Here is a 56666-nt window from a genome sequence, read left to right on the forward strand (position 1 = left end):
GCCCCCCCACACGGGCCCCCACGGCCGCTGGTGGTGGTGGCCGCTGTCGGTGGACGAAGGCCCGTTGGCCCTGCTCGGCGTGCGCGCCCGTGCGGGCGACGAGGCGCTGGCCCCGCAACGTCGCCGTCTGCTCAAGGCGCTCAGCCAGCCGCTGGCCCAGGCGTTGGCCCGGGCGCGGCTGGCGGATCAACTGGAAGCCGCGCGCCTGCACGGCGAAACCGAGCAGTTGCGCAGCGCCTTGCTCGCCTCGGTGTCCCACGACTTGCGCACGCCGCTGACCGCGATGCGCGGCAGCATCGACAGCCTGCTGGCGCTGGGTGATGCGATTCCCGCTGCGGATCGTCGCGAACTGCTGGAAGGCACCCGCGACGAAGCCGAACGGCTGGACCGCTACATCCAGAACCTGCTGGACATGACCCGCCTCGGCCACGGCGGTCTCAAGCTGGCGCGGGACTGGGTCGCCCCGGCGGACATCGTCGGCAGCGCCTTGAACCGCCTGCGCGTGGTGCTGGCGCCGCTGCAACTGCACACCGAGGTGCCGGCGCACTTGCCGCTGCTCTATGTGCATGCGGCGTTGATCGAGCAGGCGCTGGTCAATGTGCTGGAAAACGCCGCGCGGTTTTCTCCGCTCAATGGCCGGCTGGAGATGCGCGTGAGTGTCGAGGACGAGCACCTGTGCCTGGCCGTCGCCGACGAAGGGCCGGGCATTGCGCCGCAGGACCGCGAGCGCATTTTCGACATGTTCTACACCGCCGCTCGCGGGGATCGCGGCGGGCAGGGCACCGGGCTCGGGCTCGCGATCTGCCAGGGCATGATCGGCGCCCATGGCGGGCATATCCGCGTCGATGACGGCCTCGATGGTCACGGCACCTGCATCACACTATGCTTGCCGCTTCCGGCCCAACCCGAACTGGACAGCGAGACCCCATGAGCCAGACCGCGACCCTGCTGGTCATCGACGATGAACCGCAGATCCGCAAATTCCTCCGTATCAGCCTCAGCTCCCAGGGCTACAAAGTGCTCGAAGCGGGGACTGGCGCCGAGGGCCTGAGCCAGGCGGCGCTGTCCCGGCCGGACCTGGTGGTGCTCGACCTCGGCTTGCCGGACATGGACGGCCAGGACGTATTGCGCGAACTGCGCGAATGGAGCGCGGTGCCGGTGCTGGTGTTGTCGGTGCGGGCCAGCGAGGGCGAGAAAGTCCGGGCGCTGGACAGCGGCGCCAATGACTACGTGACCAAGCCGTTCGGCATCCAGGAGTTTCTTGCCAGGGTCCGCGCGCTGCTGCGCCAGGTGCCCCAGGCGGCTGCGCCGCAGGCGGCGTGCAGTTTCGGCGCGTTGACCGTGGACCTGGCGTACCGGCGCGTGACCCTCGACGGCGAAGAAGTGGCGCTGACCCGCAAGGAATACGCCTTGCTGGCGCAACTGGCACGGCATCCCGGACGGGTCATCACCCAGCAGCAGTTGCTCAAGGACATCTGGGGACCGACCCATGTCGACGACACGCATTACCTGCGCATCGTCGTGGCCCATGTGCGGCAGAAACTCGGGGATGACCCGACCGCGCCGCGGTTTATCGTGACCGAGCCGGGGGTGGGGTATCGGTTGGTTGGGCAGGAGCCGGTCTGAGGCTTGGTGGCCTCAGCGCCGCTCCGCCTCATAGTTATCCAGCGTATCCCGCGCAATCTCCCGCCCCAGCGCGATCAGCTCCGGCGCTTTGTAAAACTCGAAAAACCGGCACACCCGCTTCGGCACGTTGATCAGCACATCCGGCGGATAGCCGGCGATCTTGTACTGTGCCAGCGAGGTCTGCATCACTTCGAAACTCTGGTTGATCAGATCCAGCAACGACGCCGGCCCGACGTTATCGACAATGAACGACCCGGTCGCCGACTTCGGCGCGCCGTCGCTTTCCGGCGCCGCCGAGGGTTGCTGGGCCTTGGGGCTGGCGGCGTCTGCCAGCCAGGGATTGGGCACCTGCGTCGCCTCGATCGCCAGGTCCTGTTCCATCTCTTGCGCCAGCTCCTTTTCCAGCCCGAGCAAGACCTCGGCCTGTTTGCGCCGGAACGGCAGGCGCGAGCCCAGCGAACTGATCAGGTTGTCGAAGCGCAGCTTGAACGCCGGCGGGCGCTCGATCACCGGCAACTGGTACTGCTTCTGGTTGGTGGAGTTGAGGTTGACCGCGATGATCAGGTCACTGTGGCTGGACACCACCGGGATGATCGGCAACGGATTGAGAATGCCACCATCGACCAGCGTGCGGTTGCCCTGGACCACCGGGGTGAACAGGCTGGGAATCGCCGCCGAGGCCCGCATCGCCTGATGCAGGCAGCCTTCCTGAAACCAGATTTCCTGCTGGTTGGTCAGGTCCGTGGCCACCGCCGTGTAGGGAATGCGCAACTGCTCGATATTGATTTCGCCGACGATCTTGCGGATCTGTCCGAAAACCTTGTCGCCACGGATCGCGCCCAGGCGGAAACTCACGTCCACCAGGCGCAGCACGTCGAGGTAGTCCAGGCTCTCGATCCAGTTGCGGTATTCGTCCAGCTTGCCGGCAGCGTAGATCCCGCCAACCACCGCGCCCATGGAGCAGCCGGCGATACAGGAAATCTCGTAACCGCGCCGTTCGATTTCCTCGATCACGCCGATATGCGCATACCCCCGGGCCCCGCCCGAGCCCAACACCAGCGCTACGCGCTTTTTCATGATTGCGCCCCTAGGTCGATCGCCGTTTTGATGACCCGAGAATGCGCCTGTTTCGGGTTGCGCTTCAATCGTCGTCTGCGCTGGGCTACGCTGAACAGGGCACTTTTGCGTACGCCCGCCGTCGAACATGCCGACACGACTTTTCCCATCTTCGAGGTAACACCGATGAAAGCCCTGATCACCCTGTCCCTGATTGTTGTGGCCCTGGCGGGTTGCGCGGGCAAGACGGCCTATCGCGACAGTTGCGGCAGCCAGCTCGACGCCGCCTGGAAGGAGCTCGACCTGGCCAAGGCCGAGGGCTTCGCCGGAACGGTCAGTTATTCCAAGGCCCTGTCGCTGCTGACCGGCGCCAAGACCCAACAGCAGTTCGAAGCCTTCGAAGGGTGCACCCAGAAAGCCGAGAAAGCCCGTTTCTATATCCGTGAGTCCCGCGCCGGACGTTGATGAGGTAAGGCCCCATGTCGCAGATGTTCGATCATGTCGTTGCCCAGGTGCTTGGCTTGCACGTTCGTCTGCTGGCCTGTCAGGCACGCCTCGCAGAAAACACTGACAGCGAAGCGTTGCACGACCTACGCACTAACGTGCGGCGCCTGCGCAGCCTGCTGCGACCGCTGCGCGGCTTGCCCGGGGTCGATCAACTGGAGAGCGCGGCCAAGGCGGTGGGCGACATGACCACGCCGCTGCGCGACCGCGAAGTGCTCGCCGAGCAACTGTTCGAGCGCCAGCAGCCGGACGCGGCACAGCGGCGTCTGGCGGGCGAGGGCGCGACCTTCGCCGCCGTGGCGGCCAGCACCCAGTTGCACAAACTGCTGGCGATCATTGATGCCTTCCCGGCTTTCCTCCGCGCCATCGAACATCAGAAGCTGGTGCCGGACCCGCGCAAGCGCATCGAGAAGCGCCTGGACAAGCAATGGAAGAACATCGTCAAAGCCATGCACGACCCGGCCCATGACCGCCATCGCCTGCGCCTGCTGATCAAGCGCTCGCGTTACGGCGCCGAAGCCTACCCGCAACTGGGACGGCTGAAGCGTTCGATGCGCGCCTCGCTCAAGCGCGCCCAGGACGACCTCGGCCACTGGCACGACCTGCTGCAATGGCTGACCCAGGCCGAAAAGCAGCCTGACCTGGCCGCCCTCGTGCCGCAGTGGCAGGCGCAGCTTGTCGAAGCCGAACAGCGCGCGGACAAGACCCTGAACGCCCTGCTGAAGCATATCGACGAACGATAATGCGCTGAATTGGCAGTTATGCGGCCTGCTGGGGCGGGCTATCTCCTCTTAAGATCGTGGGACTTTTCCGTAGGCGAGGTCCGCATGAATTTTTCCCAACTGCTCACCGCTGTCCGTCAGCGCCCGCAGGAAGTGGTCATTCCCGCCGAGTGGGCACAAGGCCGCGCCTGTTTCGGCGGTCTGATGGCGGCGCTGGTCTATGAGGCCATGCACGCCAAGGTGTCGCCGGAGCGTCCGGTGCGTTCGTTGGCCATCACCTTCGTCGGCCCCGCCGAGCCGGGCGTGCCCATCAGTTTTGAAGTGGAAATGCTCCGCGAGGGCCGCGCAGTGAGTTCGCTGCTGGGCCGGGCAATCCAGAACGGCCAGACCGTGACCCTGATCCAGGGCAGCTTCGGCGCCGGGCGTACCTCGGTCATCGATGTGCCGGCGTTGCCGGCGAGGGAAATGAAAAGCCTGGAAGACTCCAGTCCGGAACTGCCGTACATCCCCGGCGCAACCCCGGAATACATCCGCTACCTGTCCATGCGCTGGGGCATCGGCGCCATGCCGTTCAGCAACAAGCCGCTGCGCAGCATGGGCGGTTGGGTGCGTTTGAAGGACGCGGTGGAAGAGCCGGTGACCGAAGCGCATCTGCTGGCGCTGGTGGACGCCTGGCCGCCGGCATTGTTGCCGCACCTGAGCAAACCGGCAGCGGGCAGCACCCTGACCTGGACCATCGAATTCGTCCAGCCGGTGGCCAGCCTCAGCACTTTGGACTGGTGCCAATACTGCGCGGACATCGAGCACGCCCGTGATGGCTACGGCCACACTGCGGCAGCCATGTGGGACGCACGTGGCGAGCTGTTGGCGATCAGCCGGCAGACGGTGACTGTGTTCGCCTAAGTGTCAGTGACGGTGGCGTTCGCGCCAGGCGCGCCACCACGCACCACTGAAGAGAAAGCGCGGGAAGGTGACGAACTGCTCGGTGAGCAGGCGCTTCACTGCATCCTGCCGGTTGCTGAACGGCTCCGGCTGTTCGGCTTCCAGGCGATGCCCGTGGCGTTGCAGCCCCAGCCCCGCCAGCAGGCCGATCACACCCACGGCGATCTCGCCCAGGTCCAGTTCGAACAGTCCCGACAACACCAGCAGCGTGCCGATGATGAACAGCGGCACGGCGATCAGGTGCAAGACCAGATTGGTCGGGTTGCGGTGATTGTTGGAGTAGCCACGCCATTGCCAGGCGGGCAGGTTGGGCAGGCGTTTGCTCATATGAGATGTCCTCAGACTTTTCGGTGGTGCGTGTCTGAAGAGTAGTTCTGGCCTTTGGGAGAGGCCAATTGACGGGATTGATGACGGGGATAGGTGAGGGCGCCGAACCGCAGCGGTGACGCCCTCGAACGCTCTACAACTTCAACTGCCCGATCACCTTGTTCAATTCCCCGGCCAGGGTTGCCAGTTCATCGCTGGTGGTCGCCGACGACACCGTCTGCTGCACCGTGTCTTCGGTCACGTCGCGAATGCTCACCACGGCGCGATTCATTTCCTCGGCCACATGGCTCTGCTCTTCGGCCGCCGCGGCGATCTGGGTGTTGCTCTCGCGCATCTGCGCCACCGCCGCGGTGATTTCTGCCAGGGCTTCGCCGGCTTCCTGCGCTTGTTTGACGCAATCGTCGGCCTTGAACGAGCTTTCGGTCATGAACTCCACTGCGTCGCGGGTCCCGGCCTGCAAGGCCGAAACCATATCGGTGATTTCGTCGGTCGAGCTTTGTACCCGCTTGGCCAGGTTGCGCACTTCATCCGCCACCACCGCGAAGCCACGGCCCAGGTCGCCGGCACGGGCAGCCTCGATGGCGGCGTTGAGGGCGAGCAGGTTGGTCTGTTCGGCGATGCTGTGGATCACATTGACCACGCCGTTGATCTTCTGGCTGTCCTCGGCCAGTTGGCGAATCATCTCGGCGGTCTGCTGCACGCCGCTGGACAGCCCGGCGATGGAAGTCTGCACCCGGCTGACCACTTGCTGGCCGCTGCCGGCCAGGGTGTCGGCGGTCTGCGACAGGTCGCGGGTGGCGCCGGCATGCTGGGCGATGTGGTAGACGGTCGCGGACATCTCGTTGATCGCCGTGGCTGCCTGGTCGGTTTCGCTCTGCTGGCCAAGCATGCCGTGGCGCACATCGCTCATGCTGGAGGCCAGGCGCGCGGCACCGGAATCGAGTTGCGCGGCGGTGAGCGCGACGGTGTTCACCACGCGGTGGTAGGTGGTCTGCATGGCGTTGAAGGCCGTGGCCATCTGCCCGATCTCGTCGTGGCAGGCCAGCGGCACCCGGGCCGAGAGGTCGCCGGTCTTCTCGACGTGCAGCATCACGTCCTTGAGGATGTTGAGCTGGGCCAGCAGGAAACGGATCAGCAACTGCGAGGCGCAGAGCATCGCCAGCATCAGGATCAGCACGCACACCGCGTAGTTGCCGAAGCGGTCGCCATACACCTGCACGAAGCTCGGCGACGGCGCCAGCACGGCGACCCGCTGACCGTCACGGCTGATGACCTGGGCACCGGCCAGCGGATCATCGCCGAAGACCGCATAGGGCTCGATCGTCACCCAACCGCTGGCGTTGGCCACGGATTCGAGGGGCTTGCCCTGGTAGTTGGGCACTTGGCCGGGGGTGAACGTCAGGACGTGCGGGCTCTGCGGCAACGCCTGTCCCGCCGGCCAGGCGGCCAGCAAGCGTGCTTCGGCGACGGCCCGGCTCTGGGCTTCTTCCACCCGCGCCTGCTGTTCGAGGAACACCGCGTACAACACCAGGAACAGCGTGGTGACGAAAGCGACCGCGTTGACAGCCCAGAACTTGTACTTCAGGGAGATATTGCTAAGCCAGGCACCCATGGTAGGTCTTCTCTGAGTTAAGCGTTTAAGCGGAAAGTTTTTTGGCAAGGTGCCAGCATTCTGTTCGACTAATCAGCAATAAATCTTGATATGTGTCAAGCCAGCTCGGGCAGGCTGAAAAAGCGCTGTGCACAGCGGGTCGTGTGGGCTGCCACCTGCTCCACGGACTCACCCCGATGGAGGGCAACTTCGCGCAACACTTCCGGGAGAAAGGCTGGTTCGTTGCGCCCGCTTTTCGGCTTCGGCCGCAGGCTGCGCGGCAGCAGGTAGGGCGCATCGCTTTCCAGCATCAGCCGGCCTTCGGGGATGCTGGCCACCAGTGGATGCAGGTGGGTGCCGCGGCGTTCGTCGCAGATCCAGCCGGTGATGCCGATGTGCAGGTCGAGGTCGAGGTAGCCGAACAGCGCCTCGCGCTCGCCGGTGAAGCAGTGCACCACGGCGGCGGTGAGGTGGTCGCGGTAGTCCTTGAGGATATGCAGCAGGCGCTCGCTGGCGTCGCGCTCATGCAGGAACACCGGCATCTGCAGTTCAACCGCCAGGGCCAACTGGTCTTCCAGGGCTTTTTCCTGTTGCGGGCGCGGCGAGAAATCGCGGTTGAAATCCAGCCCGCATTCTCCCACCGCCTGTACCCGCGGCTGCTCCAGCAAGTGGCGCAAGCGGCGCGAGCTGTCGGCGTCCCAGTGGCTGGCGTCGTGGGGGTGAACACCCGCGGTGGAAAACAGCCGCTGGCCGCTCTCGTCCAGTTGCTGGCACAGCTCCAGCGCCTCTTCGCTGCCCGCCAGGCTGGTGCCGGTCAGCAGCATTTGCCGCACGCCCGCAGCCTCGGCGCGCTCGAGAATGGCCTGGTGTTTGCCGGCGAAACTGGAGTTGGTCAGATTGACGCCGATGTCGATGAGTTGCATGGTGCTACCTCGGAATTTGCCGCAGATGGGCGCTGGTTGCGCCAAAAAATATCAATAAACACAAGAACTTCAATGAGTTGTCACGGTCTTTTGCGGTCAATTGTCATGGACCGGCTGCAGAATATGACCCCTGACACCCCATCGCGGCCAGTGACCGGAGCCCGGATGACGCGAGCGTTACTGATGATTCTGCTGTGTACCGGACTGCTGTTGCCAGGGTCGGCCAGCGCGCGCCTGCCCGGTCCGCCGCAGGTGGTCAGCAACGACAAGACCCGCGACCTCGCGCAAATCCGCGCCAGCCGCGAACTGCGGGTGCTGGTCAACCAGAGCCGCAACAGCTCCGGCGAGGTCAAGGGTCAGTCCTATGGCGTCGAGTACCACCGCCTGCGCGCGTTCGAACATTACCTCAATGCCCGCGCCCGCGACGGCCAGGAACTGCGTCTGAAGTTGATTCCCAAGGCCAAGGACCAGTTGATCAGCGCCCTGCAGCGCGGCGAAGGCGATCTGGTGGCGCCGGGTGAGTTGCTCGATCCAGTGTCGATCCGTGGCGTCAGCTCCAGCGACCCGGTGATGACCCAGGTGCCGCTGGTGCTGGTGGGGCGCAAGGGCGAGCGGGTCTACGGCAAGGTCGAGCAGCTTGCCGGCCGCAGCGTGGCACTGCCCAGTGGCAGCGCCGCCGGCGACACCCTGCACGAGATCAACCAGAAACTCGCCCTGCGCAAACTGGCGCCGATCAAGGTGGAATGGATCGACCCGAGCCTGGCGGTCGAAGACGTGCTGGAGATGGTCCAGGCCGGGATCCTGCCGATCACCGTGGTGGAGCAGCCGATCGCCGAGCGCTGGAGCAAGGTCATGCCCAAGTTGCAGATCCAGCGCCGGGTCAGCCTGACCGCGCCGGAGAACATGCACTGGTACATGCGCCGCGACGCGGTGATGCTGCATGCCAGCGTCGACCGCTTCCTTCAGGAATACCGCGTGCCGGCGGACCAGGACGTTGCCTTCGAGCGCATCTACCGCCGCCTGTACAAGGTTCACTACCCGCTGGCCAAGGCCAACCGCCAGCGCCTCGACAACCTGCGTCCGGTCCTGCAGAAGCACGCCGAGGCGCAGAACCTCGACTGGCTCAATCTCGCCGCGCTGGCGTTCAAGGAGTCCTCGCTCAATCCCGCCGCCCGCGGTGCCGGTGGTGCCCACGGCCTGATGCAGATGACCCCGGGCGCCGCGCAGCGGGTCGGGGTCAGTGATATCAACAGCGTCGACGGCAATGTCCAGGCCAGCGCCCGCTACCTGGCGCTGATCCGCCGCAAGTTCTTTGCCAGCAACCAGCTCAACGAGCGCGAGCGCATGGCCTTCGTGCTGGCGGCCTACAACCTCGGGCCCGAACGGGTCCAGGCGATGCGCGCCGAGGCCCGCCGCCGCGGCCTCAATCACAACCAATGGTTCTTCCAGGTGGAGCGGGTGGCCCTTGAGCAGGTAGGAATGGGGCCGGTCAGCTATGTTAATAGCGTCAACAAGTACTTCCTGGCCTTCGACCGGGAGCGGGAGGCGTTGGAGTCCTCCCGGACGCGCAAGGTGGCGAATCGCAAATAATCAAATTATTCGATTCTAATGATGGGTTAATTGCGATTTTCATATTGAGTAATATGATTATTATGGCGCCAACACCACATCACACCTTGTAAGGAACACAGCATGAACGCCCTCCATTCCGTAATGACCACCCGCGCTGGCTGGGGTATGACCGTCCTGCGCATCTTCGTCGGCATCATCTTCATGGCTCACGGTTCGCAGAAGCTGTTCGGCTGGTTTGGCGGCGGCGGCCTGGCGGGCACCGCGCAGTTCATGGAAAGCCTCGGCCTGACCCCGGGCACCCTGATGGCGGCCCTGTCTGGTGGCGCCGAGTTCTTCGGTGGCCTGGCCCTGGTGATCGGCCTGCTGGCGCGGCCGGCGGCGGTAGCACTGATCGGCCTGTTGCTGGTGGCGATCTTCTCGGTACACATCCACAACGGCCTGTTCATGGCCAACAACGGTTATGAGTTCGCCCTGGCGCTGCTGGGTGGCGCGGTGGCGGTGCTGTTCGAAGGGGCAGGGCGGGCTTCGGTGGATGCGGCCATCTCCAAGAGTTGAAGGTTTGCCCGGGGGCCGAATTGCGGTCCCCGGGCAAGCTCGCTCCCACAAGCGATACCCGGATGAGGCTGGCAGATGTAAGCCTTTTGCCATAAGTCGTGTTGACAGTCCGCCAGCCGCTTCTCTAGGATTCGCACTTGCGCCGATTTAAACAGCTACTTGCGGGGCGCGGGAGAGCCCTTCGAGGTGATCCGAATACCGCTAAAACGCTGGTTCGGTGATGCCTCCCACCGCAGCCCAGCGGGATCTGCGAGGCGGAGAATATGACTCCATGAGTTGCCCACGTTCCATTGTCTGTCTGACCCCCCTGTCTTCCAGCCAGTCGGCCCGCACCCCGCGCGTCCTGCTGATCGGTCCGCACCAACCCACTCTCGTTCGCTTGCTCGATGGCTGGCCTCGTCGCAAAGGCCGCGCTACCGCATTGTTGATCCAGTTTGTCGATAACGTTGCGTCCCTCGCCGACTACGCCAATGACCGTTTCGACCTCGCCGTGGTGCAGTCGCCAGCCCGCGAAGACGCCGCCGAAATGATCGGCCACCTGACCCGCATCGCCCGCCAAGGGCTGATTACCCGCGCCTGAGGTCGTTGCCGCGGCGGCGAAGCGTCACTGTGGATAGCTGATGCTGTTCACGTACCAGACCGCCTCGCCACTCGGCGTCTGCACCACCACCTCGTCGCCTTCTTCTTTCTTCAGGAGGGCACGGGCCATGGGTGAGTCCACCGAGATGTAGTCGTTGCGGCCATAGATCTCGTCATAGCCGACGATGCGGAATTTCATCTGCTCGCCGGCGTCGTTCTCGATCTCCACCCAGGCGCCGAAGAACACCTTGCCTTCCTGCTCTGCGCGGTAGTCCACCACTTTCACGTCTTCCAGGCGCTTGCGCAGATAGCGCACGCGGCGGTCGATTTCGCGCAGCAGTTTCTTGTTGTACTGGTAGTCGGCGTTTTCGCTGCGGTCGCCAAGGGAGGCGGCCCAGGTGACTTTCTGAGTGATTTCGGGGCGGTACACGCGCCAGAGGTGATCCAGCTCCGCCTTCAGCGCCTCGTGGCCTTTTCGGGTGATGATGTTGGTAGCCAATGCCTTCTCCTGGGCGGGCGATACGTCAGGCCGCAAAGAGTACCCGCCGAACCGGCAGCGGTACAGGCTGCCGGTGGCGGGCACGCAGGGCTCAGCCTTCGCGCAGCACCGTCAGCGGGCTGGCGTTGAGCGCGCGGCGGGTGCCGACCACGCCGGCACCGCCGACCAGCAGCGCGCCGGCCAGCGGCAGCAAGAGCAGCGACGGGTGCGGGCTCCAGTGCAGGTCGAAGGCGAAGCGGTAGAGCACCCAGGTAATCAGCTCGCAACCGATCGCCGCGAGCAGGCCGCTGGCCGCGCCGAGCAGGCCGAACTCGATCCGCCGCGCCTTGACCAACAAGGCCCGGCCTGCGCCCAGTGCACGAAGCAGGGCGCCCTGGCGGATGCGCTCGTCGAGGGTCGCCTGCAGGCCGGCGAACAACACCGCCAGCCCGGCCGCGAGCACGAACAGCAGCACGTACTGCACCGCCAGGGTGACCTGCGCGAGGATGCTGCGCAGTTGCTCCAGCAAGGCATCGACCGGAAGGATGGTGGTCGCCGGGAAGGCGCGGGACAGGGCCACCACTTGCTGGTCGTTACCCGGTGCGAGGTAGAAGCTGGTCAGGTAGGTGGTCGGCAGTCCCTGCAGGGTGCCGGGCTGGAAGATCATGTAGAAGTTCGGCTGGAAACTGTCCCAGTTGACCGTGCGCAGGCTGCTGACCTGGGCCTCACGCTCCTCCCCGCCGATGACGAAGGTCAGGCGGTCGCCCAGTTTGAGCTTGAGGCTTTCCGCCAGCTCCGACTCCACCGACACGCCGGGCAGCGCGTCCGCCGCCGGTTGGCCCTGCCACCACTGTCCGGCGCTGAGGCTGTTGCTTTCGGGCAGGTCGGCTGCCCAGGTCAGGCTCAGGTCACGTTGCACTGCGCGGTCGCCGGTGGATTCCTTGCTGACGATCTGGTTCACCGCCTCGCCGTTGATTTGCGTCAGGCGGCCGGGGATCACCGGATAAAGCGGCGCGGCATGGCTGGAGAAGCCTTCCAGTTGGCTGGCGAAGCTGGCCTTGTCGTCCGGCAGGATATTCAGCACGAAATAGTTGGGCGCATCTTCGGGCAACTGGTTGTGCCAGGTGTCCAGCAACTCGATGCGCAGCAGGGTGATCAGGCCCATCGCCAACAGGATCAGGCCGAAAGCGAGGGACTGGCCGGCCGCCGCCAGCGGGTGGCGCAGCAGTTGTCCGAGGCCCAGTCGCCAGGCCAGCGGCGCTCCGGCCAGCAAGCGGCGCAGGCTGCGCAAACCGAGCAGGAGCAGGCCGCCCAGCAACAGCGCGGCGATCAGGCCGCCACCGAGCAGGGCGAAGGTCAGCAGCAGGTCGAGGCTCAGGCGCCACATGATCAGGCCGAGGGCGAGGATTGCCGCGCCGTAGACCAGCCAACTGCTCGCCGGCACCGGCAGCAGATCGCGACGCAGCACCCGCAGTGGCGGAACCCGGCCCAGCGCGGCGAGCGGGGGCAGGGCGAAGCCGGCGAGGGCGACCAGGCCGGTGGCGATCCCGGCCAGCGCCGGGGTGATGCCGCCGTCGGGAATCTCCGCCGGCAGCAGGCCGTCGAGCAGGGCGAACAAGCCCAATTGCGCCAGCCAGCCGAGCAGGGCGCCGGCCAGGGCGGCGAGGCTGCCGAGGATCGCCAGTTGCAGGCAGAACAGGCTCAGCGCCTGACGCCGCGACAGACCCAGGCAACGCAGCAGGGCGCTGGCATCGAAGCGTCGCACGGCGAAGCGGCTGGCGGACAGCGCCACGGCCACGCCGGCCAGCAATACCGCGACCAGGCTGGCCATGTTCAGGTAGCGCTCGGCCTTGCCCAAAGCGCCGCCGACCTGCTGGTTGCCGTCACGGGCGTCGCGGATGCGCTGGTTGGGCGCCAGGGTGGCTTCGAGCGCCTGGCGGTAGTCGGCGAGTATCAGGTTGTCGCCGCGCCACAGCTCGCGGTAGGTCACTCGGCTGCCGGGCTGGACCACGCCGGTGGCGTCGAGGTCGGCGAGGTTGATCATCACCCGTGGGGTCAGGCTGTAGAAATTGCCGGCGCGGTCCGGTTCGTAGGTCAGCACCCGGCTCAGGCGCAGGGTTTTCATGCCGACGTCGATGCTGTCGCCGATCTTCAGGTCGAGGGCCGCCAGCAAGCGCGGCTCGGCCCAGGCTTCGCCGGAGGCCGGGCCGCCACCGGTGGTTTCGGCGGCGTAGGGTTCGGGGGCGCTGCGCAGTTCGCCACGCAACGGATAGGCCGCGTCGGCGGCCTTGACGCTGGACAACTGGATACCGTTGTCGGTGGCAATCACGCTGGAGAATTCAACCACTCGCGCATGGGCCAGGCCCCGCGTGATGCCGCGGTCGATCTGCTCGGCGCTGGCCGGCGAACTGCCTTGCAGCACCAGATCGGCGCCAAGGAATTCTGTCGCGCGCAGCAGCATGGCGCCGTTGAGGCGGGCGCCGAAGTAGCCGATGGCGGTGCTCGCCGCGACGGCGATCAGCAGGCCGAAAAACAGCACCCGCAGTTCACCGGCGCGGGCATCGCGCAGCAGTTGGCGCAGGGCAAGATTGAACAGGCGCAGAAAGGACAGGCGTGCCATCTAGGGCTCCATCGGGCTGACCAGATGGCCGGCGTCCAGGCGGATCTGGCGGCGGCAGCGCCGGGCCAGGCGTTCGTCGTGGGTCACCAGCACCAGGGTGGTGCCGCGCTCCTTGTTCAGTTCGAACAGCAGGTCGCTGATGCGTTCACCGGTATGGCTGTCGAGGTTGCCGGTGGGTTCGTCGGCGAACAGCACATCCGGTTCGGCGGCGAAGGCCCGGGCGATCGCTACCCGTTGCTGCTCGCCGCCGGAGAGCTGGCGCGGCGAATGGCTCAGGCGCTGGCCCAGGCCGACCCGCTCGAGCAGGGTGCGGGCGTGCTCGCGGGCATCGCGGCGGCCTTCCAGCTCCAGCGGCAGCATGACGTTTTCCAGGGCGTTGAGGCTGTCGAGCAACTGGAACGACTGGAACACGAAACCGACGTGTTCGGCGCGCACCTTGGCGCGCTGGTCTTCGTCCAGCGGGCCGAGGTCGTGGCCGGCCAGGGTGACGGAGCCTGCGCTGGGCTGGTCGAGCCCGGCCAGCAGGCCGAGCAGGGTGGACTTGCCCGAGCCGGACGCGCCGACGATGGCGAGGCTGTCGCCTTCGTTGAGGTCCAGGGACAGTTCGTGGAGGATGGTGAGGTTGCCTTCCGCGCTGGGAACCACTTTGCTAAGGTTCCGCGCAGTGAGAATGCTGGGGCCCATGGAGAATCCGATGCGAGTGTGGTTATTGAGTGCTGGTCTGGCCTTGCTGTGCATGGCGCAGAGCGCAACGGCGGGTACGGTATTGATCGTCGGCGATAGTATCAGTGCCGCTTTTGGCCTGGATACCCGACAGGGCTGGGTCGCGCTGCTGGAACAGCGGCTCAGCAACGAGGGTTACAGCGACAAAGTGGTCAATGCCTCGATCAGTGGCGATACCAGTGCCGGAGGCCAGGCGCGGCTGCCGGCGCTGCTTGCAGCGCACAAACCGAGCCTGGTGGTGCTGGAACTGGGAGGCAATGACGGCCTGCGGGGACAGCTTCCTGCGCAATTGCAACAAAATCTTGCTTCGATGGTAGACCAGTCCCGCAAGGCTGGGGCCAAGGTCGTGCTGCTGGGCATGCAACTGCCGCCCAACTATGGCCAGCGTTACACCAAGGCCTTCGCTCAGGTCTATACCGACGTGGCTACCCAGAAAAACATCGCGCTGGTGCCGTTTTTCCTGGAGGGCGTCGGGGGTGTTCCCGAACTGATGCAGGCGGATGGCATCCATCCGGCGCAAGGGGGCCAGTCCAGGTTGCTGGAAAATGCCTGGCCGGCAATAAAACCGCTGCTTTGACGCTTTTATAGTGACCGGCTTTCGGCTAATGTTGCGCCCCCGATTTGGAGCCCCCGATGCCGCGTCCCGCCTGGTCCCTGTATGCCTATCAATTGATCGAACCTGACGAACAGCTCGATCTCTTCGCCTGCCAGGAAATCCGTGTGCATCTGGTCGCCCGTCAACTCGAACTGGCGGGCTCGGCCGACCGCACCCTGTGCGGCACCCTGCTACCGGCGCAGCCGCGCTGGTCGGGGGTGCCGAACACGATTTACCGTGATCGCCGCCTGTGCCCGTTGTGCCGGGCCATCCTCGAGGCCCAGCGCCGCGGTACGCGACCTGTCTGGCCGGAACTTTAAGCACCGCTCCGCCCTCTCACCATCCAGCGGCGATGCCTCCCGATTGTTTCGGCAGAGGTGTACAATTGCCGCCTTCACCCCGAATTTGCGAAGGATTTCCCGGATGTTGCCGCGCTTTCCCGCCGTCACCCGTTGCCTGTCCCTGGCCGCCCTGCTGTCGGCAGGTCCTGTTGCCGCGTTGGAGTTCCCACTGCCGCCGCCTGGCGAAGACATCATTGGCCAGGTCCAGGTGATCAAGGCCAAGTACGAGGACACCTTCGCCGATATCGGCACGGCCAGTGACCTGGGCTACCTGGAAATGGTCGCGGCCAACCCGGGTGTCGATCCCTGGTTGCCGGGCGCCGGCACCGAGATCATCCTGCCGACCCGCTTCATCCTGCCGCCGGGCCCGCGCGAAGGCATCGTCATCAACCTCGCCGAGTACCGCCTGTACTACTTCCCGAAAGGGGAGAACGTGGTGCATACCTACCCGCTGGGTATCGGTCGTGAAGGCTGGGGTTCGCCCATCGCCCAGACCAAGGTGACGGCCAAGACGCCGAACCCGACCTGGACCCCGCCGGCCTCGATCAAGGCCGAACACGCTGCTGACGGTGACCCGCTGCCGAACGTGGTGCCGGCCGGCCCGGACAACCCGCTGGGTCCGTTCAAGTTCACCCTGGGCGTGCCGGGCTACCTGATCCACGGCTCGAACAAAAAGTTCGGCATTGGCATGCGCACCAGCCACGGCTGCTTCCGCATGTTCAACAACAACGTGCTGGAGCTGGCCAAGATGGCGCCAGTGGGTACGCCAGTGCGGATCATCAACGAGCCGTACAAGTTCGGCATGAGTGGCGGCAAGGTTTACCTCGAGGCGCACACTCCGCTGGACGACAAGGGCGATCCGTCGGTGGTGGACAAACACACCGCGGTGATCAACGCGCTGCTCAAGCGTGAAGACCTGGCCAAGAACGTGCAGATGAACTGGGACATGGTTCGCGATGTGGTCGCGACCGAAGACGGCATGCCGGTGGAAATTGCTGTGCCGAACGGGGTAGGTGGCGAAGTGCCAATCATTTCCAGCGCACCTTACCAAGAGCAGTAAGTTTCATCGGTGTTACACCAAGGCCCGCCTTAATGGCGGGCCTTGTCGTTTGAGGGTGTTGTTATCTTGCTGGCAATAAAAAAGCCGACCCACAAGTGGGTCGGCTTCTAAATAACAACCCCGAAGGATTATTACTTGCGGCTGGCTTTTTCCAGCATACGCAGAGCGCGCTCGTTGGCTTCGTCAGCAGTTTGCTGAGCCTTCTGAGCGGCAGCCAGAGCGTCGTCGGCTTTGCGATACGCTTCGTCAGCACGAGCTTGTGCACGAGCTGCTGCGTCTTCGGTAGCAGTCAGACGAGCTTCGGTTTCTTTGGAGACGCTGCTGCAACCGGTAGCCAGAACTGCGGCCAGAGCCAGAGCAGAGAATTTCAGAACGTTGTTCATCGTGTTCCCCTTCAAGGACTTTCTATTAAAGAGCCATCTCTCAACAAAGAGAAACTGGCCGGCGTACATAGTACCCATTACTTGTAGTAAGTAAACTGACTGAGCGCAAGAATTGGAAAAAAATTGCGCCGCGCTTGCTCTTGACAGTCAGGAACCGCGAAAACCGTGCAATTGTTGCGTCTGGAGGCTGTAACGCATTCTTGTAAAAGTAGTTTTTCTTGAACTAATGGTGACTTTAAATGTCAGGTTGCGTCATAAGCACTAGATCATCCGGTTGCTGTTCTCAGGACGTTGCCCGCTGGCATCGTCGGCCGGTCTCAAGTGCGGAAATTTTCCGACCAGTACCTTGAGCATCCCCGCGTTGGGCGCCTACTATTTGTTACGTGCTCAGTTGCCCGAGAACGATCAGGCTCTTCTCGCTGTCCAACGGGGCACGGGGTGGCGTAGAGGTTCCTTCGCCGGACAAACATCGGTTAAGGTAGGGTTTTATTACAAGACCCGCGAGGAGTAGTGATGAGCGAGGCGTTGTCCATCCACCATGACCAAAAGGGTCATCAGTTCGAGACCAATGTGGACGGTCATCGTGCTTACCTGACTTACATGGACCTGGGTAAGCAGACTCTGGATATCTATCGCACCTTCGTGCCCAACGCCCTGCGTGGTCGCGGTATTGCCGCGGCATTGACCGAGCGGGCACTGGCCTACGCCGAAGAGTGTGGCTACACCGTCATTCCTTCCTGCTCTTATGTCGAACGTTACATGGAACGACACCACAAGCATTCTTCCAAGGCCTGACCTTTCCAGGCTTGCACCCTACAGACACGAAAACGCCGGGCAATTGCCCGGCGTTTTCGTTTGTGGCGTATATCAGCCGCGACGTTTCGGCAGCACGTCCTTGAGCTTGGTGCGCATGTTGCGCAGGGTAGTGGCGGTTGCGTCCCAGTCGATGCAGGCATCGGTCACGGAAACGCCGTACTGCAATTCGCAGAGGTCCTTCGGAATGGCCTGGGCGCCCCAGTTCAGGTGGCTCTCGACCATCAGGCCGATGATCGACTGGTTGCCTTCGAGGATCTGGTTGGCGACGTTCTCCATGACCAGCGGCTGCAGGGCCGGGTCCTTGTTGGAGTTGGCGTGGCTGCAGTCGACCATGATGTTCGGCTTGATCTTGGCCTTGTTCAGCGCCTGTTCGCACAGGGCGACGCTGACCGAGTCATAGTTCGGCTTGCCGTTGCCACCGCGCAGCACCACGTGGCCGTAGGCGTTGCCCTTGGTGGTGACGATGGAGACGCCACCTTCCTGGTTGATGCCGAGGAAACGGTGCGGGCTGGAAACCGATTGCAGGGCGTTGATGGCCACGGTCAGGCCGCCGTCGGTGCCGTTCTTGAAACCGACTGCCGAAGACAGGCCGGAGGCCATTTCGCGGTGGGTCTGGGATTCGGTGGTACGGGCGCCGATGGCCGACCAGCTGATCAGGTCCTGCAGGTACTGCGGGGAGATCGGGTCGAGGGCTTCGGTGGCGGTGGGCAGGCCCATTTCCGCCAGGTCCAGCAGCAGTTGGCGACCGATGTGCAGGCCGTCCTGAATCTTGAAGGAGTCGTCCAGGTACGGGTCGTTGATCAGGCCTTTCCAGCCCACGGTGGTACGCGGCTTCTCGAAGTAGACGCGCATCACCAGATAAAGAGTGTCGGAGACTTCCGCAGCGAGAACCTTGAGGCGCTCGGCATATTCATGCGCGGCCTTGATGTCATGGATCGAGCAGGGGCCGACCACGACAAACAGGCGGTGATCCTTGCCGTCGAGGATATTGCGCACCACTTCACGGCCCGCGGTCACGGTCTGAAGCGCGGTGGCGCTGAGTGGAATCTCCTTCTTGAGCTGATCGGGCGTGATCAGGGTCTCGTTGGAGGCAACGTTTAGGTCGTCGATCGGTAAATCAGCCATCGTGTTACTCGTCAGGTCACGGATGCCGGCCGCCAGCGATCCCCGTGCGGCGGAGCAGCATGATTGAGCTCAGCGGGGAGCGGAACCTTAGCGCGTAAACCCTTGGCTCGACAATGGGCATGACCCCGTTTCCGGTGTGGGATGGGCCTTTGAAAGCGCCTTTTTACGACTAAAGTGGCTGGAGGGTGGCTGGACCTGCGATGGAAGGCATAATCGGCTGCGAATCGAATGTTTCACTGGGCCAGTGCGGCAGCCTGGCGCAGCGGAGGTAATGACAGGTAGCGGGGGCGAGGCATGAGCAAGGGGTTGGGCGACAAACTGGTAGTGGCGATTTCCTCGCGAGCGCTGTTCGATCTCAGTGAGAGTCACCGGCTGTACCTGGCCGAGGGCGTCGAGGCTTATCGCCAATACCAGATCGAGCATGAAGACGAATACCTTGAGCCAGGCGATGCTTTCCTGCTGGTGGAAAAGCTGCTGGGCCTCAATGCCGCCCTCGGCCAGCAAAGGGTCGAGGTGATACTGGTGTCGCGCAACAGCGCCGACACGGGCCTTCGGGTATTCAATTCCATCGAGCATTACGGCCTGGGTATTTCCCGCGCGGCGTTCGCCGGCGGGCGTAGTCCGTATCCTTATCTGGCGGCGTTTGGTTGCCATCTGTTCCTGTCCACCGATGCCGATGACGTGCGCAGCGCTCTGGAGGCCGGCTTCGCTGCTGCCACGATTCTTTCGGGTGGTGCCCGGCGGGATGCCATTACCGAGTTGCGGATCGCCTTCGACGGCGATGCCGTGCTGTTTTCCGATGAATCCGAGCGGGTCTATCAGTCGGGTGGCCTGGAAGCGTTCCAGGCCAGCGAGCGGCAATCGGCCCGCGATCCGTTGCGCGGCGGGCCGTTCAAGCCGTTCCTGGCGGCACTCAATCAATTGCAGCAAGAGTTTCCCAGTGGTGCCTGTCCGATTCGCACCGCGCTGGTCACCGCACGCTCGGCGCCGGCGCACGAGCGGGTCATCCGCACCTTGCGCGAGTGGGATATCCGCCTCGATGAATCGCTGTTTCTCGGCGGCCTGGACAAGTCGGCGTTCCTCGAAGCCTTCGCTGCAGATGTGTTCTTTGATGACCAGGCCGGGCACTGCGATCGGGCCAGTCGGGTTGTGGCCACAGGCCATGTTCCGCATGGCATCAGCAACGAACGCACGCCCGGCTGAGCCCCGCTGGACGGGGCCTGCGCATCAACAGGGCGCTGCTAAGCTGAAGCTTGCTCTGCCGTTTCGGCAGTCGGAGGAGGCTCAATGATCCGTTCGATGCTGTATGCCACGGACCTTGGTGTGTACGCGCCTTATGTCATGCAACACGCGCTGGCCCTGGCGCGGACGTTTAATGCGGAGCTCTATGTGATCCATGCCGTGGAGCCGATGGGGCAATTCGCCGAATCACTGCTGCAGAGTTACCTGGATGAACAAACCCTCGACCAATTGCACAGTCAGGGCGTGAACACCGTCATGGCCAATATCGAGCAGCGGGTGCTGGAAAACTTTCGCGAAGAGTTGGGGGATCAGGAAGATCTGGCGCTGATACGCGCGGTGCGGGTACGCCAAGGGGATCCGGCCCAGGTGATTCTCGAGCAGGCCCAGCGGCTGAGTGTCGATCTGCTCATTGTCGGCAGTCACACCCACGGGGCCGGGGTGGAGATTCCGATCGGGCGCACGGCGGTGCGCATTCTGCAGTTGTCCCCGGTGCCGGTGTACATGGTGCCCCTCGCCCAGCACCTCGGTCGCAGAAAGGTTTGAGGAATTTTCCGTGGTGCTTGTAAGAAAACTGATGAAATTGTTCTAGATTTATTCTCCTGACCACTAATATAGTTATAACTCGTCGCTGTTGCCGGTGACGCCCAGCATCTGAGGGATACCTATGAAGCTTCAACAATTGCGCTACATCTGGGAAGTGGCGCACCACGACCTCAACGTTTCCGCGACAGCGCAGAGCCTGTACACCTCCCAACCGGGGATCAGCAAGCAGATTCGCCTGTTGGAAGACGAGCTGGGCGTGGAAGTGTTTGCCCGTAGCGGCAAGCACCTGACCCGCGTGACCCCGGCGGGCGAACGCATCATCAATACCGCGGGCGAAATCCTGCGCAAGGTCGAGAGCATCAAGCAGATTGCCCAGGAATTCTCCAACGAGAAGAAGGGCACCCTGTCGATCGCCACCACCCACACCCAGGCGCGTTATGCGCTGCCGCCGGTGATCAGCTCGTTCATCAAGCAGTACCCGGAAGTTGCCCTGCACATGCATCAGGGTTCGCCGATGCAGATCGCCGAAATGGCTGCTGACGGCACCGTCGACTTCGCCATCGCCACCGAGGCGCTGGAGCTGTTCGGTGACCTGGTGATGATGCCGTGCTACCGCTGGAACCGTTGCGTGGTGGTCCCGCAAGGGCACCCGCTGACCAAGCTGCCGAAGCTGACCCTGGAAGTGCTGGCCGAATACCCGATCGTCACCTACGTGTTCGGCTTCACCGGCCGTTCCAAGCTGGACGAAGCCTTCAGCCACCGCGGCCTGACGCCGAAAGTGGTGTTCACCGCCGCCGACGCCGACGTCATCAAGACGTACGTGCGCCTCGGCCTGGGTGTCGGCATCGTCGCCAAGATGGCGGTGGATCCGAAACTGGACAGCGACCTGGTGGTTCTGGATGCCAGCGAACTGTTCGAATCCAGCATCACCAAGATCGGTTTCCGTCGCGGCACCTTCCTGCGCGGCTTCATGTGCGATTTCATCGAGAAGTTCGCGCCGCACCTGACCCGCGAAGTGATGGCCAAGGCGATCCAGTGCCACAACAAGCAGGAGCTGGAAGAGCTGTTCGAAGGCGTGGAACTGCCTGTCCATTGATGGCAGCTCCAAGCGCTCAGCTATAAGTTGCAAGAGAAAAGCGGTCCGCATGCGGGCCGCTTTCTTTTTGGGCCTTTGAAAGCCGCAAAGAAAAAGCGGCCCTGATAAGGATAATTTCAGTCAGTTAGCGTTTCATGCAGCCCTTCGCGAGCAAGCTCGCTCCTACAGTGTAGGAGCGAGCTTGCTCGCGAAGGGCGCCAACAGGCTTAGCTGACAGGCATTACCCCGATAAGGACCGCTTCTACTTGTAGCTTGCCACTTGAAGCTTGCAGCTAAAAAAAGCCGTCAGGCTTTGGAGATGAGGTTGCCGGCGTGCAACCCGCATTCCTTCTGGGTCGACTCTTCCCACCACCAGCGGCCTTCGCGTTCGTGCTGGTTCGGCAGCACCGGGCGGGTGCAGGGCTCGCAGCCGATGCTGATGAAGCCGCGTTCGTGCAGGCTGTTGTACGGGATTTCCATCATGCGGATGTAACCCCAGACTTCCGCGCTGCTCATCTGGGCCAGCGGGTTGAACTTGTACAGGGTGCGCTCCGGGGTGGAGAAGGCGCTGTCGATTTCCAGCGCAGCCACCTGGCTGCGGGTGCCTGGGCTCTGGTCGCGGCGCTGGCCGGTGGCCCAGGCGCTGACGGTGCTCAGCTTGCGGCGCAGCGGTTCGATCTTGCGGATGCCGCAGCATTCGCCATGACCATCCTTGTAGAAGCTGAACAGGCCCTTGTCCTTGACGAACGGGTCGAGCTTTGCGCGATCCGGCGAAAGGAGCTCGATCGGCAGCTTGTACTCTTCGCGGACCCGGTCGATGAAACGGTAGGTCTCCGGGTGCAGGCGCCCGGTGTCGAGGCTGAACACCTTGACGTTCTTGTTCAGTCTCCAGGCCATGTCCACCAGCACGACGTCTTCGGCGCCGCTGAAGGAAATCCACAGGTCATCGCCGAAGTGTTCGAAGGCGAGCTTGAGGATGTCCTGGGGGGACTTGTTGGCGTAGGTCGCGGCCAGTGCGGCGACGTCGAAGGATTGGCTCATCAGGCGGCTTCCGGTCATTGAATGGCGCTTGGCGCTCGTAGTGGGGCAGATGTTACCAAAAAATGCCCGGCCAGACGGGTCGCAATGCCAGACAAGCATTGCTAGAGTGCAGCTCCCATTTTTTGGCGTTGTTCGAGGAGTGTGTTGTGGAAATTGCCTGTCTCGATCTGGAAGGCGTATTGGTCCCGGAAATCTGGATCGCCTTCGCGGAGAAAACCGGAATCGAATCGCTGAGGGCCACCACCCGCGATATTCCGGACTATGACGTACTGATGAAGCAGCGCCTGCGGATTCTCGATGAGCATGGCCTGAAGCTGTCGGATATCCAGGCGGTGATCGCCACCCTCAAGCCGCTGGACGGCGCCGTCGAATTCGTCAACTGGCTGCGCGAGCGCTTCCAGGTGGTGATCCTCTCCGACACCTTCTACGAGTTCTCCCAGCCGCTGATGCGCCAACTGGGCTTCCCAACCCTGCTGTGCCACCGCCTGATCACCGACGAGACCGATCGCGTGGTGAGTTACCAACTGCGCCAGAAAGATCCCAAGCGCCAGTCGGTCCTGGCCTTCAAGAGCCTGTACTACCGAGTGATTGCCGCGGGTGATTCGTACAACGACACCACCATGCTGGGCGAAGCGGATGCTGGCATCCTGTTCCATGCGCCGGAAAACGTGATCCGCGAATTCCCGCAGTTCCCGGCGGTGCATGATTTCGAGGCGCTGAAGAAAGAGTTCATCAAGGCTTCGAATCGTTCTTTGAGTCTGTAAGACGAGGGCCTAATCGCTGGCTTGCCAGCGATGAGGTCCTATAGACCCTGCAAGGTTTCCAGCAACACCCGCACCTTGGTGATCGACTCCTGATACTCCGACTCCCAATCCGAGTCCGCCACCACCGCGCCACCACCCCAGCAGCAGACCTGCCCGTCCTTCACCAGCAGGCTGCGAATAGCGATCGAGCTGTCCATCTCGCCGCGCACGTCCACATACATCAATGACCCGCAATACAGCGCCCGACGGCTGGGTTCCAGCTCGTCGATGATCTGCATCGCGCGGATTTTCGGTGCGCCGGTGATGGAGCCGCCAGGGAAGCTGCCGGCGATCAGGTCCAGCGCGTCCTTGTCCGACGCCAGCCGGCCGGTCACCGCGCTGACCATGTGGTGCACGTTCGGATAGCTCTCCAGGTTGAACAGCTCCGGCACCCGCACCGAGCCGATCTCGCAGGTGCGGCCGAGGTCGTTGCGCAGCAAGTCGACAATCATCAGGTTTTCCGCGCGGTCCTTGCTGCTGGCCAGCAGTTCTTCGCCATTGGCGCGGTCTTGCAGCGGATCGGCGCTGCGCGGGCGGGTGCCTTTGATCGGGCGGGTTTCCACCTGGCCGGCGCTGACCCGGATAAAGCGCTCGGGCGAGAAACTCAGCAGGGTGCTGCCGTCGTCCAGCGTCTGGAAGCCGGAAAACGGCGTCGGGCACGCCGCCCGCAGCGCCTGATAGGCGTGCCACGGATCGCCCTGGCAGGGCGCGCGGAAACGCTGGGTCAGGTTGATCTGGTAGCAATCGCCGGCCTGGATGTACTGCTGGACCCGTTCGAAGGCCTCGCGGTATTGCTCGGCACTGATGTCGCCGCGCATCGGCGCGTCGAGGTGGAAGCGTTCGCTGTGGCTCGGTGTAACCGGGTTGAACCGTTCGATCAGGCGCTCGCGTTCGGCCTGCTCCAGCATCGGGTGGAACAGCAACTGGCTGGTGCCTTGCTGATGGTCGCTGATCAGTGCCCACGCATACAGGCCGAGGCTCGCGTCCGGCAGGCCGAGGTCGTCCTGCGCCAGTTCCGGCAATTGCTCCAGGCGTCGGCCGAAGTCATAGCTCAGGTAGCCGATCACGCCGCCGGCGAAGGGCAGTTCCACGCCGTCCGGCAACTCGGCCGGACCCAGCTCGGCAAGGCTGTCACGCAGCCGTTGCAGGTAGCGGTCGCCGGACTCGCCCGCTTGCACCACCAGGCTGCGCAGCGGCCAGGCGCTGAGCAGGTCGAAACGGCCACGTTCTGCACCCGGACGGGCACTGTCGAGCAGCACGGCGCCGGGGGCGTGGCGGATGCAGTCGAAATAGCGGGCGGGGTCGGCCTGGTAGGGCAGGGGGTGCAGTGTGCAGGTTGGCATTCGTTTGAACGGCTTGTAGGCGGGGGAGGCATTGTAGACCCGTGTAGGAAATGCTCCTAGAGGTCCTACAGGAAGAAACCGACCGCCCCGACGGCAAAAGCGACGGGGCGGTCGAGGTTCACTGGGCCGGCACGTGGCCGAACAGATCCTGGGCAAAGCGCACGCGATCTTCGACGCTTTCCTGGACACCGTCTTTCGCCAGCTTTTCCAGGTGCGCCTCGATGGCGTGGGTGCGCTGGGTCAGGCCGCAGTCGTTGGCGATCTGGATGTTCAGGCCGGGGCGGGCGTTGAGTTCGAGGATCAACGGGCCCTTGTCCTGGTCCAGCACCATGTCCACGCCGATGTAGCCCAGGCCGCACAATTCATAGCAGCCGGCGGCCAGCTTCATGAAGCCGTCCCAGTTCGGCAGTTGCACGCCGTCCACCGCGTTGGTGGTGTCCGGGTGCTTGCTGATGATGTTGTTCAGCCAGGTGCCGCGCAGGGTTACGCCGGTGGCCAGGTCGACGCCGACCCCGATAGCGCCCTGGTGCAGGTTGGCCTTGCCGCCGGACTGGCGGGTCGGCAAACGCAGCATGGCCATGACCGGGTAACCCATCAGCACGATGATGCGGATATCCGGCACGCCTTCGTAGCTGATGCTTTTGAAGATCTGGTCCGGGGTTACCCGGTACTCGATCAGCGCGCGGTCGCGGTGGCCTCCGAGGGAGTAGAGGCCGGTGAGGATGCTGGAAATCTGGTGCTCGATTTCCTCGTGGCTGATGATCTTGCCCGAGACGGTGCGGTAGCGGTTCTCGAAGCGGTCGGCGATCACCAGGATGCCGTCACCGCCGGCGCCCTGGGCCGGCTTGATGACGAAGTCGCTGCGCCCGCCGATGATCTGGTCGAGTTTCTCGATCTCTTTCTCGGTGGAGATGATCCCGTACATCTCCGGCACATGGATGCCGGCCTGGATCGCCCGTTCCTTGGTGATGATCTTGTCGTCGACGATGGGGTACAGGTGGCGCTTGTTGTACTTGAGGACATAGTCCGCGTTGCGCCGGTTGATACCCATGATGCCCCGGGCTTCCAGGGCCTTCCATGTTTTCCAGAGTCCGAACATCAGGCGTCAGCCTTCACGAAAGCCTTGAAGCGAACCAGCTCCGTCAGGCGGTAGCCGCGGTAGCGACCCATCGCCAGCATGAAGCCCACCAGGATCAGCAGCACCGCCGGGAAGGTGAAGATGAAGTACACCAGTTCCGGCACGGTCATCAGCAGGTGCGCCAGGGAGGCGGCGAACAGGGTACCGATGGCGACTTTCATCGCATGGCCGCCGCCGCGCTCTTCCCAGGTGATCGACAGGCGTTCGATGGTCATGGTCAGAATCACCATCGGGAACAGTGCCACCGACAGGCCACGTTCCAGGCCCAGCTTGTGGCTGAACAGGCTGATGGCGGCGATCAGCACCACGACGAAGGTCAGTACCACCGACAGGCGCGGCAGCATCTGCAGCTTGAGGTGTTCAAGGTAGGAGCGTAGCGACAGGCCCAGCGCGGTGATCACGGTGAACAGCATGATGCCGAAGCCCAGCTGTGTTTCGCGGAAGGCCAGGGCGATCAGTACCGGGGTGAAGGTGCCGAGGGTCTGCACGCCGATCAGGTTGCGCAGGATCAGGATCACCAGCACGCCGATCGGGATCATCACCATGATCATGAAGGTCTGCTGGGTCTGCAGCGGCAGGCCGTAGAGCGAGTATTCGAGGAAGTCGGCGTCGGTGTTCTCGTCGGTCAGCTTGGCCAGGCGGATGGCGTTCATCTCGCTGTTGTTCAGGCTGAAGCTGACGCTGACTTTCTTGCCGCCGTCGACGGTGATCAGGTTGTCGTCACCGGTCCACCACAGCAGGCGGTCGCTCGGCAGGCCCTGCTCGCCGGTATCCGGGTTGAAGTACAGCCAATCGTTGCCGTTGAAGCTGCGCAGCCAGAGTTCCGGGGTCTGCGGCTGGTCGGCCACCAGGCGGATGGTTTGCACGCGTTCGAGCGGAACGTGGGCGATGGACAACAGCAGGTCGATGACCTTGGCCTTCTTCTGCACCGAGGTGTCACCGGCCAGCAGCAGCTTGACGTTGTCGTCGTTGAGATTGTTGACACGCTTGATGGTTTCGCCGACGAAGGTCTCGACGTCCGCCGAATGCTGGCGGATCGGCGCCAGCAGCGCTTCGGCAGCGATCTTCTCCGGGCCTTCCACGGGCAGGCTGTCGCGGAAGGTCGGGCCTTTGATCTTGGGCTTCTCGGTGCTGTAGCGCTTGGTCAGCACCAGGCGGTAGTAGAGCGTCTGGTTGCCGCTGGCGCGACGGGCCGACCAGGTCACCTTGCGGTTGCCGTCGACGCGGTTGACGCTCACGCCATAGTTGTTGGAGATGAAGCTCTCGTTGAGGCTGACGTAGTCACGGCTCAGCGGCGGCACGTACATCTGGACCTTGACCGGGTCTTTTGGACTGGCGACGAACTCGACCTTGGCGTCGATGTTCCACAGGTCGTCGGTTTCGTCCTCGGTCACCGGGATGCCCAGGAAGAAGATCTGATAAGCCGTGATCAGGATACCCAGCAGCACCAGTACGGTGATCAGGACTTTCAGATGAAGGGTAAGAGAGCGCATCGGGGTTACTCTGCGGTGTGAGCGTCAGTGGCGCAGGCGGGTTTGCCGGCAGCGTATTTAAGGCTTGGATCGACCAGCGCATCGAAGTGCTTGAGCGCCTCGGAGCCGATCAGCAACGGGTACTGGAAGGCGCTGCGATCGGTCAGGTTCACTTCGATGCTGCGCAGGGCGGTGCCCATGCAGATATTCAGGCTGATCACCGGACGGGCGGTGTAGCCCTTGCCCTCGTCCGGGTTGTAGTCGCCGGCGCGTCGCTTGATCTTGCTGACGCGCGCCAGAGGGCGTTCTATCGGGTGGGAATGAGCGGCGTCAATGGCCAGGTAGAAGCGTACCCAGGATTCGCCGTTACGCTTGAAACGCTTGATGTCGCGGGCGCTGAGGGAGGCGGTCTTGGCCCCGGTGTCGAGTTTGGCGGCGACTTCCAGGTTGATATCGGCAAGCCGGGCGTATTCGTTCAGGCCGTAGACGGTCTTGCCCGCCGCCTGGCCCAGGGCCGGTAGCAAACAGAGGCTGAGCAACAGTAGAAGGGGCGAAAGTCTCATAGATCCTGGCGCAATGCTGTGGGTGTTCAGGTCAAGGCCACTGGCAGTTCTGCGCAAGCTCCTCGTTGGTCTGACAGAAAAACATGACAGACACACTATCCATACCCCAAAGAGGCGGCGGCATTCTATCACGCTGGTATTCCGGCGCCAGCGGCGCAACTCAGACAACACGCGGTCCCTTGAAGTTCGTTCTTAGACGATTGTCGACAATATTGAATTTGTCTTTGACTGCAATGGCGTATTTAGCTAATTTCAGCGCATTGGATTTTCAAGGTGTCGACAATCATGCTGGACACAGCTCAAGCACCCAGCGTAACCCAGGATGACTCGGAAACCCTTTCCGAAAACGTCTTTCGACGCATCCAGGCCGCGATCGTCAAGGGTGAGATCGCCCCGGGCAGCAAGATCTCCGAGCCGGAACTGGCGCGCACCTACGGCATCAGCCGCGGCCCGCTGCGTGAGGCCATCCACCGCCTGGAAGGCCAGCGCCTGCTGGTGCGGGTGCCGCATGTCGGCGCCCGGGTGGTGTCACTGAGCCATGCCGAACTGATCGAGCTGTACGAGATCCGCGAATCCCTCGAAGGCATGGCCTGCCGCCTGGCCGCCGAGCGTATGAGCGTAGCCGAGATCGATGAGCTGCGCCGGGTGCTCGACACCCACGAGCGCGACGCCGCGTTCCAGGCCGGGGTCGGCTATTACCAGCAGGAAGGCGACTTCGACTTCCACTACCGGATCATCCAGGGCAGCGGCAACCGCACCCTGGTGCAGATGCTCTGCGGCGAGCTTTATCAGCTGGTGCGCATGTACCGCATCCAGTTCTCGGCGACGCCCAATCGGCCGCGCCAGGCCTTTACCGAACACCACCGGATTCTCGACGCCATCGCCGACCGTGACGGCGAACTGGCGGAACTCCTGATGCGCCGCCACATCGGCGCTTCCAAACGCAACATCGAGCGTCACTACCTGGACGCCACTAACCCACGAGGTGAGTCATGAGTCAGAAAAGCAGTCCCGGCCAGCGTTTTCGCGATGCAGTAGCTGCCGAGCACCCGTTGCAGGTTGTCGGCGCCATCAACGCTAACCACGCGCTGCTGGCCAAGCGTGCCGGGTTCAAGGCCATCTACCTCTCCGGTGGCGGTGTTGCTGCAGGCTCCCTCGGCCTGCCGGACCTGGGCATCACCGGCCTGGATGACGTGCTCACCGACGTGCGCCGCATCACCGACGTCTGCGACCTGCCGCTGCTGGTGGATGTCGACACCGGCTTCGGCTCTTCGGCGTTCAACGTCGCCCGCACCGTGAAGTCGATGATCAAGTTCGGCGCCGCCGCCATCCATATCGAAGACCAGGTCGGCGCCAAGCGTTGCGGCCACCGTCCGAACAAGGAAATTGTCTCGCAGCAGGAGATGGTCGACCGCATCAAGGCCGCCGTCGATGCCCGTACCGATGACAGCTTCGTGATCATGGCGCGCACCGACGCGCTCGCCGTGGAAGGTCTGGAAGCCGCGCTTGATCGCGCCGCCGCCTGCATCGAAGCCGGCGCCGACATGATCTTCCCGGAAGCCATCACCGAACTGTCGATGTACAAGACCTTCGCCGAGCGCGTGCGTGCGCCGATCCTGGCCAACATCACCGAATTCGGCGCTACTCCGCTGTACACCACCGAGGAACTGGCGTCCGCCGACGTCTCCCTGGCGCTGTACCCGCTGTCGGCGTTCCGCGCCATGAACAAGGCCGCCGAGAACGTCTACAACGCGCTGCGCCGCGACGGCACGCAGAAGAACGTGATCGACACCATGCAAACCCGCATGGAGCTGTACGACGCCATCAACTACCACGCGTTCGAGCAGAGCCTCGACGCCCTGTTCGCCCAGAAAAAAGCCTGACTCACATGATCCTGCAGGAGCGAGCTTGCTCGCGAAGGCGTCAACCAGGGCGCCGTGTCCTCAGGATCCGAAACACGATTAGCCAAAGCTTCCATAACAAATTCAAGAAAGGAGATATCCCATGGCCGAAGCAAAAGTACTCAGCGGAGCCGGCCTGCGTGGCCAGGTGGCCGGGCAGACCGCACTGTCGACAGTCGGTCAGGCTGGCGCCGGGCTGACCTACCGCGGCTATGACGTCCGTGACCTGGCCGCCAACGCCCTGTTCGAAGAAGTCGCCTACCTGCTGCTCTACGGAGAACTGCCGAACAAGGCCCAGCTCGCCGAATACCAGGCGCGCCTGAAAACCCTGCGCGACCTGCCGCAGGCGCTGAAAGAAGTGCTGGAGCGTATTCCGGCCAACGCCCATCCAATGGATGTCATGCGTACGGGCTGCTCGGTGCTTGGCACCCTGGAGCAAGAGCTGAACTTCGACCAGCAGCGTGACAAGACCGATCGCCTGCTGGCGCTGTTCCCGGCGGTGATGTGCTACTGGTATCGCTTCAGCCACCACGGCGTGCGCATCGACTGCACCAGTGACGAAGACACCATCGGCGGCCACTTCCTGCACCTGCTGCACGGCAAGAAACCGAGCGAGCTGCACGTCAAGGTGATGAACGTTTCGCTGATCCTCTACGCGGAGCACGAATTCAACGCCTCGACCTTCACTGCGCGGGTGTGTGCCTCGACCCTGTCGGACCTGTACTCCTGCGTCACCGCTGCCATCGGTTCGCTGCGCGGCCCGCTGCACGGCGGCGCCAACGAAGCGGCGATGGAGCTGATCGAACGCTTCCAGAGCCCGCAGGAAGCCGTGACCGAACTGCTGAAAATGCTCGAGCGCAAAGACAAGATCATGGGCTTCGGCCATGCCATCTACAAAGAGTCCGACCCGCGCAACGAAGTGATCAAGGGCTGGGCCAAGAAGCTGGCCGATGAAGTGGGTGACACCGTGCTGTACCCGGTCTCCGAAGCCATCGACAAGACCATGTGGGAGCAGAAGAAACTGTTCCCGAACGCCGACTTCTACCATGCCTCGGCGTACCACTTCATGGGCATCCCGACCAAGCTGTTCACCCCGATCTTCGTCTGCTCGCGCCTGACCGGCTGGGCAGCGCACGTCTTCGAGCAGCGCGCCAACAACCGCATCATCCGTCCGAGCGCCGAGTACACCGGCGTCGAGCAGCGCAAGTACGTGCCGATCGAACAGCGCTGATAAAGAGCCCGCCGCACCTGGCTCTGTTTCTGTAGGAGCGAGCTTGCTCGCGATGGCGATGAATCTGTCAGTGGGTTTGATCCCGCTGACGCTATCGCGAGCAAGCTCGCTCCTACAGGGCGGGGCAGGGCAGACAGGGTCTATCCACCGAACACCGTGACCGAGCCGACCTGACCATGAACACCGAATTCCGCAAGTCCCTGCCAGGCACCGGCCTGGACTATTTCGATGCCCGCGCGGCAGTCGACGCGATCGCGCCGGGCGCTTACGACCGGCTTCCCTACACCTCCCGCGTGCTGGCAGAAAACCTGGTACGCCGTTGCGATCCCGCGACCCTCAACGCGTCGCTGAGCCAGCTCATCGAACGCAAGCGCGACCTCGACTTCCCGTGGTTCCCGGCGCGCGTGGTCTGCCACGACATCCTTGGCCAGACCGCCCTGGTCGACCTCGCCGGCCTGCGTGACGCCATCGCCGACAAAGGCGGTGACCCGGCCCAGGTCAACCCGGTGGTGCCGGTGCAGTTGATCGTCGACCACTCGCTGGCCGTGGAATGCGGCGGCTTCGACCCGCAGGCGTTCGAGAAGAACCGCGCCATCGAGGACCGTCGCAACGAAGACCGTTTCCACTTCATCAACTGGACCAAGAAGGCGTTCAAGAACGTCGACGTGATCCAGCCCGGCAACGGCATCATGCACCAGATCAACCTGGAGAAAATGTCGCCGGTGATCCACGCCGAACGCGGCGTCGCCTATCCCGACACCTGCGTCGGCACCGACAGCCACACCCCGCACGTCGATGCCCTGGGCGTGATCGCCATTGGTGTTGGTGGCCTGGAAGCCGAGAACGTCATGCTCGGTCGCGCGTCCTGGATGCGCCTGCCGGAAATCGTTGGTGTCGAGCTGTCCGGCAAGCCGCAACCGGGCATCACCGCCACTGACGTGGTGCTGGCCCTGACCGAGTTCCTGCGCAAGCAGAAAGTGGTCGGCGCCTACCTTGAATTCCACGGCGAAGGTGCCCGCGCCCTGACCCTGGGCGACCGCGCCACCATCTCCAACATGGCCCCGGAATACGGCGCCACTGCGGCGATGTTCGCCATCGACTCGCAGACCATCGACTACCTGCGCCTGACCGGTCGTGAAGAGGAGCAGGTCAAGCTGGTCGAGACCTACGCCCGTGAAGCCGGCCTGTGGGCTGACAGCCTGGTCAATGCCGAATACGAGCGCGTGCTGCGTTTCGACCTGTCCAGCGTCGTGCGCAACATGGCCGGCCCGTCCAACCCGCATGCCCGCGTCGCCACCAGCGACCTGGCGGCCAAGGGCATCGCCGGTGCCTGGGAAGAGGTGCCGGGGCAGATGCCGGACGGCGCGGTGATCATCGCCGCCATCACCAGTTGCACCAACACCAGTAACCCGCGCAACGTCATCGCCGCCGGCCTGCTGGCGCGCAATGCCAACAAGCTCGGCCTGGCCCGCAAGCCGTGGGTCAAATCGTCGCTGGCGCCGGGTTCGAAGACCGTCGCCCTGTATCTGGACGAAGCCGGCCTGACCGACGAACTGGAACAGCTTGGCTTCGGCATCGTCGCCTTCGCCTGCACCACCTGCAACGGCATGTCCGGTGCACTGGATCCGCAGATCCAGCAGGAAATCATCGACCGCGACCTGTACGCCACCGCCGTGCTGTCGGGTAACCGCAACTTCGACGGACGTATCCATCCATACGCCAAGCAGGCGTTTCTCGCTTCGCCGCCGCTGGTGGTGGCCTACGCCATCGCGGGCACCATCCGCTTCGATATCGAGAAGGATGTGCTGGGCGTGGTCGACGGCAAGGAAATCCGCTTGAAGGATATCTGGCCGAGCGACGCGGAAATCGACGCGGTGGTCCGCGCCTCGGTGAAGCCGGAGCAGTTCCGCCAGGTCTATATCCCGATGTTCGCCATCGAGGAAGACAAGGGGCCGAAGGTTCCGCCGCTGTATGAATGGCGCGAAATGAGCACCTACATTCGCCGTCCGCCGTACTGGGAAGGCGCCCTGGCCGGTGCGCGCACGCTTACCGGCATGCGCCCGCTGGCGGTGCTGCCGGACAACATCACCACCGACCACCTGTCGCCGTCCAACGCCATCATGCTGGACAGCGCCGCGGGCGAGTACCTGGCGAAAATGGGCCTGCCGGAAGAGGACTTCAACTCCTACGCGACCCACCGTGGTGACCACCTGACCGCTCAGCGCGCCACCTTCGCCAACCCGAAACTGTTCAACGAGATGGTGCTGGAAGACGGCAAGGTCAAGCAGGGTTCGCTGGCCCGGGTCGAGCCGGAAGGCAAGGTCACCCGCATGTGGGAAGCGATCGAAACCTACATGGAGCGCAAGCAGCCGCTGATCATCGTCGCCGGTGCCGACTATGGCCAGGGCTCGTCCCGCGACTGGGCGGCCAAGGGTGTGCGTCTGGCGGGAGTCGAGGCCATCGTCGCCGAAGGCTTCGAGCGCATCCACCGCACCAACCTGGTCGGCATGGGTGTCCTGCCGCTGGAGTTCAAGCCGGGCGTCGATCGCAAGACACTGGGGCTGGACGGTAGCGAGCTGTACGACGTGGTCGGCGAGCGCACCCCGCGGGCGACCCTGACCCTGGTCATCACCCGCAAGAACGGCGAGCGCGTCGAAGTGCCGGTGACCTGCCGCCTGGATACCGCTGAAGAAGTGTCGATCTACGAGGCCGGTGGTGTGTTGCAGCGCTTTGCCCAGGACTTCCTGGAAGGCGCGGCCTGATATCGGCACGGCGCGGGCAGTGATGTTGACTGCCCGGGCCTTATCGCTGGCAAGCCAGCTCCCACAGGTACGGTGAACGCCGCACCTTGTGGGCGCTGGCTTGCCGGCGATTGGGGTTTCACCTATTGAACTGACAGGACAAATCCATGGCGCATGTACCCCAGATCAAAATCCCCGCCACCTACATCCGTGGCGGCACCAGCAAGGGTGTGTTCTTCAATCTCCAGGACCTGCCCGAAGCCGCGCAACTGCCCGGCGCCGCCCGCGATGCGCTGCTGCTGCGGGTGATCGGTAGTCCCGACCCCTACGGCAAGCAGATCGACGGCATGGGCGGGGCGACCTCCAGCACCAGCAAGACCGTGATCCTGTCCCGCAGCATCAAGCCGGAGCACGACGTCGATTACCTGTTCGGTCAGGTGTCGATCGACAAGGCCTTCGTCGACTGGAGCGGCAACTGCGGCAACCTCTCGGCGGCGGTGGGCTCTTTCGCCATCAGCGCCGGCCTGGTCGACCCGGCCCGCGTCCCGGCCAATGGCGTCGCCACCGTGCGCATCTGGCAGGCGAACATCGGCAAGACCATCATTGCCCACGTGCCGGTCACCAACGGCGAGGTGCAGGAAACCGGTGATTTCGAACTCGACGGCGTGACCTTCCCGGCGGCCGAGGTGCAACTGGAGTTTCTCGATCCGGCCGCCGATGAAGACGACGGCGGCGGGGCGATGTTCCCCACCGGCAATCTGGTCGATCAGCTTGATGTGCCGGGTGTCGGCAGCTTCGAAGTGACCCTGATTAACGCCGGTATCCCGACAATCTTCGTCAACGCCGAGGCCATCGGCTACAGCGGCACCGAGCTGCAGGACGCGATCAACGGCGATAACGCGGCCCTGGCCCGTTTCGAAACCATCCGTGCCCATGGCGCGGTGCGCATGGGGCTGATCAAGCACATCGATGAAGCCGCGGGCCGGCAGCACACGCCGAAAGTCGCTTTCGTGGCGCCGCCGGCGGACTACCTGTCGTCCAGTGGCAAGCAGGTGAAAGCCGGTGATATCGACCTGCTGGTGCGGGCGCTGTCCATGGGCAAGCTGCACCACGCCATGATGGGCACCGCGGCCGTTGCGATTGGTACGGCGGCGGCGATTCCGGGAACGCTGGTCAACCTCGCGGCCGGTGGCGGCGAGCGCGAAGCGGTGCGCTTCGGGCATCCTTCCGGGACCCTGCGGGTGGGTGCACAGGCGCAGCAGGTGGGCGGGCAGTGGACCGTGACCAAGGCGATCATGAGCCGCAGTGCGCGGGTGTTGATGGAAGGGTGGGTGCGGGTGCCGGGGGATTCGTTCTAAGGCATTTTTCGCAGGCTTCGGCTTTGAACAGCGGTGTCCGTCGAGAGGCGGGCACCGTTTTTTTGTTTCCGGGGCTGCGTTGTGGGCCCGTCGCGAAGGACCGCGTAGCGGTCCTGAAATCATCAATCACGAATGCAGCAGACATAAAAAAGCCCCGCTTTTCAGCGGGGCTTTTTCAACGCAGGTTCTGCTTAGATCTGAACAGCGGCGATCTTGGCGTTCGCGGCGACTTCGCGGAACTCGGCGATCTGGTCGAAGCTCAGGTAGCGGTAAACGTCGGCAGCCATGCTGTCGATGTTCTTCGCGTACTCCATGTACTCCTCGACGGTCGGCAGCTTGCCGAGGATCGAAGCGACCGCGGCCAGTTCAGCCGAAGCCAGGTACACGTTGGTCGCGTCGCCCAGGCGGTTCGGGAAGTTACGGGTCGAGGTGGAAACCACGGTCGAACCGGTCTGTACGCGAGCCTGGTTACCCATGCACAGCGAGCAGCCTGGCATTTCCATGCGCGCGCCAGCCTTGCCGTAGATGCCGTAGTAGCCTTCTTCGGTCAGTTGGTGAGCGTCCATCTTGGTTGGCGGAGCCAGCCACAGACGGGTAGGGATGCCACCCTTGACCTTCTCCAGCAATTTACCGGCAGCGCGGAAGTGACCGATGTTGGTCATGCACGAACCGATGAACACTTCGTCGATCTTCTCGCCCTGTACGGTCGACAGCAGACGGGCGTCGTCCGGGTCGTTCGGCGCGCAGAGCACAGGTTCCTTGACGTCGGCCAGGTCGATTTCGATGATTTCGGCGTATTCGGCGTCAGCATCGGCAGCCAGCAGCTCAGGGTTGGCCAGCCAGGCTTCCATGGCTTGCGCGCGGCGCTCCAGGGTGCGTGGGTCGCCGTAGCCTTCGCCGATCATCCAGCGCAGCAGGGTGATGTTGGAGGTCAGGTACTCGGCGATGGCTTTTTCCGGCAGCTTGATGGTGCAACCCGCGGCGGAACGTTCGGCCGAGGCGTCGGACAGCTCGAAGGCTTGTTCGACGGTCAGATCGTTGAGACCTTCGATTTCCAGGATGCGGCCGGAGAAGGCGTTGATCTTGCCCTTCTTCTCGACGGTCAGCAGGCCTTGCTTGATCCCGTAGTAAGGGATGGCATGAACCAGGTCACGCAGGGTGATGCCAGGTTGCAGTTTGCCCTTGAAGCGAACCAGGATCGACTCCGGCATGTCCAGCGGCATGACGCCGGTGGCAGCGGCGAAGGCGACCAGGCCGGAACCGGCCGGGAACGAGATGCCGATCGGGAAGCGGGTGTGCGAGTCGCCGCCGGTGCCGACGGTGTCAGGCATCAGCATGCGGTTCAGCCAGCTATGGATGATGCCGTCGCCAGGACGCAGGGACACGCCGCCACGGGTGCGGATGAAATCCGGCAGGGTGTGGTGGGTGGTGACGTCGATCGGCTTCGGATAGGCGGCGGTGTGGCAGAACGACTGCATGACCAGGTCAGCGGAGAAGCCCAGGCACGCCAGGTCTTTCAGCTCGTCACGGGTCATCGGGCCAGTGGTGTCCTGGGAACCGACGGTGGTCATCTTCGGCTCGCAGTAGGTGCCCGGACGAACGCCGGTCACGCCGCAGGCCTTGCCGACCATTTTCTGCGCCAGGGTGTAGCCCTTGCCGGTGTCGACAGGCTGCTCTGGCTTCTTGAACAGGTCGGAAGCGCCCAGGCCCAGTTCGGTACGGGCTTTTTCGGTCAGGCCACGGCCGACGATCAGCGGGATACGGCCGCCAGCGCGGACTTCGTCCAGCAGGACTTCGGTTTTCAGCGCGAAGTTGGTGACCAGTTCGTCGCTACCGTGACGGCGTACTTCGCCTTTGAACGGGTAGACGTCGATGACGTCGCCCATCGCCAGGTTGGTGCAGTCGAATTCGATCGGCAGGGCGCCGGCGTCTTCCATGGTGTTGTAGAAGATCGGGGCGATCTTGGTGCCGAAGCAGAAACCACCGGCGCGCTTGTTCGGCACGTACGGGATGTCGTCGCCGAAGAACCACAGCACGGAGTTGGTTGCGGATTTACGCGAGGAACCGGTACCGACCACGTCACCGACGTAGGCGACCGGGAAGCCCTTGGCTCTGACCGCTTCGATCTGCTTCAGCGGACCGACCGAACCTGGTTGCTCTGGCTCGATGCCGTCACGGGCCATTTTCAGCATGGCCAGGGCGTGCAGCGGGATATCAGGGCGCGACCAGGCGTCTGGAGCAGGGGACAGGTCGTCGGTGTTGGTTTCGCCAGGCACCTTGAACACGGTCAGGGTGTATTTCTCGGCGATGGCAGGACGGGTGGTGAACCACTCGCCGGCAGCCCAGGAGTCCAGTACAGCCTGGGCGTGCGCGTTGCCGGACTTGGCTTTTTCGGCCACGTCGTGGAAGGCATCGAACATCAGCAGGGTGTGCTTGAGCTGTTCGGCCGCGACGGCGCCCAGTTCGGCGTCATCCAGCAGCTCGACCAGGGTGGCGATGTTGTAGCCGCCCTGCATGGTGCCCAGCAGCTCGGTGGCACGCTTGCGGTCGATCAGAGGGGATTTGGCGTCGCCTTTGACGATGGCGGAGAGGAAAGCGGCCTTGACGTAGGCGGCTTCGTCGACTCCCGGCGGAACGCGGTCGGTGATCAGTTCAACGAGGAAGGCTTCTTCGCCGGCCGGCGGGTTTTTCAGCAGCTCGACCAGGCCTGCAGTTTGTTCGGCGTTAAGCGGCTGGGGAACGATACCCAGGGCTGCGCGCTCTTCGATATGTTTGCGGTAGGCTTCAAGCACAGTTATTACCCTCATCAGTGGTCCCAAATGGGTGTCCGGGACGCTCATCCAGAAAATCCGCACTCATGCGCAAATACGGCTTTTTGGGCCGCGTAGCCAGAGTTGCAGGAAATCCTTACAGAAGCTGCTTTCAAAGTTTTACGCCTGCAGAACGGGGAGCTGATGAGGGCTGGCACGGGACATTCACAGGTGAATCTCCCGAGCCAACGCCGTTCTACCGGATAACTGTGCTCGTGACGCTTTGAAAACAGCTTCTAACGGACATTTGGCGCCTTAAAAGGCCGGGTGATTCTACGGCAAATTCAAAATAAAGGTAAGGCAGCGGCGAAGACTTTAGCGGGTGACCCTCGTTAGACAAAGGGCTAACATGGCCGTCTGTTCCGTTGCCATGCTGTCGATTTGCCCATGTCCAATCAGTCCATCAAGACGCCTTGCGTCGGCCTCTGTTCCACGGTTTACGGGGATCTGGTGTGCCGCGGCTGCAAGCGATTCCACCATGAAGTGATCCACTGGAACGGCTACAGCGAGGATGAAAAACGCGCGGTGTGGTTGCGTCTGGAGCAACTGCTGGTCCAGGTGATGACCGCCAAGCTGGAGGTTTTCGACGCCGGGCGGCTGCGCCAGCAACTGGAGCAGCGCAAGATCCGCTACGTCCCCCATCAGTCCGAATATTGCTGGGCCTACCAGTTGATCGCCCGCGGCGCGCGGGTGATCCGCGAGCTGGAGGCCTACGGGCTGGTGTTGTTGCCGGAGTTTCGCGAGTGGGAATTGCCGGAGCTGCGGGATGCCATTGATACCGAGTTCTTTCTTCTTTCTGAAGCCCACTACCAGCGGTATATCGCGCCGGGTTTCTTGAAGGATGCGTTGGGTTAGTCCGTTTCGGCCTCATCGCTTGCCAGTGATGAGGCCCTCAAGGTTTCCTCAAGAATCAGCCTTGTGCCAATTCATTCAACTGCGCCGCCACTTCCGCCGTCTTCAGCACCAGCACATCGCATTCCAGCGAATCCAGCACCACTTCCGACGTATTGCCGATCAGCGCGCCGGTGATCCCGGTGCGGGCCACTGTCCCGATCACCGTCACCACCGCGTCCAGCTTGCTGGCGGTGTACGGAATCAGCACGTCCGCCGGGCCCTCGGCGACATGCAGGCGCTCGTCGCTGATGTCGAACTCCGCCTGGAAGGCGGCGCAGGCCTCGCGATAGCGTTGCTCGATGGTTTCCTTGAGCTGATAGACCGGGTCCGCCGCCGACAACATGGGCGACGGGTGGGCGCTGATCACGTGCAGGTTGCCCTTGGCCAGGTCGGCGATGGCGTAGCCGTGGTCGACGATATCGCCATGCAGCACGCGGTGGTCCTGGTCGTTGTTGCCCACGTCGACTGCCGCGAGGATCACGCCGCCGGTCCATGGCCGTTCGGTCTTGACCATCAGCACCGCCGCCGGGCACAGGCGCAGCAGTTTCCAGTCGGTGGGGGTGAGCAGGGCCTTGCGCAGCGGGTTGTCCGGGCGGTGCTCCTTGATCACCAGCTCGCAGCCTTCGGCCTGCTGCACGTCGATGATCGATTCGTGAAGGGTGTCGTGCCACGCCTGCTCGAAGGTGACGTTGTCGTAGCCATCATCGTGCAACTGGCTGGAGAGCAGGCTGAGCAGGGCGCTGTGGTCGTGTTTCTTGTCGCACATCAACAGGTGAAGGCGTGCGCCGGTCGCCTTGGCGATGAGTTTGGCCCGGGTCAGGGCCCGGCTGTGGGCGTGCTCGGGATCGAGTACCACCAGGATGCTGCGTACGGCTTGCATGAACGAGAACTCCCTTGGGAAATGGCGACCAATGCCTGACTATAGTCGGCGCTCGATGCGACGCGGCTTGATACATATCAAAGCATAGTCACTGGTGATAGTTGCCCGCGCCGGTATAATCGCCGGCCCTGTCGCCCTCTGCCGTTTGTGAATCATGGAACTCATCCCCGAAATCGAAGCCTTCCTCGGTTGCCGCACGCCAGATGCCTGGGTGCAAGCGGCGCTGGCCGATCAGGAAACAATGCTGATCGACCACAAGAATTGCGAGTTCAAGGCCGCCAGTACGGCGCTGAGCCTGATCGCCAAGTACAACACCCATATCGACCTGATCAACATGATGTCGCGCCTGGCCCGCGAGGAACTGGTGCACCACGAACAGGTGTTGCGCCTGATGAAGCGGCGCAAGGTGCCGCTGCGTCCGATCAATGCCGGTCGTTATGCCTCGGGCCTGCGCCGGCTGGTGCGTTCTCATGAGCCGGTCAAGCTGGTCGACACCCTGGTGGTCGGCGCTTTTATCGAAGCGCGCAGTTGCGAGCGGTTCGCCGCACTGGTGCCGCATCTCGACGAAGAACTCGGCAAGTTCTATCACGGCCTGCTCAAGAGCGAGGCGCGTCACTATCAGGGCTACCTGAAGCTGGCCTATCAGTACGGCGATGCCGCTGATATCGAACGCACCATCGAGAAAGTCCGTGAAGCCGAGGCGGAACTGATCGTCTCGCCGGACGAGGAATTCCGCTTCCACAGCGGCGTTCCAGCCTGAATCCCCGCGGCGCGCGGGTTCTCCGCGCGCCACTCTTGCCCTCGCTGAATCCCGACTGCTCCGCTCGGCCTTTCGTCGTCAAAATAGCAAGCAAGCTAATAAATGCCTGGACAATTAATGTCTGGGCAGTAATATTTGCTTACATCACTGCCTAAGCAGGTTTCTCCCTTCATGTCCCATTTCACTCCGGAAAACTTCCAGACCTGCACCATCGGCCTGCTCCTCGGGCGTGCCGCGCTGGTCAAGGACCGCATTCTCGACAGCCACCTGCAGGACTACGGCGTCACCGCCGCGCAGTTCAAGGTGCTGATCATCGTCGCCCAGTACGGCGTCGACACCCCCGCCGAGTTGTGCCGTTACCTCGGCCTGGACAGCGGTTCCATGACCCGCATGCTCGACCGCCTCGAACAGAAAGACCTGATCGCCCGCAGTCGCTGCCCCGAGGACCGCCGGCAAGTGCGCGTCGAGTTGACCGAAGAAGGACAGAAACTCGCCGATCGTCTGCCGCATATCGGCGCCGAGGCGATGAACGAACTGGTCGGCGTGCTGGCCCCGGATGAGTTGGCCACGCTTACCGCGATTCTGACCAAGGTCCTGCTCAACGCCGGCGATACCCTGACGGCGCTGCGGGTGAGTGACAAATGAACAGAACCACCGTGCGCAGCAGCCTGAGCCTGCTGGTGATCGCCCTGACCCTGGCCGGTTGCGCCAGCTACCGCGGCCTCGCGCCGGAAGGCCAGCGCCTCGCGGCCAGCGATCTCAAGGCCGAGCAGACCCTCAAGGGCGTCACCCTGTCGCCGGCCGCCTGGCCGAAAAGCGACTGGTGGCGCAGCCTCGGTGACCCGCAACTGGACGGCCTGATTGGCGAAGCCCTGCGCGACAGCCCGGACATGCAAATCGCCAGTGCCCGCGCCCATCAGGCCAGCGCAGCGGCTTATGCCGCCGACGCCGACCGCATGCCGAGCCTGGACGCCAACGGCAGCGTCAGCCGCTCGCGGCTGGCCCGGGACCAGGATCCGGCCGGGCAGGGCGGTCGCTATTCGACCCTGCGCAGCCTGAGCCTCGACTTCAATTACACCTTCGACCTCTGGGGTGGCCAGCGCGCCGCCTGGGAAGCCGCGTTGGGCCAGGCCCGCGCCGCCGAAGTCGATCGCCAGGCCGCCAGCCTGATCCTCGCCGCCGACGTGGCCCGGGCCTACAGCCAGTTGGGCCAGGCCTATATCGTCTACGACCTGACCCAGGATGACCTCAAGCGCACCCGGCAGATGCTCGACCTGGGCCAGCGCCGGCTGTCCGCCGGGATCGACAGCGAATATCAGCTCCAGCAGACCGAAAGCCTGGCCGCCAGCTCCGAAGAGCAGGCGATCAACGCGCAGAAACAACTGCACAGCGCACAGATCGCCCTCGCGGTATTACTCGGCAAAGGGCCGGACCGTGCCCAGCAGATTGCCCGGCCCGCGGTACTCAAGCCCGGCGCGGTGGCCTTGCCATCGGTCCTGCCCGCCGAACTGCTCGGCCGGCGTCCCGATCTGGTGGCGGCACGCTGGCGGGTCGAAGCGGCGAGCAAGTCGATCGACGCGAGCAAAACCCGCTTCTACCCCAACCTCAACCTGAGCGCCGCCGCCGGCACCCAGGCACTGTTGGGCGACGCGATCTTCGGTGCGCCGAGCCGCTTCTTCAATATTGCCCCGACCATTTCGCTGCCGATCTTCGACGGCGGCCGCCTGCGCGCCGACCTCGATGCCCGCGACGCCGACTACGACCTTGCCGTTGCCCAGTACAACAAAAGCCTGGTCAACGCCCTCGGCGAAGTCAGCGACAACATCGACCAGTTGCATGCCCTCGGCGAGCAGGTCGCGACCAAACAGCGCGCCACCGACATCGCCCAGCAGTCCTACGACACCGTCATGCAGCGCTACGGCTCCGGCATCGGCAACTTCCTCGATGTGCTGAGCATCGAGCAGCAACTGCTACAGGCCCAGCGCCAACTGGCCGAGCTCAATGCCGAGCGCATCGACCGTTCGATCCTGCTGATGCAGGCCCTCGGCGGCGGTTTCCAGCCTGATGCGGCATCCCAACAGCAGCAGGCCGCGGCAGCATCGCCGGCCTCCCGTCACCCTTAACCCGCCAAGGTATTCGTCAATGGCTACCCCAACTTCGGACACTGCCGTCAACGAGCAGGACGTTAACAATCAGCGCAAGCGCAAGACCTGGCTGCTCGGGCTGCTGCTCGTGGTGCTGGCCATCGGCGCCGGCACCTGGGCCTGGCACGAGCTTTACGGGCGCTGGACTGAAAGCACCGACGACGCCTACGCCAACGGCAACGTGGTCGAAATCACCCCGCTGATCAGCGGCACCGTGATCAGCATCGGCGCCGACGACGGCGACCTGGTGCACGCCGGCCAGGAGCTGATCCGCTTCGACCCGAGCGACGCCGAAGTCGGCCTGCAGGCCGCCGAGGCCAAACTGGCCCGGGCGGTACGTCAGGTCCGCGGGCTGTACAGCAACGTCGACGGCATGAAGGCCCAGGTTGCGGCGCGCCAGGCCGAGCTGCAAAAGGCCCAGGAAAACTACAACCGGCGCAAGACCCTCGCCGCTGGCGGGGCGATTTCCCAGGAAGAGCTGTCCCACGCCCGTGACGACCTGTCGTCGGCGCAGAGCGCGCTGAGCAATGCCCGGCAGCAACTGAACACCACCACCGCGCTGGTGGATGACACCGTGGTGTCGTCTCACCCCGAGGTCCAGGCCGCCGCCGCCGAACTGCGCCAGGCTTACCTGAGCAATGCCCGCACCACCCTGGTGGCGCCGGTCACCGGTTATGTCGCCAAGCGCACCGTGCAACTCGGCCAACGGCTGGAGCCGGGCACCGCGACCATGGCGGTGATCCCGCTGGACCAGTTGTGGATCGACGCCAACTTCAAGGAAACCCAACTGCGCAACATGCGCATCGGCCAGCCGGTGGACATCAGCGCCGACCTCTACGGCAGCGACGTCAAGTACAGCGGCACCATCGACAGCCTCGGCGCCGGCACCGGCAGCGCGTTTGCCCTGCTGCCGGCGCAGAACGCCACCGGCAACTGGATCAAGATCGTCCAGCGCGTCCCGGTGCGGGTGCACATCAACCCCGAGCAACTGACCCAGCACCCGCTGCGCATCGGCCTGTCGACCACGGTCGACGTCGATCTGCATGACCAGAGCGGTCCGGTACTGGCGCAGCAGGCGCCGCAAAAGGCGACCTTCGCCACCCAGGTGTATGACCGTCAACTGGCCGAGGCCGACACCCTGATCGCCCGGTTGATCCACGACAACAGCGCCAGCGACAAGACTGCCCAGCGATGAGCAACCAGGCTTCGTTCACCCCGCCGAGCCTGCTGCTGACCACCATCGGCCTGTCGCTCGCGACCTTCATGCAGGTGCTCGACACCACCATCGCCAACGTGGCGTTGCCGACCATTTCCGGCAACCTCGGCGTCAGTTCGGAGCAGGGCACCTGGGTCATCACCTCGTTCGCGGTGAGCAACGCCATCGCCCTGCCGTTGACCGGCTGGCTCAGCCGGCGCTTCGGCGAGGTCAAGTTGTTCATCTGGGCGACCCTGCTGTTCGTGCTGGCGTCGTTCCTCTGCGGCATTTCGCAGTCGATGCCGGAACTGGTGGGCTTCCGCGTGCTCCAGGGCGTGGTCGCCGGGCCGCTGTACCCGATGACCCAGACCCTGTTGATCGCCGTCTATCCGCCGGCGAAACGCGGGATGGCCCTGGCGCTGTTGGCGATGGTCACGGTGGTGGCGCCAATCGCCGGGCCGATTCTCGGTGGCTGGATTACCGACAGCTATAGCTGGCCGTGGATCTTCTTCATCAATATCCCCATCGGCTTGTTCGCCGCCGCCGTGGTTCGCCAGCAGATGCGCACCCGGCCGGTGCAGACCAGCCGCCAGCCGATGGACTACATCGGCCTGCTGAGCCTGATCATCGGGGTCGGCGCCTTGCAGATCGTGCTCGACAAAGGCAACGACCTGGACTGGTTCGAGTCGAACTTCATCATCATCGGCAGCCTGATTTCCGTGGTGTTCATCGCGGTGTTCATCATCTGGGAGCTGACCGACAAGCACCCGGTGGTCAACCTGCGGCTGTTCGTGCACCGCAACTTCCGCATCGGCACCATCGTGCTGGTGGGCGGCTACGCCGGTTTCTTCGGCATCAACCTGATCCTGCCGCAATGGCTGCAGACCCAGATGGGCTACACCGCGACCTGGGCCGGGCTGGCGGTGGCACCGATCGGCTTGCTGCCGGTGCTGCTGTCGCCTTTTGTCGGCAAGTACGCGCACCGCTTCGACCTGCGCCTGCTGGCCGGTCTGGCGTTCCTGGCGATCGGCGCGAGTTGCTTCATGCGGGCGGAGTTCACCCATGAGGTGGACTTCCAGCATGTGGCCCTGGTGCAGTTGTTTATGGGCATCGGCGTGGCGCTGTTCTTCATGCCGACCCTGAGCATCCTGCTCTCTGACCTGCCGCCGCAGCAGATTGCCGACGGCTCCGGCCTGGCGACCTTCCTGCGCACGTTGGGCGGCAGCTTCGCCGCGTCGCTGACCACCTGGATCTGGATCCGCCGCGCTGACCAGCACCATGCTTACCTGAGCGAAAGCATCAGCACGTATGAGCCGGCGACTCGCGAGGCGTTGAACCAGATGGGCGGGGCAGGGGGCGCGTCATACCGGCAACTGGAACAGATGCTCAGTAGCCAGGCGTACATGATGTCGACGGTGGATTACTTCACCCTGATGGGCTGGGTGTTCGTGGGGTTGATCTTGCTGGTGTGGCTGGCCAAGCCGCCGTTCGCGGCGAAGGCGGGGCCGGCTTCGGCCGGGCATTGAGGAAGGAATCGGCTGAAACCCGCGGGCGCGGTCAACGCGCCCGGGGCAGAGCATTCAGATCTGCTGAATGCCGGTGATGTGCGGCGCGCCGTTGGTCGGTGCGTAGATCGACACGATTACTTTGTAAATCAGTTCGCTGCCCGGTACTTGGGCATTGCTCAGGTAGCGGTAGTTGGTACCGTTGACCACCTGAGTTGACACTTCCAGCGGCGTGTACTGCACGCCGACGAAGCCGTGCAGGGCTTCCTGGAATACTTTTTTGTCCTGAGCAGTCAGTGGGTGATAAGCAGACCAGCCACCAACGATTTGCGCTTGAGCACTCATTGCATCTCACTCCTTGATTAAGTTCCTACTCATCTGGCTTTTCGGAATTCGCCCCGTCTATTCGATGGTTTCCGGCATCCATGTTCGCGGATTTCGTGTGATTCAGTTCACACGGTGGCGCTACGATATCACTGGCAAGCAGCGTGTCTGTCCGCCATTGACAGTGCGCAACGTAAGCGATTGGCGAAGACAGATACGCACCTGAAGCTGCGTGCGCAAAGTGCTGTGGCCCGAGGCAGAAGGCCGTCGTGGACGACTTTCGGAGGAGGTAGGAGAGCGCTTCGCGGGCTGGCCGCGAAGCGTAGGGTCAGGCGAACGCGAACGGGGCCAGTTGAAAGCCTTGTTCATCTACCTGCAAGGCCCAGCCTTGTCGGTCCCAGTCGCCCAGGACGATGCGCCGGCCGGCGCTGCCGTCATCAAGGGTGAGCTTGTGGATCGCCGGCCGATGGGTGTGGCCGTGGACCAGGGTGTGCACGCCATGCTGCTGCATGATTCGCGGCACTTCCTCGGTGGTCACGTCGATGATGTCGGTGGCTTTCATGCGGGTCTGCGTCTTGCTTTCGCTGCGCAGCTTGCGCGCCAGCTTGCGCCGGGTGATCAACGGCAGGTGGCGCAGGATCCACAGGCTCAGCGGGTTGCGAAGGGTGCGGCGCAGCTTCATGTAGGCTTCGTCGCGGGTGCACAGGCTGTCGCCGTGCATCAGCAGCACCGGTTCGCCGCCCATTTCGACCACGCTGGGGTCGCGCAGCAGGGTGACGCCCGCGGCCTTGCAGAAGGCCTTGCCGATCAGGAAATCACGGTTGCCGTGCATCAGGAACACCTGGGTGCCGCTGTCGCTCAGCGTACGCAGGGCCTGGCAGATTGAAGTCTGGAACGGCGTCATGCCGTCATCGCCGATCCAGGCCTCGAAAAAGTCGCCCAGGATGTACAACGCTTGTGCATCGCGGGCGCGGGTTGCCAGCAGATCAAGAAACGCCCGGGTAATGTCCGGGCGTTCTTCTTGCAGATGCAGATCGGAGATCAGCAGTATCACTCAATGATCTCGGCTTTCTCGATGATCACGTCTTCTTTCGGCACGTCCTGGTGGCCGGACTTGGAGCCGGTGGCCACGCCTTCGATAGCGTCGACGATGTCCTGGCCTTCGGTCACTTCACCGAACACCGCGTAACCCCAGCCCTGCACGTTCTTGCCGCTGTGGTTGAGGAAGTCGTTGTTGGAGGCGTTGATGAAGAACTGCGCAGACGCCGAATGCGGCTCCATGGTGCGGGCCATGGCGATGCTGTACTTGGTGTTCTTCAGGCCGTTATCCGCTTCGTTCTGGATGGTGGCGCGGGTTTTCTTCTGGGTCATGCCAGGCTCGAAGCCGCCGCCCTGGATCATGAAGCCCTTGATGACACGGTGGAACACGGTGTTGTCGAAGTGGCCTTCTTTAACGTACTGGACGAAGTTTTCCACGGTTTTCGGGGCTTTTTCGGCATCCAGTTGCAGGATGATGTCGCCGTGGTTGGTGCTCAGTTTGACTTTGGCCATGCTGAAATTCGCTCTCTCAAGGCATGTGGGAAGGAGGGGTGTACAACGGTGTATTTGACCCTGACGCCCGCTCTGGCGTCGGCGATACGTTCATTGCGCAGATTTTTTTGCGGTGCCTGCCCATATTAGCGCCGGTTTGTCGGCGCGGTGCTGTCGGCAGCGCGACCGCTTCGGCTATGATAAGCGCTTTGTTTGACGCGGCCTACCCGGGCCGAAGACCAGAATTCCAAGGATCCTATGAGCAAGCCCACTGCTGACACCGCTCCCAATGCCGCCAAAGGCGCGCCCGCCGTTCCCGTCAATTTCCTGCGCCCGATCGTGCAGGCCGACCTGGACTCAGGCAAGCACAGCAGCATCGTCACCCGTTTCCCGCCTGAGCCCAACGGTTACCTGCACATCGGTCACGCCAAGTCGATCTGCGTGAACTTCGGCCTGGCCAAGGAATTCGGCGGTGCCTGCCACCTGCGTTTCGATGACACCAACCCGGCCAAAGAGGACCAGGAGTACATCGACGCCATCCAGGAAGACATCAAGTGGCTGGGCTTCGAATGGACCGGTCCGGTGCGCTACGCCTCGCAGTACTTCGATCAACTGCACGCCTGGGCCGTGGATCTGATCAAGTCGGGCAACGCCTACGTCTGCGACCTGACCCCCGAACAAGCCAAGGAATACCGCGGCAACCTGACCGAGCCGGGCAAGAACAGCCCGTTCCGCGAGCGCAGCGTCGAGGAAAACCTCGACCTGTTCGCCCGCATGAAGGCCGGCGAGTTCAAGGACGGCGAGCGCGTGCTGCGGGCGAAGATCGACATGGCGTCGCCGAACATGAACCTGCGCGACCCGATCCTCTACCGCATCCGTCATGCCCACCACCACCAGACCGGTGACACGTGGTGCATCTACCCGAACTACGACTTCACCCATGGCCAGTCCGATGCCATCGAAGGCATCACCCACTCCATCTGCACCCTGGAGTTCGAAGGCCATCGTCCGCTGTACGAGTGGTTCCTCGACAACCTGCCGGTGCCGGCCAAACCGCGCCAGTACGAGTTCAGCCGCCTGAACCTGAACTACACCATCACCAGCAAGCGCAAGCTCAAGCAACTGGTCGACGAGAAGCACGTCGAAGGTTGGGACGACCCGCGTATGTCGACCCTGTCCGGTTTCCGCCGCCGCGGCTACACCCCGGCCTCGATCCGCAACTTCTGCGAAATGATCGGCACCAACCGTTCCGACGGCGTGGTCGACATGTCGATGCTGGAATTCAGCATCCGTGACGACCTCGACCGCACCGCGCCGCGTGCCATGTGCGTGCTGCGTCCGCTGAAAGTGACCATCACCAACTACCCGGAAGGCCAGGTCGAGAACCTCGAACTGCCGCGTCATCCGAAGGAAGACATGGGCGTGCGCGCCCTGCCGTTTGCCCGCGAGCTGTACATCGACCGTGACGATTTCATGGAAGAGCCGCCGAAGGGCTACAAGCGCCTGGAACCCGCCGGTGAAGTGCGCCTGCGCGGCAGCTACGTGATCCGCGCCGACGAGGCGATCAAGGATGCCGACGGCAACATCGTCGAACTGCTCTGCTCCTACGACCCCGACACCCTGGGCAAGAACCCCGAGGGCCGCAAGGTCAAGGGCGTGATCCACTGGGTTCCGGCCGACGCCAGCGTCGAGTGCGAAGTACGTCTGTACGACCGCCTGTTCCGCGCGGCGAACCCGGAGAAAGCGGAAGAGGGCGGCACCTTCCTCGACAACATCAACCCGGATTCGCTGCAGGTGCTCACCGGTTGTCGTGCCGAGCCGTCGCTGGGCAACGCCCAGCCTGAAGACCGCTTCCAGTTCGAGCGCGAAGGCTACTTCTGCGCCGACCTGAAAGACTCCCGTCCAGGCCGTCCGGTATTCAACCGCACCGTATCCCTGCGTGACTCCTGGGGTAGCTGAGGAATTTTCGTGCTTAACATCTACAACACGCTGAGCAAGACCAAGGAAGTTTTCAAACCGCTGGACGGCAACAAGGTGCGGATGTACGTCTGCGGCATGACCGTGTACGACTTCTGCCACCTCGGCCACGGCCGCAGCATGGTCGCCTTCGATTTGGTCACCCGCTGGCTGCGTTACAGCGGCTACGACCTGACCTACGTGCGCAACATCACCGACATCGATGACAAGATCATCAACCGCGCCAACGAGAACGGCGAGACGTTCGACGCCCTGACCGCGCGCATGATCGACGCGATGCACGAAGACGAGCGGCGCCTGAACATCCTGCCGCCGGACCTGGAGCCGCGTGCCACCGACCATATCCCCGGCATGCACGCGATGATCCAGACCCTGATCGACAAGGGCTACGCCTACGCGCCGGGCAACGGTGACGTGTACTACCGCGTCGGCAAGTTCGTCGGCTACGGCAAGCTGTCGCGCAAGAAGATCGAAGACCTGCGCATCGGCGCGCGGATCGAAGTCGACGAGTCCAAGCAGGACCCACTGGACTTCGTCCTGTGGAAAGCCGCCAAGCCGGGCGAGCCGAGCTGGGCGTCGCCGTGGGGCGCGGGTCGTCCGGGCTGGCACATCGAGTGCTCGGTGATGTCCACCTGCTGCCTGGGCGAGAGCTTCGACATCCACGGCGGCGGCAGCGACCTGGAGTTCCCGCACCACGAGAACGAGATCGCCCAGAGCGAGGCCGCGACCGGCAAGCAGTACGCCAATGCGTGGATGCACTGCGGGATGATCCGTATCAACGGCGAGAAGATGTCCAAATCGTTGAACAACTTCTTCACCATTCGCGATGTGCTCGAAAAGTATCACCCGGAGGTGGTGCGCTACCTGCTGGTGTCGAGCCATTACCGCAGCGCGATCAACTACTCCGAGGACAGCCTGCGCGACGCGAAAGGCGCGCTGGAGCGTTTCTATCACGCCCTGCGCGGCCTGCCGGTGGTGGCGCCGCAAGGTGGCGACGAGTATGTCGAGCGTTTCGCCGCGGCGATGAACGACGACTTCGGTACGCCGGAAGCCTGCGCCGTGCTGTTCGACCTGGTGCGCGAGATCAACCGTCTGCGCGAGAGCGATGCACAGACTGCCGCCGGCCTGGCGGGTCGCCTGCGTGAGCTGGCGGGGTTGCTGGGTGTGCTGCAACTGGACGCCGATGATTTCCTGCGTGCCGGTGCCGAAGGCAAGGTTGACGCGGCTGAAGTCGAAGCCCTGATCCAGGCGCGCCTGCAGGCGCGGGCCGACAAGAACTGGGGCGAGTCCGACCGGATTCGCGATCAGTTGGCGGCCATGGGTGTGGTGCTGGAAGACAAGAAGGGCGAGACCACCTGGCGTCTGGCTGACTGATCCCGGCTTGGGGCGCATGGCCCTGTAGGAGCGGGTTTACCCGCGATTGCGATAGTGACTCCACCAACGCAATCGCGGGTCAACCCGCTCCTGCAGGGACCGCGCTACACCTGGCCTCTGCAGTGCACCACCAACCGCGCACCACCCCACTCGCTTTCCCCCACCTCCAACTGATACCCGTGCAGGTCGACGATCGCCGCGACGATCGACAGCCCCAGGCCGAAGCCGGCATGGCGGTGGCCTTCCTCGCTGCGGTAGAAGCGCTTCAATACCGTCTCGCGTTCCTCTTCGGGAATCCCCGGACCGCTGTCCTCCACCGCGATATGCACGCCATCGGCATCGCTGTCGGCGCTGATGCGCACCCGTCCGCCGGCCGGGGTGAATTTGATGGCGTTGCCCACCAGGTTGGCGAGGGCCTCGAACAGCAGTTCATGGTCGCCGAACAGCGCCGGTAGCGGTTCGGGGACACGCAGTTCAAGGGCGATCTCGCCATCTTCCGCCAGCGGCAGGTAGAAATCGTGGAGCTCTTCCAGCAGCGCCCGGGCCTGCAGTTCGACGAAGCCGGCGCGGCGCTGGCGGTCTTCCAGTTCGCTGATCCGCAGCAGCCCGCGGAAACGCGCCATCAGCGTGTCGGTCTCGGCGATCGCCTGTTCCATCGCCTCGGCTTGCGGCGCGTCATCGCCGGCCTGCTGGCGGATGCGGTAGAGCTGGGCGCGCAGGCGGGTCAGCGGGGTGCGCAGGTCGTGGGCAATGTTGTCGCAGACGCCCTTGACCTCGTGCATCAGCCGTTCGATACGGTCTAGCATGGCGTTGACGATGGCGGCGAGCATGTCCAGTTCGTCGCGGCGTTGCGACAGCGGCAGGCGCCGGGTCAGGTCGCCGGCGACGATCTGCTCGGCGGTGGCCTGGATCGCCCGGATCCGCTTCAGCGGACGGCGACGCAGCCAGTACCAGCCGGCGATGCCGGGAATGATGGTCAGCGACAGGCCCCAGAGCAGGGCATGCAGAATGATCCGGGTGACCACGAACAGCGAGCCGTTGTCCCGCATCAGCACCAGCCAGCGACCATCGTGGACCTTGATCGCCACGGCGTCGCAACTGTCTCGCGGCAGGCGCGGGTCGTCGGCGTCGAGGCAGCGGCTGATTTCATGGATGCGCCCGTCCAGGCCCAGTTCGGCGGGCATCTGGCGGATCTGCCCGCCCAGCGGGTTGAACTGCGGATCGAACAGGCCGTAGGCGTCGAAGCTGCGTTCTTCGAAGGCCTGGCTGGCGATCAGCGCGTCATCCAGTTGCTTGCCGCTCATGTGGGCGAACAGGTGCTGGCGTTGCAGCAACGAATGACGGGTGAGTTTGTTCAGGTAGCTGGAAACTTCGAAATACAGCACCCCCATGAGGATGCTGCTCCAGGCCACGAACAGAAAACTGTACAGCGCCAGCAAGCGGCTGGTTGACGAGCTCCAGCCTTTAGACGGGTTCGGCAATGGCATAGCCGGAGCCCCGCACGGTGCGAATCAGCGGTGTCTGGCCGGGCGCGTCGATCTTCTTGCGCAGGCGGCCGATATGCACGTCGATCAGGTTGGTGCCGGGGTCGAAGTGATAGCCCCAGACTTCCTCGAAAATCATCATCCGGGTGATGACCTGGCCGGCGTGACGCATGAGGAATTCCAGCAATTTGTACTCGGTGGGCAGCAGGTTGAGCGACTGCTCGCCGCGCCGGGCTTCGTGGCTGATCAGGTCCAGTTGCAGGTCGGCGACCTGCAGGCGGGTCTGGGTCATTGGCACGCTGTTGCGCCGCAGCAGCACCTCGACGCGGGCGGCCATCTCGTCGGAGGCGAAGGGTTTGGTCAGGTAGTCGTCGCCGCCGGCACGCAGGCCGCGGACCCGTTCATCGACATCGGAGAGGGCGCTGATCATCAGGATCGGCGTGGCGATCTTCAGGTTGCGCAGGGTGGTGACGATGGTCAGACCATCGACCTCCGGGAGCATCCGGTCGACGGTGATCAGGTCGTAGCCACCGGCGATTGCACGGGCCAGACCTTCGCGGCCGTTGTCGACCCAATCGACCTCCAGGCCGTGGCTGGAAAGTTCGGCGACGATTTCCTGGCCAGTGACGGCATCGTCTTCGATAGTCAGTACGCGGGGCATGCTTTTACCTGGGCGGCGGGTGGAGATTCGATTGTGCCAAAGAATAGACAGCGCCCGTCCTAAAGAAAAATTCATGTAAGAAAGCCGCTGAGCGGCGACCTTGCTGTGTTGAAAACAGCCTGATCGCCGCTCAGCGGCTTTTTGTCCAGCTATCGGAGTATCGAGGGAAGAGCGTCAGGCGACCTTGACGATCCAGCCCGCTGGCGCTTCGACGTCACCGCTCTGGATGCCGGTCAGCTCGTTGTAGAGCTTCTGGGTGACCGGGCCGACTTCGGTTTCGCTGTGGAACACGTGCAGTTTGTCGTTGTACTGGATGCCGCCGATCGGGGTGATGACCGCGGCAGTACCGCAGGCGCCGGCTTCCTTGAACTTGGCGATTTCGTCGATCAGCACGTCGCCTTCGATGACTTTCAGGCCCAGGCGCGAGGCGGCCAGTTCCATCAGTGACAGGCGGGTGATGCCTGGCAGCACGGACGCCGATTTCGGAGTGATGAATTCGTTGTCGCCAGTAATGCCGAAGAAGTTGGCCGAACCGACTTCCTCGATCTTGCTGTGGGTCATCGGGTCCAGGTAGATGGCATCGGCGAAGCCGGCTTTCTTGGCTTCGGAACCTGGCATCAGGCTGGCCGCGTAGTTGCCGCCGACCTTGGCCGCGCCGGTGCCTTGTGGCGCGGCACGGTCGTAGCCGGAGATCACGAAGTTGTGCGGGGTCATGCCGCCCTTGAAGTACGAGCCGACCGGGATGGCGAAGATCGAGAAGATGAACTCCGGCGCGGTCCGCACGCCGATGTTGTCACCGACGCCAATCACGAATGGACGCAGGTACAGCGCGCCCTTGCCGTGTGGCGGCACGAAACGTTCGTTGGCCTTGACCACTTGCTTGCAGGCTTCGATGAAGGCTTCGGTCGGCACTTGCGGCATCAGCAGGCGGGCGCAACTGCGCTGCATGCGCAGGGCGTTCTGGTCAGGGCGGAACAGGTTGATCGAGCCGTCCTTGCAGCGGTAGGCCTTGAGGCCTTCGAAGCACTGTTGGCCGTAATGCAGCGCGGTGGAGCCTTCGCTGATGTGCAGGGTGTTGTCTTCAGTCAGGGTGCCCTGGTCCCACTCGCCGTTACGGAAGTAGGAAAGGTAGCGCTTGTCGGTCTTGATGTAGTCGAAGCCCAGCTTGTCCCAGTTAATGCTTTCGTTGCTCATGGCACCCTCGATCGGTTGGCAAATGCCTGAATGGTCAGGCCACGCATCTTGCGCAAGCAGCCACGATAATACATCCCGTGCGGATCGGAAACGCCTCCGGGCAGATTCCCGCCGCAAGGGCTGGTCGTGCCGCGGGTCGCGGGGGGAGGGCGAGCGGGTTTATCGCGGTCGAATGGGCGCGATAAAGTTATTAAGTTCGGGGTGTTATTTATAGTCGATATACGTTTGAAGTCTTGATCCAATACTCATGATTTCAATGAGTTATTTGAGCTTTTTATTACCGGGGCGGCCGTTACGCTGGAGTGCCTGTCAATGTGATAAAGGCCGCTCTAATGTCTGAAGTTATGGGTGCTGCAACGGCGTTGGTAAATGAAGACTCTGCGGAAAGTGAACACTTCGCTACGGTCGAAGGCAAGATTCCCGACTGGCTTAAACAGGCCTCTCCGCAAACCCGCCGAGCATTACGCGAGGCACATGCCACCGCGCCGTCCTGGTTCGAACAGGCTCGGCTAAGCCGCCCGGACGTTGCCCGTCAGATGCAGGACATCTACGCCGGTCATTGGCGCGACGAACAACAGGTCAATCAAGTGCTGGCGCATTTGCCGACAGCCGAGGTGTTTGCCGAACCGCTGCTCAAGGCGGCAATCAAGGAGGCGTTCGGGCTGGATCTCGATGTGCGCACCAGCTATTTGTTCCATGCCCGGCGCGCCGCCGTGGAGGTTCCCTTCGAAAGCCTCTCGCAAGATCCGGCCGTGTTGGCGCAGCGGCTGTTGAAGGCGGCCACCCAGTCATTGCTCGTCTCGGCGTTACAGAACTTCGAGGCCTGGGAAACGGTGGCGGGGGCAATGGACAACGGGCGCATTGCCAGGGCGGCGATTTTCTCCGCGTACCCGCTTCACGGGGTGGAGATTGATGGCCCGGTAATCGATATCGCCCCTGAACGGTTCGCGGCATTGTGCCGGAGCCTCGATTTGGGTGGCCAATATCAAGCGCTGATACAGGCGACGCTCAACCCTGTTTCCAGACCTGGCGATACCGCGATAAACCCGCGTGATCTTTTCCAGCGTTTCGAACAATCGGCCTTTGAACTTCAAGTGCAGATTGCCTACTTGAAGAACGCCATCAGCCAAACGACGCAGGTGGCACTGATGGCGCTGGCGAAAGAGACGTCCCTTGAACATCCTCGTTGCAGTTATTTGCAACTTTGGGACGTGAGGTTGACTGGCGTCGTGGTCTTTCGCCTGGGCCGGGAAACGCACGCTGGCGTGGAAAACCTGGTGGTCTACCTGCCCGATGATCCGTATAACCCGCTGCGCGAATATGACTCGTCGGTGCAGTTTCTCCATGTGCTGCGCGAGAGCATGTTGCAGCCAGGCTACCTGGACTTTTTCCAGCGCTTCGTCCCCGCGCGCCACCGCGGCGTGGTGTTCGGCAAGCTTGACCAGGCGTTTCATCCAAAACGCTGGAACAGCCAGTTTGGCTGGTATGAGCCGACGCTGGACCACGAGGCGAGGCTGCACCTGAGAGATGAAGCCTTTTCCGGGGCGTTGATCTTCCGGCTGTGCGAGCAAAAAGCTGCCGTGCTCAGGGACGACGGGTTGTTTCATGCGGTGCCGACTGCGGAGCAAGACCACAAGTCGCTGATGGATAAGCTGGCGTACTTTTTCGAAAAAGCCTTCGACGTCCTCAATATCGCCGCGTTCGTGGTGCCGGGCCTGGGCGAGGTGATGCTGGGCGTGATGGCCGCGCAGTTGAGTTATGAAGTCTATGAAGGTATCGAAAGCCTGGCTCAGGGCGAAAAGGACCAGGCCTGGGGCTACCTGATGGATGTGGTGGACAATGTGGCGCTGGTCGTCGCCTTGGGCGCCGTTTCTGCCGGGGGCGGGCGGATTCCCGCGGTGGCGGTGCCCGAGGCGGTGATGCCGATGCGGCCGGTGCGGCTGGCGGACGGCAGTACCCGCTTGTGGAAACCGGACGTGCGGCCCTATGCCCACGACATCGTCCTGCCTGCGGGCCTCAAGCCCGACGCGCTGGGTTTGTATGAGTATCAAGGCAAGCAGTGGCTGGCACTGGACGGGCAGACCTATGCGGTCAAGCCGGAGCCGTACCGGCTGGAGCACCCCACTCGACCTGACGCGTATGAGCCAGGCGTGCGCCACAATCAGGCGGGTGCCTGGCTGCATGAGGCGGATCAGCCGCTGGAGTGGCAGGGCGTCAGGTTGTTGCGGCGGCTGGGCGTTGCCAGCGATGAGTTTTCCGATGAGGAAGCCCTTCGTGTCCTGCGAATCAGCGGCAGTTCCGAGTCGGTATTGCGCCACGCCTTGGCGGAAGGCCTGCGCCCGCCGGCCTTGCTGGTAGACACGGCGCAGCGTTTGAAGCTCGACCGTGAGTCGGTGGCAGCCATCGGCGCAAATGCAGCCGAGTCGCAGGGCGCCATCAGCGCGAGAAGAGCCTGGTTCAACACGCGCTACCGGGCCCTTCGTCCGAGTGAGACGGCGCAGGTGATTCAGCGCACGTTCCCCGGCTTGCCCACCCTGGTGTCCGAGGAACTGCTGCAACAGGCAAGCCCCGCCGAGCTTGAGCGCCTGCGCACCGAGCAGCGGGTGCCCCAGCGGGTGGCCGAAGAAGCCCGCGCGTACCTGCAAAGCACGCGCCTGGCCCGTGCATACGAGGGCGTGTACCTGGAATCGGTGTACAACCCCGACAGCGACAGGCTGTTGTTGCACACCTTGGAAACCCTGCCGGGCTGGTCGCCTCAGGTACGCCTGGAGGTTCGCGATGGCACGTTTCATGGGCCGTTGATCGACAGCGTCGGCCCCGCCGATGCGCCGGTGCGCAAGGTGCTGGTAAAGCAGGGCGAGGGTTACCTGGCGCGTGACGCCGAGGGCCGGCACCTGCACGGCAGCGACGACTTCTACGCCGCGCTGTTGCACGCCCTGCCGGAC

52 protein-coding genes (1 of these 52 running past the window's edge) are annotated in these 56666 nt (G+C 63.4%); 30 read left to right on the top strand and 22 right to left on the bottom strand.

Annotated features, from left to right (window positions below):
- Positions 1-931, top strand: a 931-nt coding sequence (locus NTD88_RS01975) for a sensor histidine kinase (RefSeq protein WP_262191704.1), incomplete at its 5' end; no start/stop codon positions are given.
- A complete protein-coding gene (locus NTD88_RS01980) occupies positions 928-1626 on the top strand; it encodes a response regulator (protein ID WP_095157832.1) in 699 nt (232 codons plus the stop codon). The genes NTD88_RS01975 and NTD88_RS01980, both read left to right, overlap by 4 nt.
- Before the next feature lie 12 nt (positions 1627-1638).
- Here NTD88_RS01980 and NTD88_RS01985 read toward each other — a convergent pair whose 3' ends face one another.
- The gene (locus NTD88_RS01985) at positions 1639-2703 is read right to left on the bottom strand and encodes a patatin-like phospholipase family protein (protein ID WP_262130878.1); all 1065 of its coding nucleotides are present in this window, start codon (positions 2701-2703) and stop codon (positions 1639-1641) included.
- Between the two features lie 165 nt (positions 2704-2868).
- On the opposite strand from NTD88_RS01985, the gene NTD88_RS01990 reads away from it, so the two are divergent.
- From NTD88_RS01990 to NTD88_RS02000, 3 genes are all read left to right on the top strand, one after another.
- Positions 2869-3147 carry a hypothetical protein gene (locus NTD88_RS01990; RefSeq protein WP_095157829.1) on the top strand — a complete coding sequence of 93 codons (279 nt, stop codon included), beginning with the start codon at positions 2869-2871 and terminating at the stop codon, positions 3145-3147.
- 14 nt (positions 3148-3161) lie between these two features.
- Entirely contained in the window at positions 3162-3929 is a 768-nt protein-coding gene (locus tag NTD88_RS01995) for a CHAD domain-containing protein (protein ID WP_262154724.1), read from the top strand.
- Between the two features lie 84 nt (positions 3930-4013).
- A complete protein-coding gene (locus NTD88_RS02000; RefSeq protein ID WP_095157825.1) occupies positions 4014-4811 on the top strand; it encodes an acyl-CoA thioesterase in 798 nt (265 codons plus the stop codon).
- 3 nt (positions 4812-4814) lie between these two features.
- Here NTD88_RS02000 and NTD88_RS02005 read toward each other — a convergent pair whose 3' ends face one another.
- The 3 genes from NTD88_RS02005 to NTD88_RS02015 form a co-directional block, all read right to left on the bottom strand.
- A complete protein-coding gene (locus NTD88_RS02005) occupies positions 4815-5177 on the bottom strand; it encodes an Mpo1-like protein (RefSeq protein ID WP_095157823.1) in 363 nt (120 codons plus the stop codon).
- Between the two features lie 133 nt (positions 5178-5310).
- Positions 5311-6789: a methyl-accepting chemotaxis protein gene (locus tag NTD88_RS02010; RefSeq protein ID WP_095157821.1), complete on the bottom strand. Its 1479-nt coding sequence runs from the start codon at positions 6787-6789 to the stop codon at positions 5311-5313.
- Positions 6790-6884: 95 nt separating this feature from the next.
- Positions 6885-7691 (bottom strand): TatD family hydrolase, encoded by an 807-nt coding sequence (locus NTD88_RS02015; protein ID WP_262154723.1) that lies wholly within the window; start codon positions 7689-7691, stop codon positions 6885-6887.
- Positions 7692-7856: 165 nt separating this feature from the next.
- On the opposite strand from NTD88_RS02015, the gene NTD88_RS02020 reads away from it, so the two are divergent.
- The 3 genes from NTD88_RS02020 (at position 7857) to NTD88_RS02030 (ending at position 10398) form a co-directional block, all read left to right on the top strand.
- A complete protein-coding gene (locus tag NTD88_RS02020) occupies positions 7857-9281 on the top strand; it encodes a transglycosylase SLT domain-containing protein (RefSeq protein ID WP_262154722.1) in 1425 nt (474 codons plus the stop codon).
- 102 nt (positions 9282-9383) lie between these two features.
- Entirely contained in the window at positions 9384-9818 is a 435-nt protein-coding gene (locus NTD88_RS02025) for a DoxX family protein (protein WP_095157814.1), read from the top strand.
- Between the two features lie 271 nt (positions 9819-10089).
- Positions 10090-10398, top strand: a complete 309-nt coding sequence (locus tag NTD88_RS02030; protein ID WP_262130875.1) for a hypothetical protein — start codon at positions 10090-10092, stop codon at positions 10396-10398.
- Positions 10399-10422: 24 nt separating this feature from the next.
- On the opposite strand, the gene greB is transcribed toward NTD88_RS02030, so the two are convergent.
- The 3 genes from greB to NTD88_RS02045 all read right to left on the bottom strand — a co-directional run bounded on the left by greB (position 10423) and on the right by NTD88_RS02045 (position 14179).
- Positions 10423-10896 (bottom strand): transcription elongation factor GreB, encoded by a 474-nt coding sequence (gene greB, locus NTD88_RS02035; protein WP_095157810.1) that lies wholly within the window; start codon positions 10894-10896, stop codon positions 10423-10425.
- A 91-nt stretch (positions 10897-10987) separates the two neighbouring features.
- Entirely contained in the window at positions 10988-13495 is a 2508-nt protein-coding gene (locus NTD88_RS02040) for an ABC transporter permease (protein ID WP_262154721.1), read from the bottom strand.
- Positions 13496-14179 (bottom strand): ABC transporter ATP-binding protein, encoded by a 684-nt coding sequence (locus NTD88_RS02045; RefSeq protein WP_095157806.1) that lies wholly within the window; start codon positions 14177-14179, stop codon positions 13496-13498.
- Between the two features lie 10 nt (positions 14180-14189).
- Here NTD88_RS02045 and NTD88_RS02050 point away from each other — a divergent pair, with 10 nt between their 5' ends.
- From NTD88_RS02050 to NTD88_RS02060, 3 genes are all read left to right on the top strand, one after another.
- Positions 14190-14795, top strand: a complete 606-nt coding sequence (locus NTD88_RS02050; RefSeq protein ID WP_175653746.1) for an arylesterase — start codon at positions 14190-14192, stop codon at positions 14793-14795.
- Between the two features lie 56 nt (positions 14796-14851).
- The gene (locus NTD88_RS02055; RefSeq protein WP_095157802.1) at positions 14852-15133 is read left to right on the top strand and encodes a hypothetical protein; all 282 of its coding nucleotides are present in this window, start codon (positions 14852-14854) and stop codon (positions 15131-15133) included.
- A 103-nt stretch (positions 15134-15236) separates the two neighbouring features.
- Complete coding sequence (locus tag NTD88_RS02060; protein WP_095157800.1) at positions 15237-16214, top strand: L,D-transpeptidase family protein; 978 nt, start codon at positions 15237-15239, stop codon at positions 16212-16214.
- Positions 16215-16345: 131 nt separating this feature from the next.
- Here the strand turns inward: NTD88_RS02060 and oprI are convergent, their stop codons facing one another.
- Entirely contained in the window at positions 16346-16597 is a 252-nt protein-coding gene (oprI, locus tag NTD88_RS02065; RefSeq protein WP_037058464.1) for an outer membrane lipoprotei OprI, read from the bottom strand.
- Between the two features lie 513 nt (positions 16598-17110).
- Between oprI and NTD88_RS02070 the strand changes: the two genes are divergently transcribed.
- Positions 17111-17392, top strand: a complete 282-nt coding sequence (locus tag NTD88_RS02070; RefSeq protein WP_095157798.1) for a GNAT family N-acetyltransferase — start codon at positions 17111-17113, stop codon at positions 17390-17392.
- Between the two features lie 72 nt (positions 17393-17464).
- Here the strand turns inward: NTD88_RS02070 and NTD88_RS02075 are convergent, their stop codons facing one another.
- Positions 17465-18538: a 3-deoxy-7-phosphoheptulonate synthase gene (locus tag NTD88_RS02075; RefSeq protein WP_095157796.1), complete on the bottom strand. Its 1074-nt coding sequence runs from the start codon at positions 18536-18538 to the stop codon at positions 17465-17467.
- Between the two features lie 294 nt (positions 18539-18832).
- Here NTD88_RS02075 and NTD88_RS02080 point away from each other — a divergent pair, with 294 nt between their 5' ends.
- The 3 genes from NTD88_RS02080 to cysB all read left to right on the top strand — a co-directional run bounded on the left by NTD88_RS02080 (position 18833) and on the right by cysB (position 21419).
- On the top strand, positions 18833-19741 hold the full coding sequence (locus tag NTD88_RS02080) for a 5'-nucleotidase (RefSeq protein WP_095157794.1): 909 nt from the start codon (positions 18833-18835) through the stop codon (positions 19739-19741).
- 84 nt (positions 19742-19825) lie between these two features.
- Positions 19826-20323 (top strand): universal stress protein, encoded by a 498-nt coding sequence (locus NTD88_RS02085; RefSeq protein WP_095157792.1) that lies wholly within the window; start codon positions 19826-19828, stop codon positions 20321-20323.
- Positions 20324-20444: 121 nt separating this feature from the next.
- On the top strand, positions 20445-21419 hold the full coding sequence (cysB, locus tag NTD88_RS02090) for an HTH-type transcriptional regulator CysB (RefSeq protein WP_009394496.1): 975 nt from the start codon (positions 20445-20447) through the stop codon (positions 21417-21419).
- Positions 21420-21704: 285 nt separating this feature from the next.
- On the opposite strand, the gene NTD88_RS02095 is transcribed toward cysB, so the two are convergent.
- Entirely contained in the window at positions 21705-22439 is a 735-nt protein-coding gene (locus NTD88_RS02095; RefSeq protein WP_095157790.1) for a phosphoadenylyl-sulfate reductase, read from the bottom strand.
- Positions 22440-22585: 146 nt separating this feature from the next.
- Between NTD88_RS02095 and thrH the strand changes: the two genes are divergently transcribed.
- On the top strand, positions 22586-23203 hold the full coding sequence (gene thrH, locus NTD88_RS02100) for a bifunctional phosphoserine phosphatase/homoserine phosphotransferase ThrH (protein WP_262154213.1): 618 nt from the start codon (positions 22586-22588) through the stop codon (positions 23201-23203).
- A gap of 38 nt (positions 23204-23241) precedes the next feature.
- Here the strand turns inward: thrH and pabB are convergent, their stop codons facing one another.
- From pabB to NTD88_RS02120, 4 genes are all read right to left on the bottom strand, one after another.
- On the bottom strand, positions 23242-24585 hold the full coding sequence (gene pabB / locus NTD88_RS02105) for an aminodeoxychorismate synthase component I (protein WP_262154214.1): 1344 nt from the start codon (positions 24583-24585) through the stop codon (positions 23242-23244).
- Between the two features lie 118 nt (positions 24586-24703).
- Positions 24704-25684: an alpha-L-glutamate ligase-like protein gene (locus tag NTD88_RS02110; RefSeq protein WP_095157784.1), complete on the bottom strand. Its 981-nt coding sequence runs from the start codon at positions 25682-25684 to the stop codon at positions 24704-24706.
- Positions 25684-27216, bottom strand: a complete 1533-nt coding sequence (locus NTD88_RS02115; RefSeq protein WP_095157782.1) for an inactive transglutaminase family protein — start codon at positions 27214-27216, stop codon at positions 25684-25686. The genes NTD88_RS02110 and NTD88_RS02115 overlap by 1 nt, the downstream gene beginning before the upstream one ends.
- 5 nt (positions 27217-27221) lie before the next feature.
- Positions 27222-27758, bottom strand: coding sequence for an ATP-dependent zinc protease (locus NTD88_RS02120; RefSeq protein WP_095157781.1), 537 nt, complete (start codon positions 27756-27758; stop codon positions 27222-27224).
- Between the two features lie 285 nt (positions 27759-28043).
- Between NTD88_RS02120 and NTD88_RS02125 the strand changes: the two genes are divergently transcribed.
- The 5 genes from NTD88_RS02125 to prpF all read left to right on the top strand — a co-directional run bounded on the left by NTD88_RS02125 (position 28044) and on the right by prpF (position 34989).
- A complete protein-coding gene (locus NTD88_RS02125) occupies positions 28044-28754 on the top strand; it encodes a GntR family transcriptional regulator (RefSeq protein WP_262154215.1) in 711 nt (236 codons plus the stop codon).
- On the top strand, positions 28751-29641 hold the full coding sequence (gene prpB, locus NTD88_RS02130) for a methylisocitrate lyase (RefSeq protein ID WP_095157777.1): 891 nt from the start codon (positions 28751-28753) through the stop codon (positions 29639-29641). The genes NTD88_RS02125 and prpB overlap by 4 nt, the downstream gene beginning before the upstream one ends.
- Before the next feature lie 121 nt (positions 29642-29762).
- Positions 29763-30890, top strand: a complete 1128-nt coding sequence (gene prpC, locus NTD88_RS02135) for a 2-methylcitrate synthase (RefSeq protein ID WP_262154216.1) — start codon at positions 29763-29765, stop codon at positions 30888-30890.
- A 176-nt stretch (positions 30891-31066) separates the two neighbouring features.
- Positions 31067-33652, top strand: a complete 2586-nt coding sequence (gene acnD / locus NTD88_RS02140; protein WP_262154217.1) for a Fe/S-dependent 2-methylisocitrate dehydratase AcnD — start codon at positions 31067-31069, stop codon at positions 33650-33652.
- 146 nt (positions 33653-33798) lie between these two features.
- Positions 33799-34989, top strand: a complete 1191-nt coding sequence (gene prpF, locus NTD88_RS02145; RefSeq protein ID WP_262154218.1) for a 2-methylaconitate cis-trans isomerase PrpF — start codon at positions 33799-33801, stop codon at positions 34987-34989.
- A gap of 191 nt (positions 34990-35180) precedes the next feature.
- Here the strand turns inward: prpF and acnB are convergent, their stop codons facing one another.
- Positions 35181-37781, bottom strand: coding sequence for a bifunctional aconitate hydratase 2/2-methylisocitrate dehydratase (gene acnB, locus NTD88_RS02150; RefSeq protein WP_095157769.1), 2601 nt, complete (start codon positions 37779-37781; stop codon positions 35181-35183).
- Between the two features lie 405 nt (positions 37782-38186).
- Between acnB and NTD88_RS02155 the strand changes: the two genes are divergently transcribed.
- Positions 38187-38654, top strand: a complete 468-nt coding sequence (locus tag NTD88_RS02155; RefSeq protein ID WP_095157767.1) for a DUF1289 domain-containing protein — start codon at positions 38187-38189, stop codon at positions 38652-38654.
- 55 nt (positions 38655-38709) lie between these two features.
- Here the strand turns inward: NTD88_RS02155 and NTD88_RS02160 are convergent, their stop codons facing one another.
- Positions 38710-39573, bottom strand: coding sequence for a universal stress protein (locus tag NTD88_RS02160; protein WP_095157765.1), 864 nt, complete (start codon positions 39571-39573; stop codon positions 38710-38712).
- Between the two features lie 154 nt (positions 39574-39727).
- On the opposite strand from NTD88_RS02160, the gene NTD88_RS02165 reads away from it, so the two are divergent.
- From NTD88_RS02165 to NTD88_RS02185, 5 genes are all read left to right on the top strand, one after another.
- On the top strand, positions 39728-40333 hold the full coding sequence (locus NTD88_RS02165; protein WP_095157751.1) for a tRNA-(ms[2]io[6]A)-hydroxylase: 606 nt from the start codon (positions 39728-39730) through the stop codon (positions 40331-40333).
- Positions 40334-40504: 171 nt separating this feature from the next.
- Positions 40505-40978 carry a MarR family winged helix-turn-helix transcriptional regulator gene (locus NTD88_RS02170; RefSeq protein WP_262154219.1) on the top strand — a complete coding sequence of 158 codons (474 nt, stop codon included), beginning with the start codon at positions 40505-40507 and terminating at the stop codon, positions 40976-40978.
- Positions 40975-42456, top strand: a complete 1482-nt coding sequence (locus tag NTD88_RS02175; protein WP_262154220.1) for an efflux transporter outer membrane subunit — start codon at positions 40975-40977, stop codon at positions 42454-42456. Before NTD88_RS02170 ends, NTD88_RS02175 begins: the two co-directional genes overlap by 4 nt.
- 19 nt (positions 42457-42475) lie before the next feature.
- Positions 42476-43672: an HlyD family efflux transporter periplasmic adaptor subunit gene (locus NTD88_RS02180; protein ID WP_262154221.1), complete on the top strand. Its 1197-nt coding sequence runs from the start codon at positions 42476-42478 to the stop codon at positions 43670-43672.
- Positions 43669-45198: a DHA2 family efflux MFS transporter permease subunit gene (locus NTD88_RS02185; RefSeq protein WP_095157743.1), complete on the top strand. Its 1530-nt coding sequence runs from the start codon at positions 43669-43671 to the stop codon at positions 45196-45198. Before NTD88_RS02180 ends, NTD88_RS02185 begins: the two co-directional genes overlap by 4 nt.
- A gap of 54 nt (positions 45199-45252) precedes the next feature.
- Here NTD88_RS02185 and NTD88_RS02190 read toward each other — a convergent pair whose 3' ends face one another.
- From NTD88_RS02190 to NTD88_RS02200, 3 genes are all read right to left on the bottom strand, one after another.
- Entirely contained in the window at positions 45253-45522 is a 270-nt protein-coding gene (locus NTD88_RS02190) for a hypothetical protein (protein ID WP_095157741.1), read from the bottom strand.
- A 307-nt stretch (positions 45523-45829) separates the two neighbouring features.
- Entirely contained in the window at positions 45830-46555 is a 726-nt protein-coding gene (gene lpxH, locus NTD88_RS02195) for a UDP-2,3-diacylglucosamine diphosphatase (RefSeq protein WP_262154222.1), read from the bottom strand.
- Positions 46552-47052 carry a peptidylprolyl isomerase gene (locus tag NTD88_RS02200; RefSeq protein WP_095157737.1) on the bottom strand — a complete coding sequence of 167 codons (501 nt, stop codon included), beginning with the start codon at positions 47050-47052 and terminating at the stop codon, positions 46552-46554. The genes lpxH and NTD88_RS02200 overlap by 4 nt, the downstream gene beginning before the upstream one ends.
- Positions 47053-47289: 237 nt before the next feature.
- Between NTD88_RS02200 and NTD88_RS02205 the strand changes: the two genes are divergently transcribed.
- Both NTD88_RS02205 and cysS read left to right on the top strand, forming a co-directional pair.
- Positions 47290-48990, top strand: coding sequence for a glutamine--tRNA ligase/YqeY domain fusion protein (locus NTD88_RS02205; protein ID WP_262154224.1), 1701 nt, complete (start codon positions 47290-47292; stop codon positions 48988-48990).
- A 9-nt stretch (positions 48991-48999) separates the two neighbouring features.
- Positions 49000-50382, top strand: a complete 1383-nt coding sequence (cysS, locus tag NTD88_RS02210) for a cysteine--tRNA ligase (RefSeq protein WP_262154225.1) — start codon at positions 49000-49002, stop codon at positions 50380-50382.
- A gap of 104 nt (positions 50383-50486) precedes the next feature.
- On the opposite strand, the gene NTD88_RS02215 is transcribed toward cysS, so the two are convergent.
- From NTD88_RS02215 to NTD88_RS02225, 3 genes are all read right to left on the bottom strand, one after another.
- Positions 50487-51869, bottom strand: coding sequence for a sensor histidine kinase (locus NTD88_RS02215; RefSeq protein ID WP_262154226.1), 1383 nt, complete (start codon positions 51867-51869; stop codon positions 50487-50489).
- Positions 51847-52527, bottom strand: a complete 681-nt coding sequence (locus tag NTD88_RS02220) for a response regulator transcription factor (RefSeq protein ID WP_095157729.1) — start codon at positions 52525-52527, stop codon at positions 51847-51849. Before NTD88_RS02220 ends, NTD88_RS02215 begins: the two co-directional genes overlap by 23 nt.
- A 174-nt stretch (positions 52528-52701) precedes the next feature.
- Positions 52702-53721 (bottom strand): branched-chain amino acid aminotransferase, encoded by a 1020-nt coding sequence (locus NTD88_RS02225; RefSeq protein WP_095157727.1) that lies wholly within the window; start codon positions 53719-53721, stop codon positions 52702-52704.
- Between the two features lie 332 nt (positions 53722-54053).
- On the opposite strand from NTD88_RS02225, the gene NTD88_RS02230 reads away from it, so the two are divergent.
- Positions 54054-56666 carry the 5' end (the start) of an NEL domain-containing protein gene (locus NTD88_RS02230; protein WP_262154227.1) on the top strand. Its footprint extends 2946 nt past the window's final position, so the window shows 2613 of its 5559 coding nt (coding positions 1-2613); its start codon is at positions 54054-54056; its stop codon lies beyond the right edge, outside the window.

The organism is Pseudomonas sp. 20P_3.2_Bac5 (assembly GCF_025466035.1).
Taxonomy (GTDB): domain Bacteria; phylum Pseudomonadota; class Gammaproteobacteria; order Pseudomonadales; family Pseudomonadaceae; genus Aquipseudomonas.

Coding starts and splice junctions, on each gene's coding strand:
- NTD88_RS02155 (WP_095157767.1), top strand. CDS start 38,187: ATGTCCAATCAGTCCATCAAGACGCCTTGCGTCGGCCTCTGTTCCACG.
- NTD88_RS02200 (WP_095157737.1), bottom strand. CDS start 47,052: ATGGCCAAAGTCAAACTGAGCACCAACCACGGCGACATCATCCTGCAA.
- NTD88_RS02055 (WP_095157802.1), top strand. CDS start 14,852: ATGCCGCGTCCCGCCTGGTCCCTGTATGCCTATCAATTGATCGAACCT.
- NTD88_RS02040 (WP_262154721.1), bottom strand. CDS start 13,495: ATGGCACGCCTGTCCTTTCTGCGCCTGTTCAATCTTGCCCTGCGCCAA.
- NTD88_RS02080 (WP_095157794.1), top strand. CDS start 18,833: ATGAGCAAGGGGTTGGGCGACAAACTGGTAGTGGCGATTTCCTCGCGA.
- NTD88_RS02220 (WP_095157729.1), bottom strand. CDS start 52,527: ATGCCCCGCGTACTGACTATCGAAGACGATGCCGTCACTGGCCAGGAA.
- NTD88_RS02185 (WP_095157743.1), top strand. CDS start 43,669: ATGAGCAACCAGGCTTCGTTCACCCCGCCGAGCCTGCTGCTGACCACC.
- prpF (WP_262154218.1), top strand. CDS start 33,799: ATGGCGCATGTACCCCAGATCAAAATCCCCGCCACCTACATCCGTGGC.
- NTD88_RS02175 (WP_262154220.1), top strand. CDS start 40,975: ATGAACAGAACCACCGTGCGCAGCAGCCTGAGCCTGCTGGTGATCGCC.
- acnD (WP_262154217.1), top strand. CDS start 31,067: ATGAACACCGAATTCCGCAAGTCCCTGCCAGGCACCGGCCTGGACTAT.
- NTD88_RS02165 (WP_095157751.1), top strand. CDS start 39,728: ATGGAACTCATCCCCGAAATCGAAGCCTTCCTCGGTTGCCGCACGCCA.
- NTD88_RS02020 (WP_262154722.1), top strand. CDS start 7,857: ATGACGCGAGCGTTACTGATGATTCTGCTGTGTACCGGACTGCTGTTG.
- NTD88_RS02110 (WP_095157784.1), bottom strand. CDS start 25,684: ATGTTCGGACTCTGGAAAACATGGAAGGCCCTGGAAGCCCGGGGCATC.
- NTD88_RS02190 (WP_095157741.1), bottom strand. CDS start 45,522: ATGAGTGCTCAAGCGCAAATCGTTGGTGGCTGGTCTGCTTATCACCCA.
- prpB (WP_095157777.1), top strand. CDS start 28,751: ATGAGTCAGAAAAGCAGTCCCGGCCAGCGTTTTCGCGATGCAGTAGCT.
- NTD88_RS01990 (WP_095157829.1), top strand. CDS start 2,869: ATGAAAGCCCTGATCACCCTGTCCCTGATTGTTGTGGCCCTGGCGGGT.
- NTD88_RS02170 (WP_262154219.1), top strand. CDS start 40,505: ATGTCCCATTTCACTCCGGAAAACTTCCAGACCTGCACCATCGGCCTG.
- NTD88_RS02060 (WP_095157800.1), top strand. CDS start 15,237: ATGTTGCCGCGCTTTCCCGCCGTCACCCGTTGCCTGTCCCTGGCCGCC.
- prpC (WP_262154216.1), top strand. CDS start 29,763: ATGGCCGAAGCAAAAGTACTCAGCGGAGCCGGCCTGCGTGGCCAGGTG.
- NTD88_RS02215 (WP_262154226.1), bottom strand. CDS start 51,869: ATGCCATTGCCGAACCCGTCTAAAGGCTGGAGCTCGTCAACCAGCCGC.
- NTD88_RS02085 (WP_095157792.1), top strand. CDS start 19,826: ATGATCCGTTCGATGCTGTATGCCACGGACCTTGGTGTGTACGCGCCT.
- NTD88_RS02015 (WP_262154723.1), bottom strand. CDS start 7,691: ATGCAACTCATCGACATCGGCGTCAATCTGACCAACTCCAGTTTCGCC.
- NTD88_RS02010 (WP_095157821.1), bottom strand. CDS start 6,789: ATGGGTGCCTGGCTTAGCAATATCTCCCTGAAGTACAAGTTCTGGGCT.
- NTD88_RS02180 (WP_262154221.1), top strand. CDS start 42,476: ATGGCTACCCCAACTTCGGACACTGCCGTCAACGAGCAGGACGTTAAC.
- cysB (WP_009394496.1), top strand. CDS start 20,445: ATGAAGCTTCAACAATTGCGCTACATCTGGGAAGTGGCGCACCACGAC.
- NTD88_RS02225 (WP_095157727.1), bottom strand. CDS start 53,721: ATGAGCAACGAAAGCATTAACTGGGACAAGCTGGGCTTCGACTACATC.
- NTD88_RS02125 (WP_262154215.1), top strand. CDS start 28,044: ATGCTGGACACAGCTCAAGCACCCAGCGTAACCCAGGATGACTCGGAA.
- NTD88_RS02005 (WP_095157823.1), bottom strand. CDS start 5,177: ATGAGCAAACGCCTGCCCAACCTGCCCGCCTGGCAATGGCGTGGCTAC.
- NTD88_RS02000 (WP_095157825.1), top strand. CDS start 4,014: ATGAATTTTTCCCAACTGCTCACCGCTGTCCGTCAGCGCCCGCAGGAA.
- NTD88_RS02050 (WP_175653746.1), top strand. CDS start 14,190: ATGCGAGTGTGGTTATTGAGTGCTGGTCTGGCCTTGCTGTGCATGGCG.
- NTD88_RS02030 (WP_262130875.1), top strand. CDS start 10,090: ATGAGTTGCCCACGTTCCATTGTCTGTCTGACCCCCCTGTCTTCCAGC.
- NTD88_RS02095 (WP_095157790.1), bottom strand. CDS start 22,439: ATGAGCCAATCCTTCGACGTCGCCGCACTGGCCGCGACCTACGCCAAC.
- NTD88_RS01995 (WP_262154724.1), top strand. CDS start 3,162: ATGTCGCAGATGTTCGATCATGTCGTTGCCCAGGTGCTTGGCTTGCAC.
- NTD88_RS02045 (WP_095157806.1), bottom strand. CDS start 14,179: ATGGGCCCCAGCATTCTCACTGCGCGGAACCTTAGCAAAGTGGTTCCC.
- NTD88_RS02115 (WP_095157782.1), bottom strand. CDS start 27,216: ATGCGCTCTCTTACCCTTCATCTGAAAGTCCTGATCACCGTACTGGTG.
- NTD88_RS02070 (WP_095157798.1), top strand. CDS start 17,111: ATGAGCGAGGCGTTGTCCATCCACCATGACCAAAAGGGTCATCAGTTC.
- NTD88_RS01985 (WP_262130878.1), bottom strand. CDS start 2,703: ATGAAAAAGCGCGTAGCGCTGGTGTTGGGCTCGGGCGGGGCCCGGGGG.
- NTD88_RS02120 (WP_095157781.1), bottom strand. CDS start 27,758: ATGAGACTTTCGCCCCTTCTACTGTTGCTCAGCCTCTGTTTGCTACCG.
- NTD88_RS01980 (WP_095157832.1), top strand. CDS start 928: ATGAGCCAGACCGCGACCCTGCTGGTCATCGACGATGAACCGCAGATC.
- pabB (WP_262154214.1), bottom strand. CDS start 24,585: ATGCCAACCTGCACACTGCACCCCCTGCCCTACCAGGCCGACCCCGCC.
- NTD88_RS02160 (WP_095157765.1), bottom strand. CDS start 39,573: ATGCAAGCCGTACGCAGCATCCTGGTGGTACTCGATCCCGAGCACGCC.
- NTD88_RS02025 (WP_095157814.1), top strand. CDS start 9,384: ATGAACGCCCTCCATTCCGTAATGACCACCCGCGCTGGCTGGGGTATG.
- NTD88_RS02205 (WP_262154224.1), top strand. CDS start 47,290: ATGAGCAAGCCCACTGCTGACACCGCTCCCAATGCCGCCAAAGGCGCG.
- NTD88_RS02075 (WP_095157796.1), bottom strand. CDS start 18,538: ATGGCTGATTTACCGATCGACGACCTAAACGTTGCCTCCAACGAGACC.
- oprI (WP_037058464.1), bottom strand. CDS start 16,597: ATGAACAACGTTCTGAAATTCTCTGCTCTGGCTCTGGCCGCAGTTCTG.